General features: G+C 40.4%; 57 protein-coding genes, 2 pseudogenes, 1 riboswitch and 2 other annotated features (1 of these 62 running past the window's edge). Of the genes and pseudogenes, 35 read left to right on the top strand and 24 right to left on the bottom strand.

The genetic code is table 11. The annotated features are described in order from the left end of the window. Positions 1–479, bottom strand: the 5' portion of a protein-coding gene (locus EKM61_RS02105; RefSeq protein ID WP_068279608.1) for a GNAT family N-acetyltransferase. The gene continues 16 nt to the left of window position 1, outside the view; 479 of the gene's 495 nt are visible here — the first part of the coding sequence; the start codon lies at positions 477–479; its stop codon lies beyond the left edge, outside the window. A 159-nt stretch (positions 480–638) separates the two neighbouring features. Here EKM61_RS02105 and EKM61_RS02100 point away from each other — a divergent pair, with 159 nt between their 5' ends. From EKM61_RS02100 to EKM61_RS02085, 4 genes are all read left to right on the top strand, one after another. After that, entirely contained in the window at positions 639–953 is a 315-nt protein-coding gene (locus EKM61_RS02100; protein WP_068226057.1) for a DMT family transporter, read from the top strand. 15 nt (positions 954–968) lie between these two features. Continuing rightward, positions 969–1,313: a DMT family transporter gene (locus tag EKM61_RS02095; protein ID WP_068226058.1), complete on the top strand. Its 345-nt coding sequence runs from the start codon at positions 969–971 to the stop codon at positions 1,311–1,313. 176 nt (positions 1,314–1,489) lie between these two features. Continuing rightward, positions 1,490–1,714 (top strand): hypothetical protein, encoded by a 225-nt coding sequence (locus EKM61_RS02090; protein ID WP_068226059.1) that lies wholly within the window; start codon positions 1,490–1,492, stop codon positions 1,712–1,714. 397 nt (positions 1,715–2,111) lie between these two features. After that, complete coding sequence (locus tag EKM61_RS02085; protein ID WP_068226060.1) at positions 2,112–2,408, top strand: cupin domain-containing protein; 297 nt, start codon at positions 2,112–2,114, stop codon at positions 2,406–2,408. A 285-nt stretch (positions 2,409–2,693) separates the two neighbouring features. On the opposite strand, the gene EKM61_RS02080 is transcribed toward EKM61_RS02085, so the two are convergent. From EKM61_RS02080 to EKM61_RS02045, 8 genes are all read right to left on the bottom strand, one after another. Continuing rightward, entirely contained in the window at positions 2,694–3,185 is a 492-nt protein-coding gene (locus tag EKM61_RS02080) for a hypothetical protein (RefSeq protein WP_068226061.1), read from the bottom strand. Positions 3,186–3,429: 244 nt separating this feature from the next. After that, positions 3,430–4,275: an alpha/beta hydrolase gene (locus EKM61_RS02075; protein ID WP_068226062.1), complete on the bottom strand. Its 846-nt coding sequence runs from the start codon at positions 4,273–4,275 to the stop codon at positions 3,430–3,432. Between the two features lie 114 nt (positions 4,276–4,389). Further along, on the bottom strand, positions 4,390–4,848 hold the full coding sequence (locus tag EKM61_RS02070) for a MarR family winged helix-turn-helix transcriptional regulator (RefSeq protein WP_068226063.1): 459 nt from the start codon (positions 4,846–4,848) through the stop codon (positions 4,390–4,392). 87 nt (positions 4,849–4,935) lie between these two features. Continuing rightward, positions 4,936–6,054, bottom strand: coding sequence for a glycerate kinase family protein (locus EKM61_RS02065; RefSeq protein WP_068226064.1), 1,119 nt, complete (start codon positions 6,052–6,054; stop codon positions 4,936–4,938). A gap of 13 nt (positions 6,055–6,067) precedes the next feature. Continuing rightward, entirely contained in the window at positions 6,068–7,012 is a 945-nt protein-coding gene (locus EKM61_RS02060; protein WP_068226065.1) for an SGNH/GDSL hydrolase family protein, read from the bottom strand. 198 nt (positions 7,013–7,210) lie between these two features. Continuing rightward, positions 7,211–7,375 (bottom strand): FeoB-associated Cys-rich membrane protein, encoded by a 165-nt coding sequence (locus EKM61_RS02055; protein WP_075168941.1) that lies wholly within the window; start codon positions 7,373–7,375, stop codon positions 7,211–7,213. 27 nt (positions 7,376–7,402) lie between these two features. Further along, a complete protein-coding gene (feoB, locus tag EKM61_RS02050) occupies positions 7,403–9,400 on the bottom strand; it encodes a ferrous iron transport protein B (RefSeq protein WP_068377204.1) in 1,998 nt (665 codons plus the stop codon). Continuing rightward, positions 9,397–9,624: a FeoA family protein gene (locus EKM61_RS02045; RefSeq protein ID WP_068226066.1), complete on the bottom strand. Its 228-nt coding sequence runs from the start codon at positions 9,622–9,624 to the stop codon at positions 9,397–9,399. The genes feoB and EKM61_RS02045 overlap by 4 nt, the downstream gene beginning before the upstream one ends. Positions 9,625–10,086: 462 nt before the next feature. On the opposite strand from EKM61_RS02045, the pseudogene nagE reads away from it, so the two are divergent. The 5 genes and pseudogenes from nagE (at position 10,087) to EKM61_RS02025 (ending at position 16,747) form a co-directional block, all read left to right on the top strand. Beyond that, positions 10,087–12,068, top strand: a pseudogene (gene nagE, locus EKM61_RS02040) (N-acetylglucosamine-specific PTS transporter subunit IIBC). Positions 12,069–12,282: 214 nt separating this feature from the next. Further along, complete coding sequence (locus EKM61_RS11985) at positions 12,283–12,426, top strand: hypothetical protein (protein WP_156520008.1); 144 nt, start codon at positions 12,283–12,285, stop codon at positions 12,424–12,426. Between the two features lie 3 nt (positions 12,427–12,429). Beyond that, on the top strand, positions 12,430–13,272 hold the full coding sequence (gene licT, locus EKM61_RS02035) for a BglG family transcription antiterminator LicT (RefSeq protein ID WP_068226068.1): 843 nt from the start codon (positions 12,430–12,432) through the stop codon (positions 13,270–13,272). A gap of 114 nt (positions 13,273–13,386) precedes the next feature. Continuing rightward, a complete protein-coding gene (locus tag EKM61_RS02030; RefSeq protein WP_068377205.1) occupies positions 13,387–15,291 on the top strand; it encodes a beta-glucoside-specific PTS transporter subunit IIABC in 1,905 nt (634 codons plus the stop codon). Continuing rightward, positions 15,284–16,747, top strand: a complete 1,464-nt coding sequence (locus EKM61_RS02025) for a glycoside hydrolase family 1 protein (RefSeq protein WP_068377208.1) — start codon at positions 15,284–15,286, stop codon at positions 16,745–16,747. The genes EKM61_RS02030 and EKM61_RS02025 overlap by 8 nt, the downstream gene beginning before the upstream one ends. 257 nt (positions 16,748–17,004) lie before the next feature. Here the strand turns inward: EKM61_RS02025 and EKM61_RS02020 are convergent, their stop codons facing one another. The 3 genes from EKM61_RS02020 to EKM61_RS02010 all read right to left on the bottom strand — a co-directional run bounded on the left by EKM61_RS02020 (position 17,005) and on the right by EKM61_RS02010 (position 18,499). After that, positions 17,005–17,259: a hypothetical protein gene (locus tag EKM61_RS02020; RefSeq protein WP_125636147.1), complete on the bottom strand. Its 255-nt coding sequence runs from the start codon at positions 17,257–17,259 to the stop codon at positions 17,005–17,007. A gap of 240 nt (positions 17,260–17,499) precedes the next feature. Continuing rightward, positions 17,500–18,162, bottom strand: coding sequence for a MerR family transcriptional regulator (locus tag EKM61_RS02015; RefSeq protein ID WP_068226072.1), 663 nt, complete (start codon positions 18,160–18,162; stop codon positions 17,500–17,502). 100 nt (positions 18,163–18,262) lie between these two features. Continuing rightward, positions 18,263–18,499, bottom strand: coding sequence for a hypothetical protein (locus tag EKM61_RS02010; protein WP_068226073.1), 237 nt, complete (start codon positions 18,497–18,499; stop codon positions 18,263–18,265). Between the two features lie 306 nt (positions 18,500–18,805). Here EKM61_RS02010 and EKM61_RS02005 point away from each other — a divergent pair, with 306 nt between their 5' ends. Next, on the top strand, positions 18,806–19,624 hold the full coding sequence (locus tag EKM61_RS02005) for a Cof-type HAD-IIB family hydrolase (protein WP_068226074.1): 819 nt from the start codon (positions 18,806–18,808) through the stop codon (positions 19,622–19,624). A 446-nt stretch (positions 19,625–20,070) separates the two neighbouring features. Here the strand turns inward: EKM61_RS02005 and EKM61_RS02000 are convergent, their stop codons facing one another. After that, positions 20,071–20,448, bottom strand: a complete 378-nt coding sequence (locus tag EKM61_RS02000) for a DUF1634 domain-containing protein (protein WP_068226075.1) — start codon at positions 20,446–20,448, stop codon at positions 20,071–20,073. 2 nt (positions 20,449–20,450) lie between these two features. Beyond that, positions 20,451–21,296, bottom strand: coding sequence for a sulfite exporter TauE/SafE family protein (locus EKM61_RS01995; RefSeq protein ID WP_068226076.1), 846 nt, complete (start codon positions 21,294–21,296; stop codon positions 20,451–20,453). Positions 21,297–21,804: 508 nt separating this feature from the next. Here EKM61_RS01995 and EKM61_RS11980 point away from each other — a divergent pair. Both EKM61_RS11980 and EKM61_RS01990 read left to right on the top strand, forming a co-directional pair. Next, positions 21,805–21,975 carry a hypothetical protein gene (locus EKM61_RS11980; RefSeq protein ID WP_156520010.1) on the top strand — a complete coding sequence of 57 codons (171 nt, stop codon included), beginning with the start codon at positions 21,805–21,807 and terminating at the stop codon, positions 21,973–21,975. A gap of 142 nt (positions 21,976–22,117) precedes the next feature. Further along, entirely contained in the window at positions 22,118–22,801 is a 684-nt protein-coding gene (locus EKM61_RS01990; protein ID WP_125636145.1) for a class A sortase, read from the top strand. A 978-nt stretch (positions 22,802–23,779) separates the two neighbouring features. On the opposite strand, the gene EKM61_RS01985 is transcribed toward EKM61_RS01990, so the two are convergent. Next, on the bottom strand, positions 23,780–24,850 hold the full coding sequence (locus EKM61_RS01985; protein WP_068226078.1) for a hypothetical protein: 1,071 nt from the start codon (positions 24,848–24,850) through the stop codon (positions 23,780–23,782). 287 nt (positions 24,851–25,137) lie between these two features. On the opposite strand from EKM61_RS01985, the gene EKM61_RS01980 reads away from it, so the two are divergent. Together EKM61_RS01980 and EKM61_RS01975 are read left to right on the top strand one after the other, a co-directional pair. Further along, a complete protein-coding gene (locus EKM61_RS01980) occupies positions 25,138–25,656 on the top strand; it encodes an O-acetyl-ADP-ribose deacetylase (RefSeq protein ID WP_068279620.1) in 519 nt (172 codons plus the stop codon). A gap of 88 nt (positions 25,657–25,744) precedes the next feature. Next, positions 25,745–25,936, top strand: a complete 192-nt coding sequence (locus tag EKM61_RS01975; protein WP_068226080.1) for an LBP_cg2779 family protein — start codon at positions 25,745–25,747, stop codon at positions 25,934–25,936. A gap of 330 nt (positions 25,937–26,266) precedes the next feature. On the opposite strand, the gene EKM61_RS11975 is transcribed toward EKM61_RS01975, so the two are convergent. Beyond that, on the bottom strand, positions 26,267–26,425 hold the full coding sequence (locus tag EKM61_RS11975; protein WP_156520011.1) for a hypothetical protein: 159 nt from the start codon (positions 26,423–26,425) through the stop codon (positions 26,267–26,269). A 91-nt stretch (positions 26,426–26,516) separates the two neighbouring features. Beyond that, positions 26,517–26,620: riboswitch (SAM riboswitch) on the bottom strand. A gap of 95 nt (positions 26,621–26,715) precedes the next feature. Here EKM61_RS11975 and EKM61_RS01970 point away from each other — a divergent pair. Together EKM61_RS01970 and metE are read left to right on the top strand one after the other, a co-directional pair. Further along, the gene (locus EKM61_RS01970) at positions 26,716–27,528 is read left to right on the top strand and encodes a Cof-type HAD-IIB family hydrolase (protein ID WP_068226081.1); all 813 of its coding nucleotides are present in this window, start codon (positions 26,716–26,718) and stop codon (positions 27,526–27,528) included. A 154-nt stretch (positions 27,529–27,682) separates the two neighbouring features. Beyond that, positions 27,683–27,931, top strand: a binding site (T-box leader). A 49-nt stretch (positions 27,932–27,980) separates the two neighbouring features. Beyond that, entirely contained in the window at positions 27,981–30,272 is a 2,292-nt protein-coding gene (gene metE, locus EKM61_RS01965; protein ID WP_068377211.1) for a 5-methyltetrahydropteroyltriglutamate--homocysteine S-methyltransferase, read from the top strand. Positions 30,273–30,370: 98 nt separating this feature from the next. Here the strand turns inward: metE and EKM61_RS01960 are convergent, their stop codons facing one another. Next, positions 30,371–31,423, bottom strand: a complete 1,053-nt coding sequence (locus EKM61_RS01960; RefSeq protein ID WP_068226083.1) for a D-alanine--D-alanine ligase family protein — start codon at positions 31,421–31,423, stop codon at positions 30,371–30,373. A gap of 117 nt (positions 31,424–31,540) precedes the next feature. Further along, complete coding sequence (locus tag EKM61_RS01955) at positions 31,541–32,767, bottom strand: aminotransferase-like domain-containing protein (RefSeq protein ID WP_068226084.1); 1,227 nt, start codon at positions 32,765–32,767, stop codon at positions 31,541–31,543. An 866-nt stretch (positions 32,768–33,633) separates the two neighbouring features. On the opposite strand from EKM61_RS01955, the gene EKM61_RS01950 reads away from it, so the two are divergent. The 13 genes from EKM61_RS01950 to hisC all read left to right on the top strand — a co-directional run bounded on the left by EKM61_RS01950 (position 33,634) and on the right by hisC (position 44,672). Further along, positions 33,634–34,527 carry a LysR family transcriptional regulator gene (locus EKM61_RS01950; protein WP_068226086.1) on the top strand — a complete coding sequence of 298 codons (894 nt, stop codon included), beginning with the start codon at positions 33,634–33,636 and terminating at the stop codon, positions 34,525–34,527. 102 nt (positions 34,528–34,629) lie between these two features. Beyond that, positions 34,630–35,175 (top strand): signal peptidase I, encoded by a 546-nt coding sequence (gene lepB, locus EKM61_RS01945; RefSeq protein WP_068226087.1) that lies wholly within the window; start codon positions 34,630–34,632, stop codon positions 35,173–35,175. Positions 35,176–35,794: 619 nt separating this feature from the next. Continuing rightward, positions 35,795–36,634, top strand: a complete 840-nt coding sequence (gene hisJ / locus EKM61_RS01940; RefSeq protein ID WP_068226088.1) for a histidinol-phosphatase HisJ — start codon at positions 35,795–35,797, stop codon at positions 36,632–36,634. A gap of 60 nt (positions 36,635–36,694) precedes the next feature. After that, positions 36,695–36,956, top strand: a binding site (T-box leader). Positions 36,957–37,012: 56 nt separating this feature from the next. Then, positions 37,013–38,161, top strand: coding sequence for an ATP phosphoribosyltransferase regulatory subunit (locus tag EKM61_RS01935; RefSeq protein WP_068279631.1), 1,149 nt, complete (start codon positions 37,013–37,015; stop codon positions 38,159–38,161). Continuing rightward, a complete protein-coding gene (gene hisG, locus EKM61_RS01930; RefSeq protein WP_068226090.1) occupies positions 38,158–38,781 on the top strand; it encodes an ATP phosphoribosyltransferase in 624 nt (207 codons plus the stop codon). The genes EKM61_RS01935 and hisG overlap by 4 nt, the downstream gene beginning before the upstream one ends. Before the next feature lie 13 nt (positions 38,782–38,794). Continuing rightward, positions 38,795–40,069, top strand: a complete 1,275-nt coding sequence (hisD, locus tag EKM61_RS01925) for a histidinol dehydrogenase (RefSeq protein ID WP_068226091.1) — start codon at positions 38,795–38,797, stop codon at positions 40,067–40,069. Positions 40,070–40,214: 145 nt separating this feature from the next. Then, positions 40,215–40,799: an imidazoleglycerol-phosphate dehydratase HisB gene (gene hisB, locus EKM61_RS01920; protein WP_068377215.1), complete on the top strand. Its 585-nt coding sequence runs from the start codon at positions 40,215–40,217 to the stop codon at positions 40,797–40,799. Next, entirely contained in the window at positions 40,800–41,426 is a 627-nt protein-coding gene (hisH, locus tag EKM61_RS01915; RefSeq protein ID WP_068226093.1) for an imidazole glycerol phosphate synthase subunit HisH, read from the top strand. It begins immediately after the preceding gene. Beyond that, the gene (gene hisA, locus EKM61_RS01910) at positions 41,404–42,120 is read left to right on the top strand and encodes a 1-(5-phosphoribosyl)-5-[(5-phosphoribosylamino)methylideneamino]imidazole-4-carboxamide isomerase (protein ID WP_068226094.1); all 717 of its coding nucleotides are present in this window, start codon (positions 41,404–41,406) and stop codon (positions 42,118–42,120) included. The genes hisH and hisA overlap by 23 nt, the downstream gene beginning before the upstream one ends. Then, a complete protein-coding gene (gene hisF / locus EKM61_RS01905; protein ID WP_068226095.1) occupies positions 42,120–42,878 on the top strand; it encodes an imidazole glycerol phosphate synthase subunit HisF in 759 nt (252 codons plus the stop codon). The genes hisA and hisF overlap by 1 nt, the downstream gene beginning before the upstream one ends. Continuing rightward, a complete protein-coding gene (gene hisI, locus EKM61_RS01900) occupies positions 42,875–43,195 on the top strand; it encodes a phosphoribosyl-AMP cyclohydrolase (protein ID WP_068226096.1) in 321 nt (106 codons plus the stop codon). Before hisF ends, hisI begins: the two co-directional genes overlap by 4 nt. 18 nt (positions 43,196–43,213) lie before the next feature. Next, positions 43,214–43,540: a phosphoribosyl-ATP diphosphatase gene (hisE, locus tag EKM61_RS01895; RefSeq protein WP_068377218.1), complete on the top strand. Its 327-nt coding sequence runs from the start codon at positions 43,214–43,216 to the stop codon at positions 43,538–43,540. Between the two features lie 55 nt (positions 43,541–43,595). Then, the gene (gene hisC / locus EKM61_RS01890) at positions 43,596–44,672 is read left to right on the top strand and encodes a histidinol-phosphate transaminase (protein WP_068226098.1); all 1,077 of its coding nucleotides are present in this window, start codon (positions 43,596–43,598) and stop codon (positions 44,670–44,672) included. 245 nt (positions 44,673–44,917) lie between these two features. Here hisC and EKM61_RS01885 read toward each other — a convergent pair. Further along, positions 44,918–46,142, bottom strand: a pseudogene (locus tag EKM61_RS01885) (MFS transporter). Positions 46,143–46,284: 142 nt separating this feature from the next. Between EKM61_RS01885 and EKM61_RS01880 the strand changes: the two are divergent. Beyond that, on the top strand, positions 46,285–46,653 hold the full coding sequence (locus EKM61_RS01880) for a winged helix-turn-helix transcriptional regulator (RefSeq protein ID WP_068226099.1): 369 nt from the start codon (positions 46,285–46,287) through the stop codon (positions 46,651–46,653). A gap of 144 nt (positions 46,654–46,797) precedes the next feature. Here the strand turns inward: EKM61_RS01880 and EKM61_RS01875 are convergent, their stop codons facing one another. Further along, complete coding sequence (locus EKM61_RS01875) at positions 46,798–47,703, bottom strand: isoaspartyl peptidase/L-asparaginase (RefSeq protein ID WP_068226100.1); 906 nt, start codon at positions 47,701–47,703, stop codon at positions 46,798–46,800. 250 nt (positions 47,704–47,953) lie between these two features. Continuing rightward, on the bottom strand, positions 47,954–48,121 hold the full coding sequence (locus tag EKM61_RS11970) for a hypothetical protein (protein ID WP_100070518.1): 168 nt from the start codon (positions 48,119–48,121) through the stop codon (positions 47,954–47,956). A gap of 477 nt (positions 48,122–48,598) precedes the next feature. Here EKM61_RS11970 and EKM61_RS01870 point away from each other — a divergent pair, with 477 nt between their 5' ends. Next, a complete protein-coding gene (locus EKM61_RS01870; RefSeq protein WP_068226101.1) occupies positions 48,599–49,285 on the top strand; it encodes a VIT1/CCC1 transporter family protein in 687 nt (228 codons plus the stop codon). Between the two features lie 47 nt (positions 49,286–49,332). Next, positions 49,333–50,037 carry a VIT1/CCC1 transporter family protein gene (locus EKM61_RS01865; RefSeq protein WP_404802800.1) on the top strand — a complete coding sequence of 235 codons (705 nt, stop codon included), beginning with the start codon at positions 49,333–49,335 and terminating at the stop codon, positions 50,035–50,037. Positions 50,038–50,997: 960 nt separating this feature from the next. Here the strand turns inward: EKM61_RS01865 and EKM61_RS01860 are convergent. Further along, positions 50,998–51,456 carry a Fur family transcriptional regulator gene (locus EKM61_RS01860; RefSeq protein ID WP_100077722.1) on the bottom strand — a complete coding sequence of 153 codons (459 nt, stop codon included), beginning with the start codon at positions 51,454–51,456 and terminating at the stop codon, positions 50,998–51,000. 327 nt (positions 51,457–51,783) lie between these two features. Here EKM61_RS01860 and EKM61_RS01855 point away from each other — a divergent pair, with 327 nt between their 5' ends. After that, positions 51,784–53,199 carry an MFS transporter gene (locus EKM61_RS01855; protein WP_068226104.1) on the top strand — a complete coding sequence of 472 codons (1,416 nt, stop codon included), beginning with the start codon at positions 51,784–51,786 and terminating at the stop codon, positions 53,197–53,199. A gap of 170 nt (positions 53,200–53,369) precedes the next feature. Here EKM61_RS01855 and EKM61_RS01850 read toward each other — a convergent pair whose 3' ends face one another. Next, positions 53,370–54,311: an NADP-dependent oxidoreductase gene (locus tag EKM61_RS01850; protein WP_068226105.1), complete on the bottom strand. Its 942-nt coding sequence runs from the start codon at positions 54,309–54,311 to the stop codon at positions 53,370–53,372. Positions 54,312–54,557: 246 nt separating this feature from the next. Here EKM61_RS01850 and EKM61_RS01845 point away from each other — a divergent pair, with 246 nt between their 5' ends. Beyond that, entirely contained in the window at positions 54,558–54,992 is a 435-nt protein-coding gene (locus tag EKM61_RS01845) for a hypothetical protein (protein WP_068226106.1), read from the top strand. A gap of 291 nt (positions 54,993–55,283) precedes the next feature. Then, positions 55,284–56,117, top strand: a complete 834-nt coding sequence (locus tag EKM61_RS01840; RefSeq protein WP_068226107.1) for a stalk domain-containing protein — start codon at positions 55,284–55,286, stop codon at positions 56,115–56,117. A 152-nt stretch (positions 56,118–56,269) separates the two neighbouring features. Here EKM61_RS01840 and EKM61_RS01835 read toward each other — a convergent pair whose 3' ends face one another. After that, positions 56,270–57,208 carry a cation diffusion facilitator family transporter gene (locus EKM61_RS01835; RefSeq protein ID WP_068226108.1) on the bottom strand — a complete coding sequence of 313 codons (939 nt, stop codon included), beginning with the start codon at positions 57,206–57,208 and terminating at the stop codon, positions 56,270–56,272. Positions 57,209–57,671: the final 463 nt, after the last annotated feature.

Raw genomic sequence — 57,671 nt, 5'->3', positions numbered from 1 at the left:
CCAAGAATATCCAAATCGCGCTCAATCTTATCCATCTCAGCAACGCGCGGTAAGTGCCCCCAAGTAACGAAACCGTTTTTCTTAAAAAGGCTCAAACTTGGTTTGTTGTGCCCAAAAATGAAAGTAACAATCGTGTTAATCTTTAATGCGGGACATTGGCCTTCCACAAATTCTAGGGATTTTTGGCCTAAGTGCTGGCCGCGAAACCCATCGGCAATGTAAAGGCTTAGTTCAACTGTGTGTCGGTAAGCCGGACGACCATAAAAATCCTCAAGTGCAATCCAGCCAGCAGGTTGAGAATTACTTTCTATTAGCCAAATTGGTCGCCGCTCATTGTAGCTATCAAACCAAGTTTGCCGTTCTTCCACGGTAACGGGTTCAACATCTGCGGTGGCCTGGCGTCCAGGAATTGTTTGATTGTAAGTTTGTACAATAAAAGGGAGATCTTTTTGTTGGGCAATTCGAAAATTAATTTGCATTATATTGTGTCATTCCTTTTTGTTTTGTATCACTATTATGATCATTAAGTTTAGTGGTGACAAGCTTGAGTATTGGGATTATTTTGTGGTATACCAGACATTGGGTAAATTTATTGACCAAACGATGAGTGAGCCAAATTTATGTTGGGAGGTGGCTTAATGCTTTTAGCATACGGTTATTTGGCCGTTGCCATTTTGGCTGAGATTGTGAGTAGCTCACTTTTGAAAATGACGGATGGTTTTAAACGGTTAGGGCCAACTCTAATAGTTATTGTTGGTTACGGGATAACCTTTTTCTTGTTATCAGTTGCGCTAGAGCAATTGCAATTGGGTGTGGCTTACGCGTTATGGGCCGGCATTGGCACACTGTTTACTTCAGTATTAGGCGTTGTTCTTTACAAAGAAGCAGTAACACGCAATAAAATTATCGGTGTTCTTTTAATTATTGCTGGTGCCATACTTCTTAATTTATAAAAAGGGGTGATTTAAGTGCGCTCTTATTTGGCTTTAGTTGTTTCTATTTTTGGCGAAATCTTTGGAACGGCCATGATGAAATATGCACAGGGATTTACAGTATTGGTGCCTTCTGTCCTTGGCATCGTAGCTTATTTTATTTCACTTTATAGTTTATCGCTAGCCTTGGAAAAAATTGCCTTAAGCACTGGTTATGCAATTTGGTCCGGCGGCGGGACGGCCTTAACTGCCATTATTGGCGTTGTGTTTCTTCATGAATCAGTGACCTTAATTAAGTTGGCTGGCTTTTTGTTAGTGATTGCAGGTGTTGTCGTTTTAAACTTACGACCGCTAGTTAAAAAGCCAGTTAAAAGTAGTTAATGTACGTTTGAAAAAAGTGGTTAAATGCTACTTTACAATTAAAAATTCTTACTGATCACACGTTATTCTGATTAGTTTTAGATTAGAGGTAGTAGTCAGAATAAGCGCTTTATGTTACTATTAGTTAATTTCGCGTTATACTGAATTTGTTAATGCAGATAGGGGGTCAACTTAAAATGGATACGATTGCACTTGTACTATTGATTCTTATAGCAGCCGGAGTAGTTTACGTTTCGGCGGGTATTTTATTTGAATGGTTTATTTCTGCTATTATTTTTTTAGGTGGGATCATAATCACATTTATTGGTAATTTTCTGACTCTTCTACTGCAGATAGCGATTCGAATTAAACGCTTATTTTTGAAAACCAAACATTTATTAGAGCGTGTAGGCGTTTCTTAATTTAATACCAAAAAAGTGACCGGGTACGGTTCGAAAAAGTGTTCTAATTCTATTTTATAAGGGTGCTTATAGGTTACCAAAGGTTTACCAGAAAAATAAGTTTATGCCGTTCTTCAATAAAGTAAGCTTAAGTAAGGCTAGAGAATGGTTGAAAGATTGCTTTTTCAAGCACATTTAGGCCAAAGTAATCAGAAAATATTAGTAAAAGTTAATTTACGGATAACTTTCTAGTTGATTAATATTTTGCAGTTGTATGAAGGTATTTGCAACAATAATTTTTGGCCCGTGCTTTTAAAACTAAAGGTGAAAATTATGTTTTGAAAGCGTATGATAAGGGTGATTTCATTCTAAATAAATGAAGATAGCTTTTAAATCAATTAACGAGGAGCCTAGCATCATGAAAATCTTACTGGCAAATGACCAGTTAGACACGCAAGCAGAACCTTTATTAAAAGAGAAAAAGCAGGTGATTACTCACTTACACTTGGCAGGGCAAACAGTTATCCCAATGCAAAAATCGGCTATGACTGTGACGGTTGTTCCTGTTCACGGGCGGGTGGTCTTTGCGACGGCCAACGATAAAACTGAAATTTACCCTGGAAAAGTTGTTGTCATGTTACCTAATGAGGCCCACCGCTTAGAGGCTTTAGAAGATAGTGATGTAATCATGATTCATTATAAATTGGCAGAATAGAGGCCGGGATAAAAATCCTGGTCTCTTATTATTTTTGATCATTACTCTAGAACATGGGCCAAAAGTCTGGGTTCACGTGCCTAACTACAGCTAATTTATAGTACAGTTATTAAATTAGCTTACGTTACGCAGTAAACTTAAAACCGACTTTGGCCCTACTCCCATTAGAGCAGTTTGGTTCAAGTCGGCTTAGATTTTTTAGTATCCGTAAAATTAAAATGAGGGGCCACGGACAATCAACTTGTCGGTAACCCCTCATTTTTTATTTTCACTAGAAATGAACACTTATTTAGTAGCCGCCCATTTTTCAATGGCGTGAGCAGCAAGACCAAAACTTAAAACAGCATCTTTAGCCAAAGTTTTTTGAACTAACTTATGATCTAACTGATCAGTTGCACCAACAACTTCAAAGCCGTAAGTTAAAATGTGCAAGTCGGTTTGAACATCGTAGTCAGTTGCAACCACATTTTCGTGTGCGTACGTATAGTTCAATTCACCGTCTGTTACTGCGCCATCTGTATGGGTTACGATAACGCGATCACTTAAGTCACCTAATGGTTGTTGCCCATTTTGTAAGGTTAATAAGTGGTCGGATTCACTGTCGTAATAACTATCTTCGCTCATTGCAAAATAATCTTGAATGGGTTTTTGTAAAATAGCAAGACTATCAATTGCTTGATAAATTTGTGCGGCGTTAAATGACTCATCACCGGCCTTGATTGCGTCACTGTTTTCTTCTAAATAATCTGCTAGTTGGCTGATCGTTAATTCTGCCACCTTTGCCACCTCATTTTTATGTTTATTTTTAGCCTTTTAAGTTCGGCTTTTCTAATAGTTTACCTGATTTTGGATTAATTGTTAAATTAATGCGAAAAATAACGGCCTACTTTACGAATTGGCGGCCGAATATTACAGCAGTAGACTAGCGCGTACCAAAATAAAGTGCCCAGATTTTACAGCTGCAGGCACACTTAATGTAGTTATTTAGATTTTACAAGTTAATTAATTTTTACGACGTTGATCAATGCTGCCACAAGTCGTGAGCAATAAGATTGGTCACGGTACCTTTTGAGTGCAACTGACTGTGGGTTAGATCGGCTAACTTTTGTTCTTGATAGTGTTCAACCTGGCCTTGCACGAGATAGCGCATTGCTTGAGCTTGAGTATTGGCACCGGCACCATCTGTTAATTTACCGTCTAAAGTACTGTAAACGTTGAAAATCCGAATTGCTCGATTACGTTTCAACACGGATTTGCGAGCCACTAAACGGCGGTAGTTTTTGGATTGGCGCGTTGGCCGATTATTGGTTGCGAAAGGAGTCCCTTCGTGCATGGCGCCATCAATTGGTGCACCAAGTAAAACTAAGGTGTGCAATTTTGGTGTACTTGCGTTGGAATCCAATAAAAGCTGGTTGACAAGTGCGTTGCCACCCCAAGAATGGCCAACAGCATTATAGCTAGTGACACCATAGCGTTTGTGTAACGTCACAAGGATTTGCTGCAGCCAATGTGCTTCTTGACGGTAGAAGCTGGAATTGCGCTTAAAAACGATCTGAATAATTGGGTTAGCCATTTTTTTATTTAAATGACCGTAATAATTAATTGGGCCGGTTGTACTAACAGTTACAGTCATGACTTTACCACCAGCATGCTTGGCGGCCAATTGGTTGATCATTGGATTAAAGGTGAAGCCACCACCTAACCAGCCGTGAACGAAAAGCGTGGGGGTTGCGGATGCTTGGAAGTCCTTATTAATCGTGGTTGGTGTTTGCGGTTGGTTGGTCGCTGTATGATCAACGTAAAGTGAGTAGCCCGTCAAGGTTAATAAGCAAACAATAAACAGCCCGGCAAAAATTTTTTTGAACATAATCGGCCTTCTTTGGTGAAACGAATATAAGCATCTTAAAATGTAACACGGCAAGTAATTCAAATACGGGACAGCAATGGCTTGTTCCATTGGCTATCCCGTATTTGATTAAATTTAATGCTGTAAAGTTGTCGCCTTATTAGTGAAGTTAGTCAAGTGCTCGGTAATTTGGTTAGCAGCAGTCATGAGTTGTTTATATTCATCGTAACTAAAGCCTAATTTTTCTTGGCAGCTATTAACACGGTCAAAAATAACATTACGTTGTTGTTGCGCCTTAGCAGTTAACGTGATAATAACCCGCCGTTCATCAACTTTATCACGTTTGCGGTTGACCCAACCATCCTTTTCTAAACGTTTTAGAAGTGGCGTTAGTGTACCACTATCAAGATGAAGGTAGTGGCCAAGATCGTTAACCGTTAACGTTTTATGCTCCCAAAGTGTTAGTAGCACAATGTACTGGGGGTAAGTTAACTGAAATGGAGCCAACGCGAACGTGTAATATTTATTGAATTGTTTTTGGGCTCGGTAAACAGCAAAGCACAGTTGTTCATCAAGCAAGATTGGTTCAGTCATTAGCCGAAGCTCCTTTTTAAATAAATTATACTTAAAGTCAATTTTACACAATTTAATTGTGAGCTCAAGTAAATTAACCTAAAGATGTTACTTAAGATTAAAAGCACGCCAGGCGTTTTCACCGGCCAAAGTCACAAGCGACTTTGTTTGCGCAATCGTTTTTTCTAAGCTTTGTGGTTCAATAACAGTGCTAATGATCAAATCAATGGTTGTTGGTTGTTTGAGGTCGAACGCACGACTACCGACAATTGCGATGACTGGCTTTTGGAACTCTTTAGCGATTTGACTAACAATTAGTGGTAACTTACCATTTTGTGATTGGCCATCCATCCGGCCTTCACCGGTGATTACCAGATCGGCGGTACTGGCTGCCGTTTTAAAATCAAGTAAGCGGAGAATTTCCTGTGCCCCTGATCTTAAGGTAGCGTGAGTGAACGTAAGTAGAGCAAAACCAAGGCCACCAGCGGCCCCAGCTCCAGGGATGGCCTGTTTTTGTGTGTTTGTCGCGCGGCTTGCAAGTTTAGCAAAGTTGGCCACTAGTTGATCACATTGTGGTAGTTGTTCCCGCGTCAGGCCTTTTTGGCGGCCATAAACAAAAGTAGCACCATTTTTACCGGTGAGGGGATTTGTCACATCACTGAGGCCGGTAATTGTGATTTGTTGAAGGCGCGGATCAAGTTGGCTTAAATCAATTTGGGCTAATTGTTGTAGGCCAGTCAGTCCCGGGCCAACTTCTTGTCCGTATTTGTCAGTGAAATGACCACCAAGTGCTTGCAACATTCCAAGACCAGCATCATTGATTGCGCTACCCCCTAGTGCAATGTAAATGCGTTGAACATCCTGTTTCAAAACGAGTTTGATTAATTCACCGAGACCAAAGCTGGTTGCCTGAAATGGTTTTTTAATTGGACCAACTAGTGGAAGGCCTAGGACTTGCGCGACTTCAATAATGGCCGTCTTATTATCTAAGCGGCCGTAGTTTGCAGTTACGGATTTTCCCAACGGACCAGTAACCGTCGCTGTTTCTAAAGTACCACCTTGCTTTAAAAGGCTTGCCAAGGTGCCTTCACCGCCATCAGCAACTGGTAAAATGGTGGTAGAAACATTGGGGGCCAAACGTTGGATGCCAGTTTGGATGTAATTACCAATTTCTTGAGAAGTCGCACTGCCTTTAAACGAGTCAGCCGCAATTAAAATATTTGTCATCTAGAAATACTCCTTACTGTAAAAACTTAAATTTATGTTGAAGTGCTGCTACTAAACATTGTGCAGCCATTTGTGAGCCATTTTGATCAAGGTGAACTTGATCCGTATAGGTCAAATTCCAAGCTGAAGTTTCAATGATTTGCACCTGGTAGTGACGCCCAACTTGCCGGATAGTTGGTGCACAGCGTTGGCTAAAGGAAATTAAAATGACTAAGCGCGACCGGGAAAATTGGTGGCATAGGTTATCTAAAAGTTTAGCAAAGGCCCGTTTAACTTGTACTTGCTCAAGTCGCCAATCGTTAGTGCCAAGGTTAATGATGATTAGATCGCTTGCGGGAACTGGGCACATCGTTGTCGAATTAATTTTGTTATAAAAGTCAAGCGCGCTTGGAACGTGGCCTTGACCAGGCCGACAAATTCCAGCGGCACTATAAGCAATTCGCTGATCAAGCGCGCCGAAATATTCGGCGGTTAAAGCGGCGTAGCTAGTTTCAGCACGATAGTCAATTGCAGGTGTTTTGCCGGCAACCCAGCAACCAGCAGTAATAGAATCACCGATAAATGTGAACCGTGGGCCACCGGGCTTTACTGCCAGCAACGGTTCTGAACTATTAATTGCGATTAGCGAAAAACCTGCTGTGTTCGTCCAAACATTTGCCTGGTCAGTATTTCCGGACATCACAACTTGTAAATTAGTAGCGGCTGCTAAATAGAGTGTGATTGGTTTGTCACTGATAACCTCACGGTGGAAAGGCCGATTATTAACGCGCCAAGCAACAACTTGTGGTGTGGTCTGGCGAATAAAATACAGGTCAATTTTTGTTGGCTTTACAGCATGACAAAAAAATCCGGCGCCAAGATTGGTCGTGTAATTTTCCTGCCCAGTAGAGAGCCAGCGGCCGTAAAAATAGCATCCAGGAAAAGCAGTATTTGCGTTAGTTTTGATTAAATTTAGCATACAGCACGCTCCCTAGCACTATTATAAAGTTTTAAGGCAAATAAAAAAGTGTGCCGACTGAATTCAGTTGAGCACACTTTAATTGGTGGGCATAAAAGTTTTACTAGTGATTTTTGATTTCTTTAAGCAACGTTTGAGACTTATTTTTGTTAGTGCTTTTCTGACTAGCTTATTCTTTTCAAAACTTGTCAGCCACAATTAATTTGGGCGGCGTTTGGCGTCCACCATCATTTTCTTTGCTGCACATTTATAATCGCAAGCAGCGCATTTTCCTTGTTTAGATTTACGTAAGACCTTAACAATTTGCCAACCTGCAGTTGCGACAATTGCGGCCGTGATAACTAAATTAACGAATAAAGCCATAATTAATTTTCCTCCATTTTAGTTTGATCAGCGAAGTCCGATAAGTAAGCCACCTTGATAAATGAAGAAGGCGAGACCATAAGCAACTAGTAAACTGACAACAACTGAGTAAGCGGCCCATTTCCATGTGCCAGTCTCTGCCTTGATAATAGCAATTGTTGCAAAGCAGGGAATGTAAAGCAAGATAAAAACTAGAAAAGCGTAGGCCGATAATGGGGTAAACAAGTGAGCCAGCGCCGCAACCAACATTGAACGGCCAGCAGTATGGTAAAGCACCATTAGTGTTGAACCAACGACCTCTTTGGCCAGAACGCCAGTTAAAATAGCGCTGATGGCTTCCCATGAGGTGATGCCAATAGGATGGAAGAGGGGCAACAAACTACGGCCGATCAAAGCCGAAAAACTTTGCCCAACGTTTGTAGCAACACCAGATGGTCCAAGGTAGCTAAGCAACCAAATCATGACAGTCCCACCAAAAATAACGGTACCTGCTTTATGAATAAAGCCCTTACCCTTATCCCACGTTCCCTGTAAAATAATGTTGGCCTGTGGCATATGGTATTCCGGCAATTCAATCATAAAAACGGAAGTCTCTTCAGAATGGAAAACACTCTGGTAAATTTTAGCCAAAACTAAGGCAACCGCAATTCCTAAAAAGTAGAGCGACAAAACAATGGCTGCTTGGTGTTTACTAAAAAAGGCGGCAACGAAAAGACTGTAAATTGGCAAGCGCGCTGAACAACTCATATAGGGTGAAATTAATGTTGTGATCAGCCGTTCCTTAGGTTGTTCGATTGTCCGAGCCGCCATAATTCCTGGAACATTGCAACCAAAGCCGATAATTAAAGGGATAAAGGCCTTGCCATTTAAACCAACCAGTGACATTAATTTATCCATTACTAAGGCCGCACGGGCCATGTAGCCGGAATCCTCTAGTATCGAAATACAGGCAAATAACATAAAAATTTGGGGCATAAAAACCAGGACACCACCAACGCCGGCGATGATACCATCAACGATCAAAGAATGAAGAAAAGGGAGTGCCCCCAGCGTTGTTAATAATTGATTGGCGCTACTAGAAAGTGGGCCAGAAATAAATTGATCTAAAATATTTGATAATGGCGTTCCCACCCAATCAAAGGTTAATTTGAACATTAGAAAGAAGATACCGGCAAAGATTGGTAAACCAAGTACGGGATTGGTTACAACCCGATCAATTTTAGCCGTAATATCAGTAATTCGTGGATTTTGGGCCTGCTGGCGAGCTTCTTTTAAAGTTGCCTCAATAAATTCCAAGCGCGCTTGATAAATTTTGTCGGCAAAATGTTGCGCCTCATAGTACGGCTGTTGGTTAAGTAGTGGCGTCAGATTATTTTCTTTTGCATAGGTAATTACGGCCTTGTTAGCGTTCATAAACTGAATGGCCAGCCAACTGGCAAATTGTTCACCTAAATTATAGTTACGTTGCAAGCCACGAACAGCCTGCTTAATTGCCGTTTGAATGGCCGAGCTATATTCTAGCTTAAATGTATTGGGGGTTAAATCAGGCTCAGCTTGTAAGAACTGTTGCTTAAGATCCTGAACACCTTTATTACCCCGAGCATTTGTCGCGACTAGATTACAACCAAAGGCATGACGTAAAACATCAAGGTTATAGCTGATGCCTAATTTGCGCAAACTATCAATCATATTTAAGGCAATGATTGTTGGTTTACCAAATTCGAGCAGCTCAATGGAAAGCAGTAAGTTACGTTTAAGCTGAGCCGCATTAGCTACGTTGAGGATGATGTCTTGTGGTTCGTTAAGTAAAAAATTAGTTGCAACGGCCTCATCCTTCGTCAGCGGATTCAGTGAATAAACTCCGGGAAGGTCGACAACGGCTAGCTGGCTATTTTTAATGGCACCAACTTTTTTTTCAACCGTTACGCCGCTCCAATTTCCCATGTAAGCGTAGGAATCGGTTAAGCGATTAAATAGGGTTGTTTTCCCAGTATTAGGGTTACCAAATAGCGCAATTGTCGTCATAAGGTTCCCCCCTTTAGCTGGGCCACTAGTTGTCTGCGTAAACCGACACGTTGTTGATCGAAGGTGATGATAATCGGGCCGTTAAATGGATAACGACGAATAATCTTAACCTTCTTCCCAAGGGTTAACCCGAGATCACGTAAGCGATGCTGTGTTTTCTCGTCAAGTGCAGTTAAATCATGTATGTAAAACGTCTCTGAGGGCGTTTGCTTAAATAAAAACATAGGCTCAACTCCTAAAAAGCTGAATTAAATGACCAACAAAATGTGAACTGAATCGTTTATAGATCCATAAACAAAATTCATATTGTCATTATAAAGCAAAGCGCCTTTAATTAGTTGAAATTACGAAAACTAATTGACATTGAAAATCATTTGTAATCATTTTGTCATATTTAGACAAAAAATTATTTAATTTGAATCAGATTAAAAAAAAATTAATAAATTCTTAGATAACACGTCGTGACAGCTTCATAAAACTAATTAGTAACTTAAAAACTGACAGTTGGCCATTTTAAGCCATTTTACCAATAGTACTAAATGTTGGTTGAAAACGATTTTCTAGTCTAAATGTCTCAAACTGATGTTAGTTTTTAATATTGGTATACTATCTATTATATCAATTATGGCTTGCTTTCATTACTTTCTTTCATTAAAATGTCTACGTATAAGAGAGAGGGAATGAAAATGAAGACGTACTTTCAGCGAATTGGACGTTCATTAATGTTACCCGTTGCTGTTTTGCCTGCAGCAGCGATTTTAGAAGGTATCGGTCATATGCTGCCAAAGAATTGGGCAATCGCACAATTCTTGCAAGTTGGTGGAACGGCCATTTTAAGTTATTTGTCGTTACTGTTTGCTGTTGGTTTGGCGTTTGGCATGGCGGAAGATAAAGATGGGGCGGCCGCATTAGCGGGTGTGGTTGCCTATATTGTGCGCGTTACATATTGATGCCAAAGAACGTTGCTTTATTGGAAGGGATTAAGGTAAGTCAGGTAGCACCAGCATTTACCGCAATCACTGATTCAAACGTTTTTATTGGTATTGTGGCTGGCCTGGTTGCAGCGGCGATGTATAATCGTTTTCATAAAGTTAAGTTGCCAATGGCGATTTCATTCTTTAGTGGTAAGCGATTAGTTCCCATTATGTCGGCCTTGAGTATGTTGGTCGTTACGGCGATCCTATTATTCGTTTGGCCAGTTGTCTACACTGCTTTAATTGCCTTTAGTAAATGGATGGTTGGACTTGGGCCGATCGGTGCCGGACTTTATGGATTCTTCAATCGGCTATTGATTCCAACTGGCCTACACCAGGCGTTAAATTCAGTTTTCTGGTTTAACGTTGCTGGTATTAATGATATTGGTAATTTTTGGGCAGGTACTGGGGTCAAAGGTGTTACCGGTATGTACCAGGCTGGATTCTTCCCGGTGATGATGTTTGGTTTGCCGGCCGGTGCCTATGCGATTTATAAAAATGCCTTACCTGAGCGTAAAGCAGAAACAAAGTCATTGATGATGGCTGCTGGTTTTGCCTCTTTTTTTACCGGGGTCACTGAACCACTAGAATTTTCTTTCATGTTTGTGGCTTGGCCACTTTACTTGTTACACGCCGTTTTCACTGGGTTGTCACTAGCGTTTGCAGCATTTATGCATTGGACTGCTGGGTTTGCGTTTAGTGCTGGGCTCGTGGATTATCTACTCAGTTTTAGAATGCCCCTAGCAAACATGCCTTACATGTTATTGGTTCAGGGTGTTGTGATGGCCGTTATTTATTACTTTGGCTTTAATTTTGCAATTCAACGATTTAATTTGATGACGCCAGGTCGTGAGCCGTTAACGGATGCGGATGAATTAGTGGATGATGACCCTGACGATGATAAATTTACCCGCCAGGCTAAACGAATTTACGCCGCAATCGGTGGCAAGGATAATATTAAGGTGATTGACAACTGTACAACGCGGTTACGATTACAATTACAAGATACAAAGAAAGTTAATCAACCAGTTGTTAAAGCTGCCGGTGCCGCCGGAATCAACGTTTTGGATCAACATAATATTCAAATCGTCATCGGTACAGAAGTTCAATTTGTTGCCGACGCCTTAAGCCAGTTATTTAATACCGGAGCACCAATGAGGGCCTTAGCAACCTCGGCCGAACCTGTGGCAAGTGCCAGTGTGACAGCAACGCCAGCAGCTAAAGTAAAAAGCGTAACGGAAGACTTCTACGCGGTGGCTAGTGGTGAGGCAATGTCGATTACCAAAGTTGCTGATTCTACCTTTGCGCAGAAGATGTTAGGCGATGGCTACGCAATTGAACCAACCTCTGGGCAGATTGTGGCGCCAGTGGACGCTGAAGTCACGAGCATTTTTCCAACTAAACATGCGATTGGCTTCAAAACTGCTGCTGGGTTAGAAGTTTTACTTCATATGGGAATTAATACAGTTGAGTTAAAGGGAGCGCCATTTACGATTGCAGTGACTGAAGGGCAAAAAGTGAAACACGGTGATTTAGTTGCTACGGCCGATTTAGCGGCAATTAAGGCCGCCGAAAAGGAAACAACAATGATGGTTATTTTAACGAATATGCCACTGGTTGCTAGTGTTGACCTTAAACAAGAATCGGGTCAAATTGAGGCAGGTCAAGCTATTGCCGAAGTATCAACAAAATAAAGTAGCCATAAAAAATTGATTTAAAATTTAAGGGAATTAATTATTAGGTTTTTAGATGTTAGTGCGCCAAAAAGACAGACTAAAAACGAATAATTGGTTCTTTTTTTTGTAGGAAAGCACTTAATAAATAGGAAGAAAAGGCTTTTTTAGGATTTTAATTGTGATGAAAAAATTGTTCTAAACCATTGCAATCAATTTTAGGATGATTTAAACTGTGTTTACAGATAAAGGATTGTTACCGCAGATTATGTGGGCAAAACCTGATAAGCCAGTTGTTAGCCGTAATGAAAGCGGTTATCCAACTGATTTTATCAGGCTTTTATACTTTTTGGGTGAACAATCTATTCAGGGGGAGTGATTCATGAAGATTAAAAAAATTTTCAATAATAATGTATTACTCGCTGAACAGGATCATCATGAAGCTGTTTTGATCGGTAAAGGTTTAGCATTCCAGAAAAAAGCAGGTCAGGAAGTTGATGAAACTAAGGTTAGCAAAATCTATGCACCAACAGAAGAAAAATGGCTTGGTATTTTTCGAGATTTGATGCAGGATATTTCACCTGAATATTTTGAAGTTTCTTCGCAAATTATTGAATATGCAGAGCAACTATTGAATACGAAATTTAATGAATACCTGTTGATTGCACTTACCGATCACATTCATTTTGCGATTGTCCGGCAAAAAAAGAAAATTGTGATTCATAACGAAATGCTTTGGGAAATTCAACGGATATACCAGCAGGAATACTTGGTTGGACAACGGGCGCTGGAGATTATTCAGCAAACGTTTAATATTCAACTACCTGATGATGAAGCCGGGTTCATTGCCTTTAAATTTGTTGAGAACAGCATGGGCCGAGGCAATGAAGATGAGACGTTAGCGATGACCAAGTTGATTAACGATGTTTTAAATATTGTCAAATATCAACTAAAGATTGATTTTAAAACTGAGTCAATTAGTTATCAGCGGTTCTTGGTTCATTTGCGCTTTTTCGCGGAACGAATTACTAAAAAGGGGCCGGTAGTCGATAAGACGGATGATGACCATTTCTTATTTGACCATATTGCCCAGAAATATCCTGACGCATTCACTTGCGTTGAGAAGATTAAAGCATTTATTGAGCAGTCAATGAACGAAACGATTTCAATGAATGAACAAGTCTACCTCACAATGCACATTCAGCGTGTGGTGGATGAAGGATAATTTTATAAGTAACGGGATTGTAACTAATTCGATTAGGCAAAACCCAAATATGTAGTTGCTTGTGTCAGGGCAACTGGATATTTGGGTTTTTATTATTTTAGAGAGGTGATCATTTTGGATTATAAAGCATTAGCTGGTGAAATTTTAAAAGACGTCGGCGGGAAAGAAAATATTAATTCAGCGTGGCATTGTGCAACACGAATACGGTTTAAGCTTAACTCTGAAGATAAGGCACAAACTAAAAAGATTGAGGATTTAGATGGTGTTATTACCGTCGTTAAAAGTGCCGGCCAGTACCAAGTCGTTATTGGTAACTCGGTTGCCAAAGTGTTTGACGAATTAGCGGATCAGGCCGGAATTGATAATCCAGATGACGCTACGGAGGCCCAAGCACCAGCACAAGACGACAAGTCTCAATCTAAAGGCAAAAACCTACTTAATCGTTTCATTGCGTTTATTTCAGGTATTTTTACACCATTCTTGGGTGCCTTAGCCGGTGCCGGGATCTTAAAAGGGTTGTTGGCCCTATGTGTTGCCTTTAATTGGTTAACCGTTTCTAGTGGGACGTACAAGATTCTTTACGCAGCCGGTGACTCAATTTTTTACTTCTTACCAATATGCTTGGCCTTCACGGCTGCCAAGCAATTAAAGGTTAACCAGTACGTCGCTGTTGCGTTGGCCACCTCGTTACTCTATCCAACATTGGTTACTGCTGCGACTAACGGTCAAACATTGCGGTTTATGGGCATTCCAGTGGTTCCAACGACGTATACGTCAACCGTTATTCCAATATTGTTGGCCGTTTGGGCATTATCTTATTTAGAACCATTTTTGGATAAAATATTCCCGGATGCCATTCGGAATATTTTCACGCCATTAGTTTCACTAATCATCATGGTGCCTTTAACGTTAATCGTTGTTGGACCAGTTGGTGCGACAATTAGTAATTTATTAGCTAAGGGTGTCTTCGGTATTTATAATTTTGCACCTATTTTGGCTGGAATGATCATGGGTGCTTTCTGGCAAGTCTTCGTCATTTTCGGTGTTCACTGGACGTTTGTCCCGTTAATGATGAATAACATTTCCAAGATGGGCTATGATCCATTGCTGCCAATCTTGAGTGCGGCCGTACTTTCTCAGGCTGGCGCTGCACTTGGCGTTTTCTTGAAATCAAAAGATAAAAAAATGAAGTCATTGGCTGGTTCTGCCAGTGTTACCGGTATTTTTGGTATTACTGAACCAGCTATTTACGGGGTTACTTTAAAGCTGAAACGACCATTTGTTTGTGCCGTTATTGCTGGTGCCATCGGTGGTGGTATTATTGGTGGATTCCAAGTTCATGCTTCATCATTCACACTACCAAGTCTATTGTCATTACCAACGTACCTCGGCAAAGGTTTTATTGGTGAAATTATCGGCCTACTAGTTGCCTTTATTTTGGCCACTGTTTTAACGTACATCGTTGGCTTTACAGAAGATACGAGTACCGATTCTGAGTCAACTAAGGCCGATTTGCCAACTAGCAAGGGAACTGAAACCATCTTAGCACCTGTTGAAGGAACAATTATTCCTTTAACGAGTGTCAAGGATGAAGTATTTGCTTCCGAAGCAATGGGCAAAGGTTTAGCAATTGTACCAACGAATGGCTTAGTTAAATCACCCGTTAACGGGACTGTAACAGCCGTTTACCCAACAGGCCACGCGATTGGTGTCACTTCTAATGAAGGCGCCGAGATTTTGGTTCACATCGGGATTGATACAGTTAAACTTAATGGTAAATATTTTGAAACATTAGTTAAGCAAAATGATGTTATCAAGCAAGGACAATCATTGGTTAAATTTGACCGTGAAAAGATTGCGGATGCAGGTTACGATACAACTGTGATGGTCATTGTTACCAATACTAATGATTACGCAGACGTTAAACCAACTTCTGCTACTGAAGCGAAAAATAATTGGTTGTTAAATTTAAGTGCAAAAACAGAAAATGCAGATCAAGGAGTGGTACAAAATGTATAAGACGACGTTTCCTAAACAGTTTCCAGATGATTTCCTCTGGGGTGGTGCGACAGCCGCCAATCAAGTTGAAGGTGCTTGGAATGTGGACGGCAAAGGTTTAACAACCGCCGAAGTTGTTCGTAAGACAACTGACCGTAAACACATGTCAATGGACGATGTTGACAAGGAGTCGATTCAGGCTGCTTTAGCGGATAAGTCCGCTGCCGATTATCCAAAACGACGGGGTGTTGATTTTTACCATCACTATAAAGAAGATATCAAATTATTTGCTGAAATGGGTTTTAAGGTTTATCGTTTTTCCATTGCTTGGTCACGAATCTTTCCTAATGGTGACGATGCACAGCCAAACGAGGCTGGGTTGGCTTTCTACGAGAAGGTCATCGATGAATTGGCCAAATATGATATCAAACCATTAGTGACACTTTCACATTATGAGATGCCAATTGCTTTGACGTTAAGGCAAAATGGTTGGCTGAGTCGCGATACGATTAAGGCGTTTAATCATTTTACTGAAACCGTCTTTAAACGGTTTAAGGGCAAAGTACCATATTGGTTGACGTTTAACGAAATCAATACCGGAACGTGGGGCTTCCACGCAACTGGGGTGCTGGACAGTCATGAAACGCGAGCAAAGCAATTGCAGATGCGTTACCAGGCATTGCACCATCAGTTTGTTGCAAGTGCCATTGCAACAAAACAGTTACGTGAGATTGATCCCAAGGCTAAAATGGGTTGTATGCTAGCTCGAATGCAAACATATCCTGGAACACCCAACCCAGTGGATGTCCGCACGGCACAACTTGAGGATGATAAAAACCTATTCTTTACGGATGTTCAAGCACGTGGTGAGTATCCAGAATATATGAACCGTTATTTTGCCGAAAATAAGATTGAAATTAAGATGGCAGCGGACGATGAAGCCATCTTAGCCAAATACCCAGTTGATTTCATTAGTTTTAGTTACTATATGACAACTGTCACTAAGGCGGATGAAGGCGAACAAGTAAACGGAAATATGGCAACTGGTGGCCGGAACCCATATTTACAAGAATCAGATTGGGGCTGGCAAATTGATCCAATTGGTTTACGCGTTACGCTAGATGAAATGTGGGATCGTTACCGAAAGCCACTGTTCGTAGTAGAAAATGGTCTCGGTGCTGTTGATCAATTAACGTCGGACGGTAAGGTGCATGATGATTACCGAATTGATTATTTACGTCAGCATATCCAGCAAATGAAGGAAGCCACTGAAGATGGTGTTCAGTTAATGGGTTACACAATGTGGGGACCAATTGATTTGATCAGCTTCTCAACCTCAGAAATGTCCAAACGGTACGGCTTCATTTATGTTGATCAGGATGATCAAGGCAAAGGTAGCTTAGATCGAATTAAAAAGGATTCCTTCTACTGGTATAAAAAAGTTATTGCGTCAAACGGTGAGGACTTAACTGATTAAGTAATAACTGAAGGTACATGAAAAAACACTACTGAATTTAATTAAATTCAGTAGTGTTTTTTCATGTATTTGGTTTATTTTCGCTAATTGAGCACGTCTAAAACAATTCAGTAATAAAATACCGGCAAAAATTAGGTCAATCTAAACTGCGATTCGGACTTCAGTTTATTTTAGTCCGATCGACACCTTGTCTAATGAAGCAAGCAATGGTCCTCAGTGCAGAAATAGACGCTAAGCAATTTTCCAAATACTTTTAGTTAATTAAGGTAGTCAGGAAAATTATTCTGATCAATCGTATAGTCCCGCTCAACTGGATGGTGACCTAATTTATTAAGAAAACTTTCAATTAAGCCTTGAATAGATACCTGTCGATTAAGCAGTGCAATTGCCTCACTGGTAACAGTAAGCAACATCGTTAACTGACGATGTAATTGTGTAATATTGAAGCGCCGATCTTTGGTTGGGACTTTAATTTCGTTAATGGCAAAGAAGCCGTAATAGTAATTTAGCAAATCAAGCAGACCTCTCTAAATTAATTTAGTATTATTATATGATAAATATATACTAATGATACAAAAAGTGCAATAGTAATCTAATTAATTATTAGAGAACCTTCTTCAAGACACATTAAAAATGTATCTTGAAACTATTTGTTGTTGCTATTCGAAGAGGTATATGGAAAAGTAACTTCTCCGGATAATTTAATGTAAGCGTGTTTAAAAAGTCAGAACTTAACTATTTTTTTAATTCTACTAATCGCGAGAGAACAACCGTGACCAGAAGCCCTTTTTGGTTTCGGTTGATTGAGTTTGCATATCTGCCAGTGTTCGTGGCTTATTATTGGCCTCTGTGTTAGCTGGTGTGGTCGCTGCTGAGTTGGCAGTAGTAGTTGCTTCGCTACTAGTCGTCGACTTACGTACCTCAATTGCCTTCAGCAGGTGTTCGTACTTATCGTTTGTTTCATCTAACTGCTCTTGCAACTTTTTGAGTTGGCCAACAACTTCAGTGTTTTGGTCAGATAGTTGTTTTAATGTATAAAGTACCGGCGCTAAATTATCATTGTCAGTAGAGTTGTCGGGAGTTGCCGCTGAGGCCTCTGCCGGCAAAGTTGATTTTGCAGGAGTTGCAGTGCTACTAGTAGGTGCTTCAGAAATAATCTGTTGACCGAATACTTCACTAATAGCGTTTTTCAAAGTTTTATTGTGTTCTTTTTTTATGATATTTACTTGTGCCAAATCAGTGATATTTTGAGCACTATAGAGACGGCCGTTATTTTGATCACGATGGAAGTAATCAGTTCGATGTGTGACTTTTTCGACTAAACCTGAATAGGAACGCAGGGTTTGCGGACTGATGTCAAGTTGATCTGCAGTTTGACGTGGCGTCTGGTATTCTTCACCCGCAACATTTTTCATTATAATCACCTTTACTCCAGAAATTAGCGCGCTTAAAACGCCGCTTAACTTATTATAGCGCATCAAAAAGCGACTGTCAGGGCTTTTTTGATAAATAGTTTTATTTAGAGTGGGCCTGACGATAAAAACTAATAATAGCCATGACGACAACAAAGAAAAAGCTAAAGAAAACGGCAATTGCCTTAGCGAGGCCTGCTATACCAACAATTTCTAGCGCACAGTAAAGGGCAAAATAGGCAATAACATTAACGAGCAAACTGCCAAGACTATTAATTTTTAGTGTCGTGTAGATACTTACGGCTAAAAAACCAATAATGCAGAGACTAATCAACAACATAGCAAACACCTCAAATTGAAATTTTTATGGTAGAAATATTTTCAAAAGTAGCAAGTCGTTAGTGTACTTTTGACCATTATAAAACAATGATCACTTTCAGCTTAACAGGAATTTTCATTATTTGCGATAATTTTGTAAGTCAGGTAGCGTGTTGGGTTAGTCCGCTCGATATCGTTAGTAATCCTCAATTGCGGAGTAGAAGCTAAACGCTTTTTCCAACACGCTCTAGGAAGTTTAACTCGTTCAATGATTTCAGCAAGGTATGCTAAAATGAATGTAAGCGTGTAATTAATGGAGGAATCTTAAATGTATAAAATGATCGTCTGTGATATGGATGAAACTTTACTAGATAATCAGGCCAAAATTTCAAAGAAGAATGAGCAGGCTATTAAGGCCTTTACGGCACAGGGTGGCCACTTTGTGTTAAACACAGGTAGAAGTTTTTTATCTGTGCAAGATAATCTAAAGCAGCTAGGTTTAATCGATAAGCCGAATCAATACGTGATTGCCTATAATGGTGGTGCCATTGTTGAAAATCGCGCCAACCAGATTCTAACCGTTAATCAAATGCCTTTTGAAACTGTCAAACAGATTTTTGATTACGCCGTTAAACGGAACGTCACTGTTCATATTTACGCCGTTCAAGGTCTGTATATGTGGCGTCCAAGTGACCAAGAACTTCATTATATTAAGCAACGGGTTGCTGATTTCGACATTTTAACATCATCTAATATTGATGGCCTAAAGCAGCAGCCATTGGTTAAAATTTTGTATCAGGCCGATGATCCTGCATTTAGAAAAGAATTAAGCCAAGCAGTAGCTGCACTACTGCCAGATGAACTAACGATTACTTTTTCCTCTAATCGTTACGTTGAGTTTAACCCTGCCGGCATTGATAAGGGAACAGCAACTTTACAGTTAGCTAAGCAATTACGGGTAAAGCCAAGTGAAATTATGGCAATCGGGGATAATAGTAATGATTTGGCCATGTTAAACGCAGCTGGACTCGGCGTTAGTGTTCAAAATGGTACCGCGGCTGTAAAGCAGGCCGCTGGTTACGTCACACAGGCCACTAATAATGAAAGTGGTGTGGCCGAAGCGCTAGAAAAATTTGCATTAAGCTAAAAGAGTGTTTGGAAAAGCGCCCAGGTTCTGAGCATTAGTCTAGATTGACGAATAATTCACGTAGTGGATTATTTGGCGATCGTAACTAAGCGCAGGGACCTGCTTTTTCAAACACGTTTCCAGCAAATTAGAGTGTCTCAAAAAGCGCCTAGGTTCCGAGCATTACTGACGATGTCGATCGGACTAGGATGAACCGAAGTCCGAGTCGCAGCCTAAGAAGGATTTTCTCAGGCAGGCTTAGTTCACATCAATCAAGAAAATAGTGACAGAAGTAATTTCTAAACAAAGTCTGACTAGATGTCCAGTGCGGAAGACTTTAAGGCGGACACTAAAAATACTCCCTGAAATTAATTAATGATCTAAATTCAAGGAGTGGTAATAGTGTTGAAAAATTTAACGTTCTATCTGGAGCCTAATTTATTTACCCATTTAGATTTTAGTTGAAATTATTTGCCTAAGTAACCAATAGCCATCCCGAAAATCAAGATAATTAAAACAATTGTTGTGATCACAACGTAAAGTAGGTCACGTTCTTTAAAAAAGGCGTAAATTGAAACGACAACCCGTAAAACGGGCGTTAGAATAAGTGCAAAAAGACCTAGCATAATGATGGCGTAGGGTTTAAATTGGGCAATTCCGCTAAAGATTGCGCCAAAATGGGTAGGAAAACTACCGGCCGGATAGCCTGATTTACCAGTGATTAAAAGGGCTAATAGACCCACACCAATAATAATAGCGGAGATGATCACGCCAATTTGTAAGATGACACCGATTAACTGTTCAACTTGATTCATTTCTTGTTGCATTTTCGTTGATTGTTTCATAGTTAAATTGTCACCCCGAATCCTTTGAGAACCATCTCAAGGCCCATATAACCAATGATCGGAATAAAGATAATTCGAATCCAGCGTGGCTTTAGGCGCTGCATAATACGCGTTCCGATCGTTGCGCCAAACAAAACACCAAGTGCTAACGGTGCGGCAATCTGCGGCTTAATTGAGCCATTAAAGAAATAAACGGTTGCGCTTGCTGCCGCCGTAACGCCCATCATTAGATTACTGGTAGCACTGGAAGGCTTTAGCGGCATTTTCATGAAAGTATCCATTGCCATCACTTTAAAGGCGCCACTGCCGATTCCTAATAGACCACTGGCGAGTCCAGCACCAAACATGACGGTAAAGCCAGCGGGTACATTTTCAACTTGATAATCAACTTGCTTTTTTAGTGCTTTATCATAGTAGCTACTGTTGAGTCTCAATCGTTGCGCGATTTTGTCAGGTTCCACTTTATGGAGGACCTCGTTACCGGATTTTAATTTGCCGTACATGTTCCAAGCTGAAAATAAAAGGAGTAAGCCAAAAAGAATGAACAAAAAGCCGGTGTGAACAACTCCGACTAGAACTGCACCGATAATTGCACCTACCGTCGTTGCGATTTCAAGAAACATAGCAACTCTTAAATTAAGCAGTTCATCTTTGACGTAAGCGATGGTTGCGCCTGAGCTAGTGGCAATGACGGAAATAATACTGGCACCGATGGCGTATTTAATATCGAGTCCAAAAGCCAACGTGAGAACAGGGGTGATGATAATACCGCCACCAATTCCTAGAATAGCACCAAGAATACCGGCGAGTACGCCGACACAAAGAATGATGACAACTGAGTGAATCATAAGGATTACCTTCTTTACAAAATAATTGCGAAAAATATTACTAAAGTAAGGGTACATCATAAAAATTAATTTTTTAGACATGTATCTGCTAAGGAGTGGTTGAAAAAACGGTTAGATTCTACTCCGCAACTGCAGATTATTACTCTAGAACGTGCGCTAAAAGTTTGGTTCACGGGCCTAACTACGGGAAGTTGCTTTTCCAAACACGGTTCCACTAAATTAGCCAGAGAGAAACTAATAAAGGTAATTTTTAAAAACAACCTAGATAGTTAAATATTTCTAAAAAATAATTCTGAAACCATTATTACAATAGCATAGAGTTTTTAATATTAAAAATTCTAATCAACTATTTTGCTGTATTATGGTTAAGTAATAAGGTTAATCTAAAATGAAGTAAGTGGCATGTAAATAAATTAATGAATCAACGTTAATCCAGTGGTATTTTGGAGTGAAATTTGAATGATCTTTCCACGATGCTCCGACCATTAAGAAAGAAGTGAGAATGTAAATGATGAAAATAATTAAGTTACCGTCACTTTGGCTACTAGCGGCCTGGCTATTTTTATTTTGTCAAAGTTTTTACGCTAATTATAGTTGGTATATCTCGTTAGTTTATGGCATTCTGGTTCTGGTTTGGATTTTTATTGTTATTAAGGATTATCGCAAACTTGGTAAATAGTTCGCAAAGAAAAGCTAGATCAAAATTTAACTAGTTGATGTAGCTTACCAAAGAAGGGGCTTCGGTATTTTTGTTTGAGTATTAGACCGAATACTTACTTTGCGCTAAACTAAAAGGTAATTACAAAAAAGGAGTGCTTAATGTGTCTAAGCGCGTGCGCAATATATTAATAAATACTTTGATTGGCGTATTATTAGTCGTTGGTTTAGTTTTAATCTTTAATGAACCAATTAAGAATTGGGTCATCCAAGAGGTTGGCCAAAATAGAGTAGAGCAAGTAACAAAGACTAAAATCGCTAAAAATGAAAAGAAGAAAACAACCTTTAATTTTAAACAGGTAAAGTCGTTGGGCGTTAATCAAGTGGCCCACGTGGCAGTTCACCAAAATGGGCTCTTAGTGATTGGCAAATTGAGTATTCCTAGCGTAGGAATGCATTTGCCGGTTGTGAAGGGGCTGTCTAATGATGCCCTAGCAACTGGTGGGGCAACGATGAAGTCTGGCCAGCAAATGGGTAAACGAAATTACGCGCTTGCTGGTCATTATATGTTGAATAACGGGACAAACCTTTTTTCACCACTTGATAATATCAAGTTGGGAGATGCCGTTTATTTGACGAACTTGGAGCACGTGTACCGTTATCGGGTAATAATGAAGAAGGTTGTTAATCCTTACGCCACTAGTTTGGTTAATGATGTGCCCGGTAAGAAGATCGTGACGTTAATTACCTGCGCTGATGGTGGGGTTAACCGCCTGGCTGTTCGGGGAAAGTTAGTTCAAGTAACCAAGGCAAATAAACAGACACTGGCTATTTTTAATAAAAAATAACTTGAAAAATTTTTAATGAATTTAATTTAGTGTGTCTAAAAGCAAGCAAATTATGTTTTTTAAGCCTAATTATTTACAACCAATTTTGAAGTTACAGTTTAGTAGAAAAAAGAAAATGAAGTGAAACAAAAGTCGGTTTTGGGTTTACGTTCTAGTGGAGTGTAGCGCTCATATTTAAATTAAATTATATCGCTACTAAAAATAATGCTTATGCCGCTTGCCACTGAATTACACGTGGGCAGATTTAGTCAGGTTTCATTCCGGCGCTGGCGTATGGAACGCGTGGCGCGTTGACAAGCTAATTTTCTTTCCGATTAAAACCATTCGGAAAAGAAAATGGATCTTGTCAATCACGCAAAGTACTAAATGACCACAATTCGGTCATCAAGTACCTTCGACACGGCTGATACACCAGCGCCTCCATTTCACCTTGGCAGTGGTTGAGTTCTAATTATTGACTAATCAGTTGTTTAGTTTAGTACAATTCAGCTTTAATGCTGCACAACTTAACGGCGGCCTTAATTGGCCGTCAACACTGACAGCGCTTAAATGTTCCACTGCGGCCAGATGGAATGTAGGGGCGCGAGGACCAGCTGTGTCGATGATTATTAATGGCGGTTTGGGCCATTTAGAGCCATGTTTCAACTTGGCGATTTATGCCCTTAGTTGAATGGTCATCGTCCGTAACATCTAAGATTTTCGTTCCGAAAATCATCCACTATTGTGAAGTAGAATCATGCGGGCTTGGCGAGATCAACTTTTACCCCCGCTTTGCCCTTATCTGGTAAAAGTTAGCTCGCCAACCCGCCACGCGTTCCGTCCTCGCGCACCGGAATGGAATCTAATCTGTTCAGGCTTGTTCCAGTTAAGTTTTGGCGTTCTGAAAACTAGCTAATAGTTTTAAATATGGTCGCTACGATGCTCTAGAGTAATGATCGTAATAGTAAGGGGCTAGGACTTTTGTCCCGGCCCCATTTTTTACACTGTGATTTGAAAAGTTTCTGGTTGCACACTGACTGACGTTAATAAGTTGCCCGGAATGCCTAATTGTCTGGCCGTAGCGACTTTAGCAAGTAATTCAAAGTAGACTTGCTGTTTTGCTTCGGCCGCAGTAAGCGCAAAATCAGTAAATTGACGACCAGAAAAATAATATTGATATTGGAAACCACTTGTTTTTGGAGAAAGGAAGCCACTTTTTAGCCAGTTATTAAAGTCGGCCTGGTGTTCGGCAGTTACGGTTTGCAGGTGAATAGAAAACGATAATTTATTCGACCTAACTGGGATGTCCGAATCCTGTTTTTGTGGCAATTGAAGTTTGATCTGGTTGAGATCCTGCTGAAAGAGATGGACATCAGTGCTGTTAAATAAATGACGGTCGGAAAAGATAACTGGAAAATGCAATGAAAATTGACCGATTAAGTTAGACTTACAGAAAAATTGGACTGAATTCTTGTCGGATCGTAGTTTGTAGGTCAATTGTTGTTGCCTGAGAAAAGTTAAAAAGTTTTGGTAAATTTGCAGTAATTGTTTGGCGTAATGATAGGCCGGCTTGTCAATCTGGTAATCAGTGATATTGGCAAGTATCGCGGGGACACCAAATAATTTGGCACAAAGTGTGCGGTGATTGCCGTTACCAGTTAAAATGTACTGGTTGCTGTGATTTGATTGAAAATAGCTCATTTCGGCTAAGCCCTCACCATTGCTGGCTGTTTCATTAGAGGCATAAAAGTTGGCGGCACCTGCATATTGGCGAGCATCAAGTACATCGAAATTTTTGCGTAATTTTTTTTCATGAAGTACAGCAATCTGATTTGCTAAGCACAAATGGTCCCAAAATGAAAGGCCGTTGATTCCACGATTGATAGCAACTACTTCTGAAAGTGGCACCAATTTAGTGGCAACTTTTTTCATAGGGCGATAGTAATGGTATAAAAACGTCTCGAGATTATTTTGGTTTGTACTTTTTGCTGTGTGAATTGCCGTCATACTCACACCACGTTCAAGTAAGAAATCACGCAAGTGTGTGCTGCTATCTAAAGGATATTTCACTAATTTATTGCCTCAATTCTATAGGATAAAAATTATGTAGATTTTGAATGCCGTACGATTTAAATGAATATTACTTGGCCCCTGAGTGTAACTAGTGTACTTTTACGGATCACGTTTAACCAGATTCTACCGTAGAAAAATCGTGAGCACAGTTGTTTTTGAAAAATAGATTAACAATGAACTGGGGCCGAATTAAATTTAGTTTAACCTTTTGAAGTAAACTTTGAACAAAAAACGGTACTTGAACTTACTTTGGATTAGAATGAACTTGAAGGGATGGCGGTACCATGGAAATTCAACTGGGTGATATTACGAAATCAAAGGCAGATGCAATCGTTAATGCTGCTAATACTAGTTTACTTGGAGGCGGCGGTGTTGACGGCGCAATCCACCGTGCTGCTGGGCCGAAATTATTGGCCGCTTGTCGCAAGTTTAACGGCTGTCCAACTGGTGAAGCACGAATTACACCAGGATTTTTATTACCGGCCAAGTTTGTGATTCACACACCGGGACCGATTTGGCAAGGTGGGCAGAAGCATGAGGCACAGTTACTTCGAAATAGTTACCAAAATAGTTTGGCGTTGGCTGAAAAATACGCCTGTCAAACGGTTGCCTTTCCATCAATCAGTACCGGAGTTTACGCTTATCCATTAGCTGCTGCGGCTAATATTGCTGTAGCAACTATTCAAAATTTCTTAAAGCAGGCAAAGCAGGTTCAACAAGTGACGATGATCTGTTTTGATGAAGTAACAATGCGTGCTTATCAGAGAGCTCTGACCGATCACTTAAAAAATACCGGTAAATGAGTGATTGTGGTAAACTGATAATTAAGTAGAAGACAATTAATAGTTGAATAGCCGGTGTTTTTAAGCATGAAAGGAAGAGTGTTTTAGAATGAGTGAGCATAAATTAAGTGACTTTGCAGAACAGATTATCCAATATCAAAAGAAACATGATTTAACTGATAATGAAATGGCGTTTTCCAGCCACGTTTCGGTTGAACGGATTCATGATATTAAATCTAATGAAGTCGAACCAAATGCGGACGAAATTCAGCGCTTGAAAGAATTCATGGGTGGAAATTAAAAGGCAGTCTTACTGCAGAATACTTTAGTAAAAATTTACGAAGAACGAGATTCTATCTTGAAATTACTTTCGTGAGTGTTTCTAAATTAAATTAGGTCTCCAAAGGCGCTTAAACTTTTTGTGCCTTTGGAGCCATTTTTTACATAAAAAAAACAGCCACCAAAGTAGTTGGGGTGGCTGTTTTGGCACTCATAAAGAGTGCGGACGTGTTAAACACGTTTCGGACTCGAAGTCCAATAAGGTCTGGCACCTTATATGAGTACTATAGCACGTTTATTTCTGTTTGGATAGTGCAGCGAAGCAGAGCCCAAACGTCCTTCTAAATAAACGCTAGGCTTTAATCGATTTATCCGGTTTATTAGTTGTTGTGTGGCGGGCCAAGGCATCCTTCATTGCTCGCCGAATGAGATTGGCAGTAACATTAGTTGATGGTTGTTCATCTGTTCTAACGGTGATGACTTTTCGAAAATTTTCTTCTGATAAGCGCATGATCTATTCCATCCTTTCTAAATTTGATTTAGAAAATAAAAACGCCCCTTAGCTTGTTAGCCGAAGAAGCGTTTGGAATCTCACGTTTAGCTCCTTATCTCTTCAGCTTGTTGCTGCTGGAATTAGCACCTTGCTCATACAAGTAGGTTGCTGTGTTCTCACCGGGCCAGTTCCCTAAAACACTCTGGATAAGACGTCTTTACTTTTCTACCTTCAGAATAGCAAGTCGGCAGTTGAAATGCAAGCGCTTTTTTCACACGCGTATAATGTAATTGTTGGGGGAATATGAAATGATTAAAATGATTGCTCTGGATCTGGATGGTACGTTATTAACATCGCAACTCACGATTAGCTTACGAACACGACAAATACTTTATCGGCTACGGCAACACGGAATATACATAGTATTGTGTACTGGCAGGGCAATTAATGCAATTGTGCCCTATTTAAATGACCTGAATTTATTTCAAGCGGATGATTTCTCAATCAATTTTAATGGTGCAGTTGTTAGCAACAATGTGACCCAAGAAGCCTTAGTACAGAGTGCGCTTAGTAAAGATGATCTGCGACCATTGTATCGGCTGGCACAAAAAATTCAGGCGCCACTAGATGTACTTGATTTTAAGCGCGTTTATTCACTGAGTGAGTTACCTCAATCGACTTACCAAGCGGCGTTAGGCCAATTACTAGAGTTTGTGCCAACAACTTTTGCAACATTATCGGCGGGCCCTTTTGCTAAAGTCGTTTCGAAAAGTAACGCGAAAATGACGGACCAATTAGCCTTACAAATTCCGGAAACCTTTCACCACCAGTTTCACATTGTGCGCTCGCTACCAAACGAACTTGAATTTCTTAAACCTGGCGTTGATAAGGCAACCGGCCTAAGTCAATTACTGACTCACCTTAATTTATCACCGGCCAATTTAATGGCCTTTGGTAATGAACAAAATGATATTGGCATGTTACAGCTGGCCCAAGTGGGAGTTGTTATGGCCAATGCACCGGCAGCCATTAAAACTTATGGGTCAGCGCTGACAACCAGCAATGATGAAGACGGCGTGGCGGACTTTTTAACACAGTATTTTACTTTCTTAAATAACTGACCATTATTGTTGAGATATGAGTTAAACATCATTCAAAACATTTCTTAAGTTAAATTACCATGAGATAAATGATTTAAACCTGTAAATAATAAAACGTGGTTGACAGAGATAAATGATGATGTTATTCTTTATACATTAATTATGAAAATTAAATGAGAACATGAAGACGAGAAGAGTAGTTGATGAGAACAAGACAAGCGAGTCCTAATTGGTGGAAGAGGACCTTGATCAAGTCGGTGAAGATGATCTCTGAATGGTGTCGTTGAGCAATAGCTAGGCGACAACGGTTGTGCCCGTTAACAGCACGACAGTCTAGGTATCATACTGTACTGTCAGAGTCTATTTTTGCGAAAGAATAGAAAAGTAAGGTGGCACCACGAAATTTAACAGTTTCGTCCTTTGGTTAGGACGAAACTGTTTTTTTATTGGTTAAAAATGAGGAGGAAGTTAATATGGTAAAGAGTAGTAATGCAGGTTATCCACGAATTGGTGAAAAGCGCGAATGGAAGTTCTTACTGGAACATCTGTGGGCAAACAAAATTGATGAAACAGAATTTTTAGAAGGGACTAAAGCACTTCGGTTAGCCAATTTAAAAAAGCAGCAGACTGCCGGTGTCGATTTAATTCCAGTTGCCGATTATTCTAATTATGATCACGTTTTGGATACGGCGGCGGCTTTTGGTGTCGTTCCACAACGTTTTGGAACTTTTACAAGCAAATTGAGTTTAAGTGATTACTATAATATTGCCCGGGGGACTAAGGATGCCGTGGCCGCTGAAATGACTAAGTGGTTCAATACAAACTACCATTACATCGTTCCTGAACTAGATCATGTTCATTTTCAATTACTAGATAATCGATGGTTGACTTATTACAAGGAAGCTAAGGCTGAATTAGGAATTGACGGTAAGCCAGTTATTTTAGGCCCAGTTAGCTTCTTGAAGTTAAGCAAAGTTAATGATGAATATGTTCGTGGTGAATTACTTGATCAGTTGTTGGCTGAACTTTTGCCACTCTACGTTCAGATTTTCAAAGAATTAGCTACTGCCGGTGTTAAATGGGTTCAATTAGATGAACCAACCTTAGCCACCTTAGCGGATAAAAAAGAAATTCAACTTTATAAAAAAGTTTTAGAAGCATTGCATGAAGCAGCTCCAGAAGTTAAAATTTTAGTTCAAACTTATTTTGCGGCCGTTGACTATTATCAAGATATTGTCAACTTACCAGCTGCTGGTTTTGGACTTGATTTTGTTCACGATCATGGTGAAAATCTCAAGGCCCTTCAAACCAATGGTTTCCCTGAAGGTAAGGTTTTGGCCGCTGGTATCGTGGATGGGCGAAATATTTGGCGTAGTGATTTAGCTAAGAAGCAGGAATTAGTCGCCAAGATTGAGCAGGCCGTTAAATCGGATCAGCTTTGGTTACAGGCTTCTAATTCATTACTTCACGTGCCAATCACCGTTAAAAATGAGGCCAAACTTGATCCAGTAATTAAGGGCGGCTTGGCATTTGCTGATGAAAAGATAGCTGAAATTGTAACCTTGACCAAGGGTGCGAATGGTGTAGATATTACGGCTGAATTAGCGGACAGTAAAAATGCATTGGATCGATTGAATCAATCGGAACACCGGAATAACGCTAAAGTTAAGGAAGCCGTTCAAACTATTCTAGCTTCTAAAACGGAGCGTCATTCGACCTATCCACAGCGGGTTAAGGCTCAAAGCGTTTTGAACTTACCGGTTTTACCAACAACAACAATTGGTAGTTTTCCCCAATCACCTGAAGTACGGTCCCAGCGGAAGGCCTGGCGTAAGGGTGATTTATCCAATGAGGCCTACCAAGAATTTCTGGATAAAGAAACGAAGCGTTGGATTAAGATTCAAGAAGATTTGGATATCGATGTTCTGGTTCACGGTGAATTTGAACGAACTGACATGGTTGAATATTTCGGCCAGAAATTAAAAGGTTTCACCACAACCCAAAATGGTTGGGTTCAAAGCTATGGTTCACGTTGCGTTAAGCCACCATTAGTTTTCGGTGACGTTCAGTGGACAAAACCAATCACGGTTCGTGACACTGTTTTTGCACAAAAACAGACTGATCGACTAGTTAAGGGCATGTTAACCTCAGCCGTCACAGTTATTAACTGGAGCTTTGTTCGTGATGATTTGCCAAAGAACCTAGTTGCTGATCAGATTGGTTTGGCTCTGCGTCATGAAGTTAAGGCCTTGGAAGATGCCGGCATTAAGATTATTCAAGTTGATGAACCAGCTTTGCGTGAAGGATTACCGTTAAAGCCACGCTACCGGCAAGAATATTTGGATAATGCAGTTAAAGCCTTCAAGATTACCACAACTGGTGTTAAAGATGAGACGCAGATTCATACGCATATGTGCTATTCTGATTTTGAGGATATCTTACCAGCAATCAGTGCCTTGGATGCTGATGTCATTTCAATTGAATCGTCACGCTCTAAAGGTGAAAGTATCAAAGCCTTTGAACAAACTAAATACGATAAGCAAATCGGATTAGGTGTTTACGATATTCATAGTCCAAGAATTCCTTCAGTTGAAGAAATTGAACAGAATATTAACCGTGCGCTAAAAGTTATTGACGTTCATCAATTCTGGATTAATCCAGATTGTGGTTTAAAGACACGTAAAGAAGCCGAAACAATTCCGGCTTTGAAGAACATGGTTCAGGCGCGCAATAACGTCCGTGCTAAATTAGGCGTAAAAGAATAGTCGAAAATTGAAAATTTAAAGCAGAAATGCGGCAAAATGAATTTTGTCACAGCAAAAAGGACACCGTCTGGGGAGAGGGTGTCCCTTTTTGTCGTGCTTTAAATTTCTTTTTGTTGGTAGGCGACCACCTTACCATTAACAATCTGATCACATAATTCTGGGTAAGAAATACCATCGGCGACTGCTTCTTGAGGTAGCAAGGAAAGTGGGGTCATACCAGGCAGCGTGTTGGCCTCGATGACAAAGATCCCATCAGCGTTAACGAAGAAATCAATCCGACCGTAATTTGCCATTTCCAGCACTTTAAAGGTCTTTAAAGCAATTGATTTCATCTCTTCATGAACATCGTCGGGTAAATCTGGCGGAGTCACAAAGGTTGTCTTGTTATCCTGGAATTTATGTTCAAAGTCATACCAACCATCATTAACCTTAATTTCAATTCCAGGTAAGGCAATACCATTGACGATTCCCAGTGAGAACTCACGGCCACTGATGAATTCCTCAACTAAGGCCTCGTTATCGAAACGAAATGCATCGGCAAGGGCTGCGTTAAGTTCATTAGCATCATGAGCAAAATGCATACCGATTGAGGACCCACCAGAAGTTGGTTTGACAACGACGGGGAAACCAAAATCCATTGGCGGCACCTCGGCATCATTTTTCGAAACGGCAACGTAGCGCGCCGTTTTAATCTTGTTTTGGAACAATAGTTCTTTGGATATTTTTTTATTCATTACCATGGCAGAAGACAACGGATCGCTACCAGTGTAACGGACGTCAAAAGTATCAAGAACGGCCTGGACCTTACCGTTTTCACCGTCTTCACCGTGAAGACCTAGAAAAACGATGTCTGCAGCCTGACAAATTTTTAGAACGTTTGGTCCAAATAATCCCCGGGTTCCATCCGTCCGTAATTTGTTGATCGCAGCGTTGGTTAGAATCTCATCACTGATCACTTTGGGTTGTGGGGCGGGTTTACGGTCAAAAATCTCATCAATGTTTGTCACATCTTGGAGTTGATCCCCCAAAAATAGATCGATTAAAACTGCTTGATGTCCCTTTTCGCGTAACGCGTTGGTAATTTTTATGCCGGAAGATAACGATACATTTCGCTCTGGGCTCCGGCCGCCTGCTAATACAACAATCTTCATAATTTAAATACCCCCGAATGTTTTTAGAAACCTAAGCTTACCACAAAAAGATAATCAGGGAAACAAAAAAGCGCGATTTAATCAACGTTGGAAGCGCAATCAGTTGGTCCTTTAAAATCAATTGGTTGAAATTGATTCCAGCTGAATGTCCGTGCTCCAATTTGTTTGTGCAAGGTGCTGTTTAAGCTGACCACCTAATTTCTGGATGCCTAATTGAATTGTTTTTTCGGTTAAATTGGTGTAATTTAGTCGGGCGGCGTTTTTAGTATTACTAACTGGAAAAAGATGTTCACTAGGAACGTAAGCAATATTTTCAGCAAGCATCGTTTGTTTTAAAAATTGGGTCATATCCAAGTTACCAACGTTTTGGATAAAGATGAAAAAACCACCTGCGGGATTAACAACGTGAATTTTTTCTGGAAAATAGGTTTTAATTGCGTTCATCATTGCGTCTTTTTTAGTTGCGTAGGCCGTATTCATTGCCTGAATATGTTGATCTAGGTCGTTGTCGGTCAGATAACGATCAACTGCGCGCATCGTTAAGTTAGATGATTGCACGTCACTAGCCAATTTTAGTGCCGTAATGGGCTTTAATAACTTTTCATCGGCGATTAGCCAGCCCAAGCGTAAACTAGGTGATAAAATTTTTGAACAGCTACCTAACATAATAACGCGACCCTCAGTATCAAAGGATTTGATTGCAGGTAGAGCTGCGCCACTGAAACGTAAATCACGGTAGGGTGTGTCCTCTAGGATTATAACGTCGTATTGGTTGGCCAGGCGAACCAACGCCTTGCGTTTTTCTAGTGACATTGTGACGCCAGTTGGATTTTGAAAATCAGGGATCGTGTATATAAATTTAACTGAATGGGTCATGAGAATTTTTTGTAGTTCGTTAACATCTAAACCGTCGTCTTCCATTGGTGCCTCGTAGTACGTTGGCTCGTAAGCATCAAAGGCGGATAGTGCGCCTAAGTAAGTTGGTCCTTCAACGACCATCCCATCCCCAGGATTTAACAACAATTTAGCCGTCAAATCGATTCCTTGTTGGGCACCTTGAGTTAAAAGTACGTTGGCGGCCGTAGCCTGAACGCCGGCCTGCTCAGCCCGCTTGGCGAATTTTGTACGCAAACTTTCTAAACCTGAAGTTGAGGTGTACTGGAAGAGAGTAGCATCCCCCGTGGCCAAAGTATCAGAAAAGGCGGCCTGTAATTCGGCCTTGGGAAATAGTTGATCGTTGGGGTAACCACCAGCGAATGAAATTAGGTCCGGGTTACTAGCATACGCAAAAAGATCAGTTAAACCATTGTCAGTTGTTTTAATACGGCGCGCAAGTTGTGTCATCATTAATTTCCCCATTTCTTAATTAAAATTGGCTATTACAGTTTAGATTTGTTATTAACCATGATAAAATGAAATTTAAGATAAGTAAAACTCAACTTTTTCATATTTAAGTGAAATTAATTCAACTCGAAACTAAGCATAAAAGTTGTGTTAGTTTAGGCAGTGTTTAAAAATTACTTTTTAATGGTGCTTTCCGACTGACATAGTGGAAACATGTTTGAAAAGATAGCTTCCTGTGGCTACCTTGTTTCAACTTGACGTTCTTTGCGTTCGTTGTAAACAACTAACTGTAATTGCGAAGTAGAATCTAAACACTTTTCCAAACATCCCCTAGTACAGGAAGGTCAAATGAATCAAACATGTTTAGCACTTCTTTCTAATTCGGTATACATATATATAAAACCCTCAGGAACCCAAAAAGTGACACTAAAAAGGCAATAATTTTTGTGGTTACTCCAAAAGTTGATCAGGGCGGGGTTAATTACTGCTTTTTTATTTTACTTTTTTTGCTACATTTATTTTTTGAAATTAGTTAATGGCGGCGAGTACCGCCTCGGGTACGAACTCGGGTACGACCCCGGGTACAACCTCGAGTCATACCTCGAAGGAGTACTCGACGATTTCGCGGTTATTTTAATTAGCAATATTTTGTGGCGTTTGGTGGAAACATGTTTGAAAAAAGCAGGTTCCTACGGTTCGGACTTCGGTTCATCCTAGCCCGATCGGCATCGTCAGTGAAGCTAGTAATAATTTTCAATTGCAAAGTAGAATCCAAACGCTTTTCCAAACACGCTAGGCAGTGTTTGACTATTATTCAGAAGGTCACCTTTTCAAACGTAACTCGGGTTATCAATGGAGGTCAGTTGATGTCATCATTTTCTTACGAAGTTTTTCATGCTGTTGTTGAACATAAAACGTTTTATCAGGCGGCCGTAGCGCTAAATGTTACGCCTAGTGCGGTTAGTCATTCAATTAATCAATTGGAAACTGAACTGGGCTTTCCACTGTTTATTCGTAATCGAACCGGAGCAGAACTAACAAGCGATGGTGCACGTATTTTGCCGATTGTTCAGGAAATTTTAAATACTGAGGAACGTTTACGGCAAGAGGCGGCCAATATTCAGGGATTAAATTCAGGATCGTTGCGTATTGGCGCATTTAGTAGTGTCTGTATCAATTGGTTGCCAACAATAATTCGTAAATTCAAGAAAAAATACCCAAAGATTGATATTGCGATTGTTCAAAGCAATTTTAATGATATTGTCAATCAAATTAAGATTGGGACAATTGATATTGGTTTTTCGGCGTTACCAATTGATGAGCAGCTGTTAGTGACGCCACTTGTCAGTGAACAGATATTTTGTATTACGCCTAAAGATTTTATACCTAAGCACAAAACTTACGTTACCAAGGCAGATGTGGCCAACCAGAATTTTATTTTGCAACAAATTGATTACGATAAAGATACCAAGCGTGCGTTAGATCGTTATAATGTGCGACCTAACTCAATTCGTTATAGTATTGATGATCAATCAATTTTGGCGATGGTAGAATCTGGTCTAGGAATGGGTATTTTACCAGAGCTGGCGCTGCAGAAATTATCCGGGGACGTTAATATCTATCCGTTTGATGAAGATTTTCACCGAACAATTGCCTTAGTGACGAATAAAGTACAGGCAACTGCACCATCAACGGCTAAAATTACAACTGCGATTGAAATGTACATCAAAGATCGTTACCAAGATAGCCTGTTGGTCTGACGGAATAATTTAAGCAAAGAAGCGCTTGTCAAAGTTGCGGTAGCGTCTTAAAATAAAAGAGAGATCAAATAAACTTGACCATTAGAAAGTGTGGCAGAATAAATGAGTGAAACAGCGAAATCATGGCTATGGTTTGTTATTGACCTAGTAATCGTCGGCGTAGTCGTTGTGTTATTAGATACTTTTTTGATTGCAAACCATAATGTTGTTGGGCCTTCAATGGAACCCAACTTTATGAACAATGATCGTGTTCTTGTTTGGCGGCACTCGAAGTTAGAGCGGGGGGACGTTGTCATTTTGCACGCACCTGATGGTTCGATGTATATCAAACGAATTATTGGTATGCCAGGCGACACTGTTCGGTCTAAGAATGACACAATGTACGTTAATGGGAAGAAATTATCCGAACCTTATTTAGCAAATTATAAAGAACAACAGGCCGCAAATAATGATGGCTTATTCACGGATAATTTTTCGTTGAATAGTCTGTTTCACAGAAAGACAGTCCCCAAGGGTGAATATTTTGTCATGGGCGATAATCGGCCAATTTCTAAAGATAGTCGAATGATTGGCTTTATTCCACGGGGAAAAATTCAGGGGAAAGTTGTTTGGCGTTACTGGCCACTAAACAAGATGTCAGTGTATTAGTGAAAGTAATGCCCAGATTAGTAGCAAGCACTAACAAAAAGGTTTCAATGGGTAGTACACAATCCATTTGTTAATAACAAATCATTAAGCTGATTAGTTTAGGTTAAGCGACCTAGATTGATTGGCTTTTTTGATCGCGTTTGGAAGCTGATTTTACTAATGCTTTTCTGACTAATTTGGTGTAAACGTGTTTGAAAAAGCAGATTCCTGCGGTTGCCATAGTTGAATGGACAACGGATGAAGCATAAAAATTATTAGCGTACTTTGCTAATAATTCTCAGTTGCGGAATAGTAGCTACAACAGCCAAATCATCTGTTGCACAGATAATTTGTCCGTCTAGGCTGCGATTCGGACTTCGGTTTATCTTAGTCCGATCGACAACGTCAGTAATCCTCAGAGCCATGTTTCTTGCGGCCTGAACTTTTGCCACAAGAATGGACATCGTCCGTAGCATCAAGATTATTAGCGTCTTGGGCTAATAATCTTCAATTGCGAAGTAGAATCTGGTCGCTTTTTCAAACACTCTCTAGATTGATTGGCTTTTTTTGGTCGCGTTTGAACAATTAGTTGCCGATTAGTGGGTAGTATGCTACGGTGTGGGAAAATGAGGTGAGTTTAATGTTAAAAAAAGATGGGCATAGTCATACGGAATTTTGTCCCCATGGGAGCGGGGATGATGTTGAACTAATGATTCAAAAGGCAATTAAGTTTGGGTTTGAAGAGTACAGTATTACTGAACACGCACCACTGCCGCCAAATTTTCGGCAAGATTACGAAGGTAGTGCGGAAGGCATTGATGAAGCGGCCTTAGCGTTGTCTGATTTACCGGCTTATTTTAAAAAATGTCAACAAATGCAGGCCAAGTATCGTGATCAAATTCGGATTAATATTGGTTTTGAGCTTGATTTTCTACCCAGTCAGTTAGCTTGGACGCGGGAATTCTGGCGGGAGTACGGGCCTAAGACAACCGATAACGTGTTATCAATTCATTTTTTGAAGGGTAAGAATAATCATTATTGGTGCGTTGATAATACGCCTGCTGAATTTAAAACTGGCTTGTTGGAAAACGCCGTTGATGATGCACAACGACTTTATGGTCAATACATAGATGCACTAATTGCCGCCGTCGGTACTGATTTAGGTGTTAACGCACCACATCGTTTAGGCCACTTAACTTTAATTAAAAAATTTCAGGATTATTTTGCCTTACCAAGTCGATTTGATCAAAATAATATGAGAAAGATCTACCAATTATTCTCATTATTGCGCCAACGTCACTTTGAAATTGATTTGAATACTGCTGGTCTATTCAAACCGTACTGTAATGAAATTTATCCCTACCCAGAATTGGCTCGTTTGGCTGATACAGAGGGGATTCCGTTAGTTTATGGTTCTGATGCGCACAGTGTTTCTGCAGTTGGTCGAGCTTATCATGAAGTGGAACAATTTTTGAATTAGTTGTTGACATTCACTAAAAAATGGTTATGATGAGAATAACATTAAAAATAAATTAACTATTATGAAGTCGTGATTAGAACAAGTAATTAATTAACTGTCTAAAGAGAAGCTTACGGGGCTGAGAAGAGCTGGCAATAATTAATGAACACACATCTATGAACTTATTGATTGAATGAAGTAAATCAATACGCAGCATCTGCGTTATCAAGGTTGCTGACAACTGTTCTCCTTTTTTAGGATGACTAGTGGTCAGTCAACGTGAGGTTTGCATCGTGAGGTGTAGACAAATTGAGGTGGTACCGCGATTATATTCGTCCTCGAGAGCTCTAATGAGTTCTCGGGGACTTTTTTTATCTAAAAATTAAGGGAGTGTTAGTGATGTTAAACCGCAACTTACCAGTTGGTACACGGGATGAATTCGGTGCTACGGCCCAAATAAAAGAACGAATGATTAATCAAATTCAACGCTATTTCCGTGAACGTGGCTACGCTAAAATAACGACGCCGTTATTAGAATACAAGGCCGTTTTTTCCGAATTAGATTTAAAAACTTACCAGCCTTACCAGTTATTAGACGAACAGGGCGAAACGTTGGTTTTACGGCCGGATTTAACTTTACCGGTGGCCCGGGTAATGAGCACAACGGGTATTAAGACGCCGGTTAAGTGGTATTACAGCGGGGACGTTTTCCGAGTAAAGAAAAAGTTATCCGGTAGTTATAATCAAATTGCGCAAGCCGGTATTGAGTTAATCGGCTATAAGTCACTTAAGGCCGAATGGGAATGTCTTATAGCCGCGGTTGAACTCGCACAGGCCTTACAAATTACGGATTTGAAAGTTGAATTAGGAAACGCAAAATTTGTCCCGTTAGTTTTAGCAGCCTTACCACTAAACGAAATTGAACGGCGTAACTTACAAACGGCGCTCTACGCTAAGGATCTAAGCCGTTATACAACGTTAATTAAACCACTTGCGGCAAGTGATTTTTATCCATTTCTGAAAGTTTGGCCGTGGTTATTTGGTGATTTTGCGGCAGTTTGGCAGCAATTACAACTGTTGCCTAAGATTAAGGCCGTTACAACCATTTGCGAAGAACTAAAGGAAACACAAATTTTCTTGCAACAACGTTTTCCCCAGCAACAATTGACGTTAGATTTAAGTGTTGCGTCGCCACAGACTTACTATACGGGCATGATTTTTCGTGGTTATTGCCAAAGTGCGGCTGATTATTTATTTAGCGGTGGCCGTTACGATCAGCTATTATCTAGTTTCCAAAAAACATTGCAGCCGGCCGTTGGTTTGGCCTTTTCAATTGATGATTTAGTTGCGCGAACAATTACAGGTAAACCAGTAGAAACGACGCTGATTTATTTTGAAACCAGTGATTGGCGCCAGGCTGAGGCGTTAGTTCGTAAGATTCCTAACAGCAGCCTTTGCCTAGCGGATAACTTAAAGGAAGCGCGGCGCTTGGCCGAAACGGCGGGCAGTCGCTTAGTTGATGTAACGGGAAAGGTGGTGCAGGCATGAGTGCTTTAAAAATTGCCTTAACCAAGGGACGTACGGAGCAACAGGTTATACCATTACTAGAGGCTAGTGGCGTCGATTGCACGGCAATTCGGCATAAGGAACGGCGCTTGATTTTTAACGACTTGCCTGACATTCACTTTATTTTGGTAAAAGGGCCCGATGTTTTGACCTACCTGAATCGCGGCGCCGTTGATATTGGCATTGTCGGTAGTGATATTTTATCTGAACAAAATAATCAACAGTACGATATGTTGGATTTGGGGGTTGGTAAGTGCCAATTTGTCCTGGCCTCAACTCCTGAATTCGATCCGAATCAGATTAAGCGCAAGATCATTGCGACTAAATACCCTAACATTACGCAACGTTATTTCCAAAAAATTGGTGAAGATGTTGAAATTATTAAAATTGAAGGTTCCGTTGAACTGGCCCCATTAGTTGGCCTGGCTGATGCCATTGTGGATATTGTCGAAACGGGAACTACGTTACGTGAAAATAATCTGCAAGTCTACGCGCGCTTGCAAAAAGTGTCAACGCAACTAGTTGTTAATCAACTAGCACTGAAACAACATCAAACCGCAATTGCAACGCTAATTCAGCGCCTAAGCACCGCTAAACAATAGGAGGAAAAAACATATGCAAATTTTAAAACAACCATTAGATGAATTATTAAACCAAGTTGCCAAACGTAATCGCCAACAAGCTAACCGACCAGACGTTGAGGCCAGTGTTGCCGGAATTTTAGCAGATGTTCGGCAAGATGGTGATGCAGCCTTACGAAAATACGAAAAACAATTTGATCAAGTTGATTTAACTGATTTTAAAGTGCCGCAAAGCGTGATTGATGACGCCTATGATAATTGTGATCCTAAATTATTAGCCGCCTTAAAATTAGCGCAACGTAATATTACCGCGTATCACAAAAAAGAAATAACTTACGGATTTGTTGACGCTGAACAAAAAGGGGTTGTTCGTGGGCAAAAGGTGTTGCCTTTAGCCGCAGTCGGATTATACGTTCCCGGCGGTACAGCCGCTTATCCATCCACAATTCTTATGAGTGCAATTCCAGCTAAATTGGCCGGAGTTAAACAGATTGTGATGGTCACTCCCCCTCAGCCTGCTGGGATTAATCCGGCAGTTTTGGCAGCGGCTAAATTAGCCGGCGTTAGTGCGATTTATCAAGTTGGTGGTGCGCAGGCAATTGGCGCCTTGGCTTACGGCACACAGAGCATTCCCAAGGTTGATAAGATTATGGGTCCGGGTAATATTTTTGTTGCAACTGCTAAAAAACAAGTTTTCGGTCAAGTCAGTATTGATATGATTGCTGGACCATCCGAAATTGGAATTATTGCTGATGAAACTGCTAAAGCGCAACAAGTTGCGGCCGATCTATTATCACAGGCCGAACACGATAAATTGGCCCGACCAATGTTAGTGACAACTAGTGCGGCTTTTGCAGAGGCGGTTAGTCAAGCCGTTGATGAACAATTAGTAACGTTACCTCGGCGTGAGATTGCAACTGCTTCAGTTAATGACCAAGGTTTTATCGCTGTTGTGGCCAACACTGATGATGCATTTACGCTGATGAATGCCGTTGCACCTGAACATTTAGAAATTCAGCTGGCCAATCCGATGACGTATCTGAATCAGATTAAAAATGCAGGCTCCGTTTTTCTTGGCACTACAGCGTCTGAACCTTTAGGCGATTACGTTGCCGGGCCTAACCATATTTTACCAACTAGTGGCACCGCACGTTTTTTCTCACCCTTAGGCGTTTACGATTTTGTTAAACGAACGCAATTTATTCAATATACACCAGAGGCATTGGCAAAAGAGGCCGCTCCAATCACAACCTTGGCCAGAGTTGAGGGCCTCGAGGGACATGCCCGGGCGATTGAAAGTCGCTTTTAGAAGCGATAATTATAAACAGATCTTAAAAATAGAGAAGAAGCCATGTTTCCAGAGCACGATTTTCATGCTAGGAGAGTGGACATCATCCGATAATAGGATTTTGCATTTTCGCAAAATAGACCTTAAAAATAGAGGAGGAATACCCATGCGTCAAGCCACAATCGAACGACAAACTAAAGAAACCCAGATTAAGGTTTCACTGAATTTAGAAGATGCTAGCAAAATTGAAATTGATACTGGAATTGGTTTTTTTGATCATATGTTAGAGGCGTTTGCTAAACATGGCCGTTTTGGCCTTATTGTTAAGGCAAATGGTGATTTACAAGTTGACCCCCACCACACAACTGAAGATGTAGGAATTGCATTAGGACAGTGTTTTAAACAAGCCTTAGGTGATAAGGCCGGAATTGAACGTTTTGGAACGGCCTTTGTACCATTAGATGAAACTTTGGCCCGCGTTGTTATTGACCTATCAGGACGTTCTTACTTAGTTTTTAATGCTGACTTCGATAATCCTAAGTTAGGTGGTTATGATACTGAAGTTACTGAGGATTTCTTCCAGGCCTTTGCTTTTAACGCTGAATTAAATTGTCACGCTGCAATTTTATACGGTCGCAACACGCACCATAAAGTTGAAACCCTATTTAAGGCATTAGGTCGGGCAATGCGCGCGGCCGTCACCTTAAACCCAGAAGTGAAAGGTGTGCCATCCACTAAAGGAGTGATTTAAATGATTGTGATTGTGGATTATGACACTGGTAACACTCGTAATTTGAAAAAGGCGTTAGATTATTTAAACGTTCCTAATCAATTGTCTGCTGATCCAGCAACAATCTTGGCGGCAGATGGCATTATTTTACCAGGTGTGGGTGCCTTTCAAAAAGCGATGCTGGCCTTGCAGGAACGCCAGTTGATTTCTGTACTTCAAACGGCGGCGGCCAAGGGACAACCAATGTTGGGAATTTGTTTGGGCATGCAGCTTTTATTTGAAACCGGCTATGAATTTGGCGAGGCAAAAGGGCTTGGCATCTTACCAGGTGAAATTGTGCCGCTACCTGAAAAAGATGGCTACAAGGTACCCCATATGGGCTGGAACACTAATACGGCTACGCAAAGTAATCGTTTCGGTAAAATTTTTGATCAGCAGGCCACCTATTTTGTTCATTCATACTACGCTCAAACTTCTGCGCGTAATATCGTAGCCCAGACCGATTATAGTGTTGAGATTCCGAGCATCGTTCAGCAAAATAATGTGATCGGGATGCAATTTCACCCTGAAAAAAGTGGCGCAATCGGTCTTAAAGGACTGAACGCCTTTAAGGAGATGGCCTTAGATGAACGTCTTTCCCGCAATTGATTTACAAGCAGGCCACAGTGTCCGTCTTTACCAAGGCCAATTTGACCAGCAAACGTTAATTAACGCCGATCCAGTTGCGCAGGCCAAACAGATTGAAGCGGCTAATTTAACTAACCTACATTTAGTCGACCTCGATGGTGCTAAGGATGGTTTGCCCGTTAATCAAGCTGTCATTCAAAAGATTCGCAAGCAAACGAGGCTCTTTATCGAGGTTGGCGGTGGAATTCGTAATTTGCAGCAAATTGAACGTTACTTAGATTTAGGGATTGATCGCGTTATTATTGGTTCCGCGGCCTTAAATAATCCAGAGTTAGTTGCCCAGGCAGTTAGAAAATTTGGTGCCGCCAAAATTGTTGTTGGCCTCGATGGCAAAAATGGTCAAGTTGCGACGGATGGCTGGTTGAAGCAAAGTAAGACTAGCATCAGTGCAGCATTAGCGGCGATGTTGGCGGTTGGGGTACAAACTTTTATTGTTACAGATATTCAGCGTGATGGGACCATGAGTGGGCCTAACGTTAGTCTGCTTGCCCAGTTACAGCAACAATATCCTGCAGCTGTCATTGTCGCCTCAGGAGGAATTCGTGATTTGGCCGATTTGAAACAGTTGGCAAAAAATAAGGTTCAATCCAGTATTATTGGTAAGGCGTTGTATGAAGGTACGGTGACATTGGCCGAACTTGCGGAGGTGGAGTGATGTTAACTAAACGAATTGTTCCCTGCCTCGATGTTGATAATGGCCGGGTAAAAAAAGGCGTCAACTTTGTTCATTTAACGGATGTAGGTGATCCCGCTGATATCGCTGCGGCATACGAAAAACAAGGTGCGGATGAGCTTGTTTTCCTAGATATTACGGCAACTAATGAAAACCGCGGTGCTATGGTGACGACGATTGAAAAGGTCGCTAGTCAGGTTTTTATGCCATTAACTGTTGGCGGCGGTATTCATAGTGTGGCCGATATGCAGGCTTTACTAAAGGCTGGCGCGGATAAAGTGTCACTAAACACTGCAGCTGTCACTAACCCAGAATTAATAACGGCCGGCGCAGAAAAATTTGGCAGCCAGTGTATCGTCGTTGCGATTGATGTCCGTTTTGATGCACAGGCGCAGCGTTATCGGGTATACACAAATGGTGGTCAGAAAGTAACCGATTTGGATGCGATTGAGTGGGCCAAGGAAGTTGTTAACCGTGGTGCTGGGGAACTTTTAGTAACCAGTATGGATCAGGATGGGACGAAAGCCGGCTATGATCTTGCGTTGTATCAAGCATTAACCAAAGCCGTGGCAGTGCCAATTATTGCTTCTGGTGGTTGCGGAAAATTAAGTGATTTTAGTGATTTATTTCAGCAAACTAAAGTGGACGCTGCACTAGCGGCCTCAGTTTTTCATTACGGTGAACTTACAATTCCGGAGGTTAAACAGGATTTGCGGCAGAAGGGAGTTAATGTCCGATGATTCAGCCAGATTTTAGTAAAAATAGTGCTGGCCTGATTACGGCAGTGGTCATTGACGCTGCAAGCAAAGATGTTTTAATGGTGGCTTATATGAACGAAACAAGCTTCCAGAAGACATTGGCCAGTGGTGAAACGTGGTTTTGGTCCCGTAGCCGCCAGCAACTCTGGCACAAAGGTGAAACCAGTGGTAATACGCAGCAGATAGTTAACGTTAAAATTGATTGTGATGCCGATACGTTATTAATTAGTGTTAATCCGGCGGGACCTGCTTGTCATACAGGCCACCGCAGCTGTTTTTACCGTGAATTAACTGATTAATTAAAAAGAGGAGAGATTATGATGGAACAAGATATTGCTGAACTTTATAAATTAATTTTGGAACGTAAAAATAATCCTAAAGAAGGTTCATACACCGATTATCTATTTACAAAAGGGCTAGATAAAATCTTGAAAAAAGTTGGTGAGGAATCAACTAAAGTAATCGTTGCTGCTAAAAATCCAAGTGATTCTGAATTCATTTATGAAGTTAGCGACCTACTTTACCATGTATTAGTTCTAATGGTCGATCGTGGCATTAGCCTTGATCAAATAAAGCAAGAACTGGCAAAACGAGAAGGCTTGATGAGTAAAACCAAGGACCGCCGGGAAATTAATGACCTCTAAATTAAAAGCTAAGCGCCGTTTCAAGCGCGCTTGATCACTAGAAAGGACTGACATAATGTTAAAAAAGGCAGTAAAAAAATTGCAACCGTATATTCCTGAAGAGCCACTTTCTGTTTTGGAAAAGAAGGTCGGGGTTGCAAATATTGTTCGTCTGTCCGCCAACGAAAATCCTTTTGGTACTTCACCCAAGGTAAAAGAAGCAGTCGTTAACTGGCAATTTAATGATGCACGGTATTATCCGGATGGTGATGCGCGGGATTTACGGCAGGCAGTTGCTGACTATTTGCAGGTACAGCCGGAGCAACTATTGTTTGGTTGTGGTTTAGACGAAATTATTGAATTAATTTCCCGCAGCTTTTTAGAAGTCAACGATGAAGTCTTAGAACCATGGCCAACTTTTTCGGAATATAAATTACATGCTGAAATCGAAGGTGCCACGGTGGTTGATGTGCCGATATTGACTAATGGCAAATTTGATCTTGAAGCATTAGCCAAAGGAATTACGGCCAAAACAAAGTTGATTTGGCTTTGTAATCCCAACAATCCAACTGGAACCTATTTATCGGTGGTTGCATTACGTCAGTTCTTACAGCAGGTACCGCCTAATGTATTGGTACTGATTGATGAAGCGTACATTGATTTCGTGACCTCGGCTAAACAACCATCAGCCCTACCTTTATTAAAAGAGTTTTCCAACTTATTATTACTTAGAACCTTTTCTAAAGTCTATGGATTGGCCAATTTTCGTGTCGGTTACGCGGTTGTACCGCCAATTTTAATTGCTAGCATGCAGGCCGTTCGTTTACCCTATAATTTGAATTCCTTAAGTCAGTTAGCGGCACAGGCTGCCTTGGCAGATCAAGCTTTTATTCAACAAACGGTTGTACGAGTTGAACAGGCCCGCCAATCTTGGACTGAATTTTTAAAGCAACAGGGGTTGAAATTTTATCCAAGTCAAACCAATTTTATTTTCTTTGCAGCGCCTAATGCCCTGAAATTAAAGGACTATTTACTGCAGCATGGCTTTTTAGTTCGGGGAGGGCTTCGACCTGATTGGCTGCGGGTAACCTTTGGTACGGTGGCACAAAATAAACAATTACAGCATCTAATCAGTACTTTTTATGCCAGTTAGATGGGGAATTTATTACGTTTTATTACGCATGGTACAACTAAAAAGGCTGGGACAAAAAGTCCTAGCCTTTTATTTTTCCGAACATTGCTCTAGAATGTGCGCCAAAAGTCTGGATTTACGTGCCTAACTACAGCTAATCCAATAACCATAGTACGGTTATTGGATTAGCTTACGTTACGCAGTAAACCCAAAACCGACTTTTGTCACACGCCACTTTAGTTGTACCATCTTTTTAGCCGGTGTTTTTAATTATCATTTACCGAGCAAGTATTCTGTGAACTAATGGCCGGGCGCTTCTTTTCTTGATGTGCCATTTTGATCAGGTAACCGGTTAACAAAATGGCAAGGATCACCATGATAATTCCGAATAATGGTGTGAAGGCGATTCCGAGGTGAGCCGTAACTTGGCCGCCGGTAAAGGAACCAATTGTAATACCCACATTGAAGGCCGAAATATTAAGTGCCGAAGCTAGCGTTGTGTCTTTTGGGGTATACTTTTCCGCTAGTTGAACAATATAAAGTTGTAAACCAGGGACGTTCATAAAGGCAAAAAGGCCCATTAAAAGAATGGCAAATAATCCAAGGTACTGATTATGCAACGTTAGAAACAGGAGAAATAGACTTAGTGCTAAACCGATAAACATATTTAGTAATGCATTTAATGGATTTAGATTAGCAAAACGACCACCAAGCGTGTTACCAATCGCCACCATCAAACCGTAAACAATTAAAATAACGACAACAGCATTAGCAGAAAAATGAAGCAGATTTTCTAAAATTGGCGTCAAATACGTGTAGGCGGTGAAGGTGCCACCGTAACCTAACGCCGTAATTAATAGTGCAATGACAAGCGGTGGATTTTTAAAAATACGAACGAATCCTTTAAGATCAGTTTTCCCAGGGATCGGAAGTTTGTCTGGCACTAAAAAATAATTCGCAATTAAACCGATTAGGCCAATGAACGCAATAAAAATAAATGACCAGTGCCACGAAAAGTGTTGGCCAATAAACGTGCCAAGGGGAACGCCGGTAACCGTTGCTACAGTTAGGCCGGTAAACATGACTGAAATGGCACTTGCTCGTTTAGCAGGCTGAACAACATCGGCGGCAATAATTGATGCAACCGACATGAAAATACCGTGAGCAAGGGCGGCGATAATTCGGCCCAGCAACAGTACGCTATAAAAAGGTGCCAGCCAAGAGGTTACCAATAATAAACGTAACCATAATTGCTAACATGAGTTTTTTACGTTGCCAACTTCCAGTAAGAATTGTTAAAACGGGGGCGCCAACTGTAATACCAAGTGCGTACATCGAAACGGTTAGGCCAGCCTGACTAAGTGTGATACCAAAGCTTTTGACTAATAAGGGCATTAGGCCAACGCTAATAAATTCGGTTGAACCAATTGCGAAGGCGCTGATTGCTAAAGCCAATAGCGTAAGTGCAGGTGAAATTGTTTGTTTTTTCATTATTTCTACTCCTTTAGTTGTTATTTACCGCAGTGATTAGTATTATACTTGTACGGAGTAATTAAACAATTACGTACTTTAAAGTGCTGTAGGTACTAAAAAGAAATAATTGGTTATCTTAGCAATAAAGGAGCTAAATCTAATGAAATGTCAAACCTACAATATTGGTGTCGAAGCAACAATGGAAATAATTGGTGGTAAGTGGAAACCGATTATACTTTGCCATTTACGGCATCAGGTAATGCGAACGGGTGAATTACGGCGAGTTATTCCGAATATTACCCAAAAAATGCTAACGCAACAATTACGTGAATTAGAGGCCGATAACATCATTAACCGCCACGTTTATAATCAAGTACCGCCCAAGGTTGAGTATTCACTAACTGATTACGGAAAAAGTTTAAGCCACGTTTTAAATCAAATGTGTACTTGGGGTGAAACACACATTGATTTATTAAAGGCGGCGGGTGAAGACGTTAAACTATTGAATCGTGATGGTGTGGCGCAATAAAAAGATCCTATAATCTAAAAATATTTCTAGATTATAGGACCCTTTTTTGTACGTATTTTGAAATTATTTAATAGTTGTTTTCAATGAATTCAGTGTAAGCACGTCTAAAAAAGTAGATTTCTGTGCCCTTGAACCACGCTTTAGTTAAATGCCAGCTTCTTCAATCGTAGTTGTGTTACCAGCGGCGCGTTTTGCTAGAAAGGTTGTTGGTTTTAAGCTGTCAGTTGCAACAACAAACGTAAAATCAACGTTGGTAGCCACGCCCCACTCACCATTTTTATCCATTGCCACGACGGAAACAGCGCCAATATGGCCACTCCGGTGGTATAGATCATCAATAAATGGATAAACAGCCTTATCGCAGGCTTCTTGCGGGGTTAATCCATCAGCAATTAGTTGGGTAATCTTGAAAGGTAACATGCCTTTCATAAGATCTTCGCCTAATCCTGTTGTGGTAACACCAGCAATATGATTGTCACAGTAAAAGCCTGCACCAGGTAACGGTGCATCACCAAGTCGGCCCTTTGCCTTCATGAAAATACCTGAAGTTGAAGAGCCTGTATGCAAACGACCGCGGTAATCAAGACTGACAACGCCGACTGAATCATGCGTGTTAATAACGTCATGTCGTGTTGCGTTTTTACGGACTTGTTTACCCCAGTATGTCTGGGTTTCCGGCGTTAACATTGTTTTTACAGCAAAGCCGTGTCGTTGCGCGTAATTATTAGCGCCACCGCCAGACAAAAAATTATTTAACTGCTCATGTGATAGGCTACGCGCAACCGCAATTGGGTGCGCAATATCCGTCATACTAGCTACTGAACCGATGCTTAAAGTATCGCCATTCATGAAAGAAGCGTCAAGCTCGACAGCTCCCTCAGCATTTGGTAAACCACCATAGCCAACGGTGTTGAATTGTGGATTATCCTCCACATCTTCAATCGCGCTTTCAACAGCATCACCGCTGGGTCGTCCATTAGCAAGTAATTCTGCTGCCTTAGTGACACCAGCCAAACTCATTTTCCATGTTGCAATTATACCCCAGGTCATCGCGATCGACTCCTCTTATTAGACTTACACCTAGTATAAACAAATTTTGGTAAAATAGTAAAAAAATAGATACTAAAGCGAAAAAAATGAACTAAAGTGTAGCTTTGCAGTTAATTGTAATCAATAAAAATAAATAATAAACAAAATTTTTATTGATCACAATTCATTAACAAAGCTAGCACGCTTAGCTCATCTTTTAGTGACAAAAATAAACCGCAATTGGACTAAAATAACAAATTTAAGTGGCGCGTTATGCGGCCGCGATGAGGTTTGGTAAGCGTTCTTGCCTTTCGCCTGGTCGTAAAGCTAAGATATAGCCGTTTTTCGCCTTTAGAGTGTAGCGCACATCTAAAGCTAACGCGATTTGTTTACCACGGTAGTCATAGATGAGGAGGCTTTTAAAGATTTCACCTGTCATCAAATCCCCTCTATATGTGTTAATAGTTATTCAACACCTACATCATAGTAGGGTTTTATAAAAAAGGGTAGCGGCAAATATGCAAGTTGGCAATTACGAGTGCCAAAACCGTTGAAATCACTAGTGTAACGGGACTAGATTAAGTTTTTATTACGTGAACAAGACATTTGTAAAATTCAAATAATAAGTAAAAAAATGGTGTAAAAATAAGCCCTTATTGTTATGAAAAAGTCATGTAGGTAAAAAAATAGCTTCTTACGTTGTTTACATGCCCTCAAAGCACTGTAAGCAAAATTTAGTACGTGACCGAGTAAAGTTAGCGCAATTAATAATGGTTATCAATTAACGTAGTAATAATAATATCCCGGAAATGGATTGCTAAAATAGCTTTACATTCATAAAAAAATAAATTATAATTTAACCGATAACAGATGATAATGATTATAAATAAGCAATTAATGAGTTAGAGGTGTAATTATGGAACAGACGAAGAAACGATCTTTAGCAGAAAAAATTAATGTTATGCGTGCAAGTGTTATGGGGGCCAATGATGGGATTGTTTCTGTCGCTGGAATTGTTCTTGGTGTTGCCGGAGCAACTAATAATAGTTACGCAATCTTCCTGGCCGGAATTGCCGGAATGTTGGCCGGTACAATTTCAATGGCAATGGGTGAATGGGTTTCTGTAAACACACAACGTGATTCTGAAAAGCGAGCAATCGAGCGTGAATCCGCTGCCTTAGACAATGACTACGCCGGTGAAGTGACTTATATTAAAAACAAGTATATGGCTACCGGTATTTCTGAAAATTTGGCACAAAAGGCAACTGATGAAATGATGAAGGGTGATCGTCTTTATACGGCAGTTCGTGAGCGCTACGGTTTTAATCCAAAAGAAAAGACGAGTGCGTTTGCGGCGGCAATCGCATCAATGATCGCCTTTCCTACAGGCTCAATTTTGCCGTTAGTTTCTATAACATTGTTCCCGGCAGAAATTAGAATTAGCGCAACAGTTATTGCGGTTGTTGTTGCGCTGGCCGTTACTGGTTATACGGCCGCAGCACTAGGTAATGCAAACCGATTTCAGGCTGTTGTTCGAAATGTTATTTCCGGGATTTTGACAATGCTCATCACGTATTTAATCGGTCATCTTTTTGCCCGTTAGTCATTTTGGTTAGTCAGTAATGTACAGCAAGGGAGATTAAAATAATGATGAAAACCTTAAATCAACCAACTAAAATAAAAAAACAAAAGATGACGATGAGTGAACGATCAAATACATTACGTGCCGGTGTTTTAGGTTCCAATGATGGTATTTTAACGGTTGTTGGTGTCCTTTTTAGTGTCGCCGCAGCAACGACTAATCAGTTCACCATCTTTATTGCGGGTCTATCTGATCTTTTAGCTTGTGCATTTTCAATGGCTTCTGGTGAATATGCATCGGTTAGTTCGCAACGAGATACCGAAAAGGCAGTTGTCGCCCAAGAAAAAGAATTGATCCAAACTAACTATGCTGATGAACTAGAGACCGTTGCGGCGTACTATCAGGATCGGGGCGTAACCCACGAAACGGCCCTTGATATTGCCCGTGAGTTAATGCAAAAAGACGCTTTAGGAACCGTCATCCAAATTAAGTATAATTTAGAACTTGGTCACTATATGAGCCCTTGGAGTGCAGCCTTTTCGTCATTAGTGGCGGCGGCCTCTGGTGGAATCTTTCCTTTATTTGCGATGACCTTTTTACCGTTAAGCCTAAAATGGCCAGGTACTATTACGGCGGTGCTATTAGCGGTTGCGTTAACAGGTTATTTAAGTGCTAAATTTGGTGATGGTTCCGCTAAAACGGCGATTATCCGAAATATAATTGTGGGTATTATTACGATGTTTATTCATTATTACGTTGGTCAGTTATTGTAATTTAAGCGAGTTAAATTTTGGTAAGGGAATGGGACAAAAGTCGGTTTTGGGTTCACGTTCTAGAGCATCGTAGCGATCATATTTAAAACTATTAGTTAGTTTTTAGAACGTCAAAGCCTAACTGGAACAAGCCAAATCAGATTAGACTCCATTCCGATGCGCGAGGACGGAACGCGTGCGACTTGGACTTGCCAGGCCCGCATGATTCTACTTCACAATAGTGGATGATTTTCGGAACGAAAATCTTAGATGCTACGGATGATGGCCATTCAACTAAGGCATAAAGCGCCAAAACATGATTCTAAATGGCCCAGACCGCCATTAATAATCATCGACACAGCTGATCCTAGCGCCCCAAAATGAAATCTGGACGCAGTAGCACATTTAAGTGTTATTTGTGTCAATTGCAGTAAAACAGTTATTATGTTGCAAGTAGGTGAAAACTACCTTTGTCAGTGTTGCTGGCTAATTAAGAACACCGATAAGTTGTGCAGTATTAAAGCTGTGGTTCCTACTCAATTGGACTAATTAAACAATTAAATTAATCAATAATCAGAGCTCAACCACTGCCAAGGTGGAATGGAGGCGCTGGCGTATCAGCCGTGTCGAAGGTACTTGATGACCGAATTGTGGTCATTTAGTACCTTGCGTGATTGACAAGATCCATTTTCTTTTCCGAATGGGTTTAATCGGAAAGAAAATTAGCTTATCAACGCGCCACGCGTTCCATACGCCAGCGCCGGAATGGAACCTAGCTAAATTTGCCCACGTGTAATTCAGTGGCCAAGCGGCATTATTTTTAATAGCAATATAATTCAATTTAAACATGAGCGCGACATTCCACTAGAGCAATGTCCAGAAGCAGTAAGGAGCGGCCAGGACTTTTGGTGCAACTTCTTACTATTTTTTACGCAAAGAAACCCCGAAGATTTTTGTTTAGAAAATCTTCAGGGCTTCTTTTTAATTACGGTTGATTCGTAATTTCTTTTGACAAGTTGGACATAAGCCATAAACTTCCATGTGATTTCCAGAAATCATATAACCAGTTAATTCGACCGTTTTGCTTTCCAATTTGCGCTCATCTTTGTTAAAACCATCGTAAGTTACATCGGTAATGCGCCCGCAATTAGTACAAATTGCGTGGTAGTGGGGATCACCAAAATAATCATAGTGTGTACTGCCATCGCCGTTTTGAAGTTCCACAACAAGTCCAAGATCAACGAAGGTGTTTAGCGTATTATAAACGGTGGCGGCACCAAGATTTGGTAATTTTTTATTTAATGCAGTACGGATTGTCTCAACTGATGGGTGATTATGATGGCTGGCGAGGTATGCAAGGATAATATGACGTTGCGGTGTTACCCGTAGTCGGTGTTCCTTCAGTACCTGCAGTGTTTGGTCCATAACGTCATTAGCCACAAGCTGTCATCCTTCCTATTTGTAAGTTCATTATCATAACTTTATTAAACCACTTTTTAAGAATGATTCCAAGTTGAAACTAGCAACTTAATTATAAAAATAATTAAGCTTAAGAAAAACCAGTATTAACTCTGGCTAGATTTGAAAATCACTTTTGTTAGTACCAGTTCAAACAAGGTGAAAATGAGTTTAAAAATTTGAAGCCTTTACTTTTATTAAAATGAAAACTATAATTTACTGAGTATTTAGTAATAATTGTTCTAAATTATATATTGAAGAAATTTATCAATTTAATACGTGATAAGTGAGTTAAGGGGGATCTACATAATGGCAGGCAACACAATTTCTGCGGGGAAAAAAGGGTATAACCGATTTTGGTTTATCTTAACGTTATTAGCAGGAACGTTTACAATGTCAATTAGTCAATCGGCACTATCGACGGCCTATCCGACTTTGATGAGGTATTTTAATATTCCAGCATCAACGGTTCAGTGGTTGACAACAGGCTTCATGTTAGTTATGAGTGTCATGATGCCAGTTAGTCCGTGGTTGTTAAATAATGTACCATTTAAGTGGCTTTATCTGGGAGTATTAGCTATTTTTGACCTGGGTACGTTAATTATCTTACTGGCACCTAATTTTGCCGTCATGATGACGGGCCGTGTTATGGAAGCAATTGCAGTTGGTGTTTTGTTTCCATCTTATCAAACAGTTATGTTATCGATCACACCGGAAAGTAAACGTGGGACAACAATGGGGTTGGCCGGTCTTGTTATGGGTTCTGCACTGGCCGTTGGTCCGATTATCTCAGGAATTGTTTTACGTTTGACTACTTGGCAGGGACTTTTCGTTGTCTTTATGGTTATTATCACTGCTGTTTTTATTTTGGGGATATTCCAAATTAAGAGTGTTATGCCGTTGAAGCCTTCAAGTATTGATTTTCTTTCAATTATTTGTTCGGTTGGTTTTATCGGTATTTTATACGTTGTTAATCAAATTGGTAAACCTGGTGTTAATTGGGGAATTTATACTGTAATTTTGCTGGTTAGTCTGTTGATGGTTGTTGGGTTTGTTTACCGGCAGCTTCACTTAACCGAGCCATTACTAGAATTACGGGTGATGAAGTCTTTTAATTACGATTTATCCGTTCTTTTGACGGCAATTTCGTACATTGCGTTAATCGTGGTGACAATTATTTTTCCGCTTTACTATCAGAATATACTCCACGTCACCCCATTTATTTCGGGAATGGCCTTAGTTCCCGCTGCGGTAGTATTGAGTATTTTAAATCCGATGACTGGTCATTTGGCTGATCGGTTTGGATTCCGCAAGGTTATGCTTAGTGGAATGATTTTAATTTGTCTTGGCTGGTTTGGGTTAGTTATTTTTGCTGGGCATCTGAATATTTGGTTAATGATGGTGTTCGCGGCCATCATTGAAGGTGGTAATGCCTTTGTCATGATGCCGGCTGTAACTTTAGGGGCTAATTCTTTACCGGATGACCTGATTGCCCATGGGACTGCCGTTATCACTACTGTTCGCCAAATACTGGGGTCAACCGGGGTTGCGGTTGCCACTTTGATTTTGGCCAACGTCACCGCTAGTCATTTGAATCAGGGGAGTACTAAGACAACTGCTGCACTTGCCGGCTACCATAGCGTTTTTGTAACTTTCTTGATCATTGAATTAATCGGGCTTGGATTGGCCTTCTTGCTTCGCGGTAAAACGAAGCAAACTGCTTAAGTTATTTTGTAATATATAGTAGTTTTTGATTAAACACTGGTAAATGTAAAAATAGTTCTGCTTAAAATGTTGAAGGATGCCACAAAGGTCGCCAACATTTCTAAGCAGAACTATTTTTAATTTGGAACGTGCGCCAAAACCGACTTTTGTCCCACTCCTAAACTATCTCGTTAATCATTATGCATTTGAATAACAATTTTTCCTTGAACGTGGCCCGTTTCGCTTAAGCGGTGGGCGACATTTAAACCAATTTCAGAAAATGGGAGTGTACGGGCGATTGGAACCTGTAATTTATTGGCCGCCAATAATTCGGCCAATTGTTGTAAATCAGTGCCCTTAGGGTCTAGCCAAAAATGATGGCCAACTAATTTAAGCTTTGTCATGAGCTCATTATCAATATTTTCTACGATCGAGGCAACGTGACCACCAGTTTTTAAAACCTTGTAACTGTCAGTTAAAGCCTCACCGCCCACTAGATCTAAAACGGCGTCAAAGTCCTTTAATGTTTCGCTGGGCCTTGTTTCGTGATAATCGATGACTGTCTCTGCACCTAATGATTTAACAAAGTCACTATGGTTAGGGCTAGCAGTGGTTGTAACGTGCGCACCGACCAGGTTTGCTAACTGAATGGCAAAACAACCGACGCCGCCGGAACCGCCAGTGATTAGGATATTTGTCCCGGACTGCAATTTGAGAACGTTATGAATTGTTTGCCAAGCGGTTAAACCAGCAAGCGGGACGGCCGCTGCCTGACTGAAGCTGATATTAGCCGGTTTTTTGGCCAGCTTATCTTGGTTGATTGCAGTGTATTCAGCATAAGTGCCTTCACGACTTAAATCAGGACGCGCAAAAACAGCATCACCAATACTGAAGTCGTGCACATTTTCGCCAATGGCCTCAATTGTCCCGGCGGCATCCCAGCCCAAGGTAATTGGAAAATGAAACGGAAAGGCATCTTTTAGCAGGCCAGTTCGCATTTTCCAATCAATCGGGTTAACTGAAGTGGCGTGTAGTTTAACTAAGACCTGGTCAGCAGTGATTTCAGGTACCGAAATTTCTGCCGCCGTGAGCTGCTTTGCGTCACCGTAATGATTTATGACAATTGCTTCCATCTGCTTTGCTCCTTACCCTTATTTTACTTTTTGCTTTATTATACCACGTTGAATACCACTAATTTTTGACCAATAAAAGGGCTAAATTTGACCAAATTATGAACTTTATCATTGAAAAAACCTACTTATATGAGATTAATGTGACAATTGTTGCAAGTCAGTTAAATCATCCACTTTTCTATTGTTGTTTGGATAAATAAATGCTAAATTATTCTTATCGAAACAATAAGAAAGAAAGAATGAATAATGACTAAAATTGATATTCAAAAAAAATACTTACAGTGTGTAGCGTATATGATAGCAAAGGTTAAAACATTTGACGAAGGTTTTAAGGAATATGAACGCAAACACGAAATTATCGTTAATGACCCAGAAATAACAACCACCGACTTGAAGCTTTCACAACAAAACTTTGCCCGTAGTTTAGAAAATTACAAACGTTTTGTAGCTCGCTTTTCGGCCTTAGATTGTCCAGAACAATACGGCGCGCAACATCGCGCAATGGCAATGAATTTTGAGGCCTATACCCAGGCCATGGCGTTGATTGTTGCGGCATTGGAACCTGAAAAACGCTCCTTAAACGTATTACGTTATCAGGAAGGCTGTCAGAAACGTGAAGCTGCCTTTGAACAAATGACCCAACTATTACAAAATGATTATCAAGAAGCGGGAGTTGTTTAGTATTTATTCGGAAAATAGATTTATTATTCGAGCAGCGGTTAAGCGAGGATCTCGGGCATAATTTAGTCCGAACAATCTGACCGCCGCTTTTTATTTTGGTGAAAAATAATTCAGTAAATTAACCCAAAAAAGAATTACTTTCGCTTATAATAAAGTTGTTGGGCTAGCTAGTGTGTGAAAGCTATTTTTTATAACTATTTTGCAACAAAAATGGTTTTTACGTAGCCAAAAAGTTGAACCTCAGGCTTTTCAAACGCTAGTCTAAAATGTAAATAGATAAAGGTGAATTAAATGATGAATTCAATTGAAGACCGTATCAGTAGTTATTTACAGTGGAACAGACCGGTAACCGTTGTTGTGGACGATCACCGTTTGCCAGTGATTGGTTTAATGGTTAATTCGCAAATATATATTCCGTTAAAAGCTTATTTTCAAGCACTGAATCAAAAATTAGTTGCTCAAGGTTTTAACGTCAGTGGCGATTACTTAGGTGATCAATTTGAATTTACGTTAGGAACCAAAACACTTCGAATTAATGGGATTAGTTTTCCGTTAGACCAGGCACCCTTTGGCAGCAATCAAGAAATTTACGTTAGTGCGGCCTTTGTAGCAGTTTTAACGCGCCACACTTATGAATGGGCCGAAAGCGACCGCTTAATTTTATTTTTACCACTTGATGACGCTAATTTTGAAGTTTCAATTGCTGAATTTCCACCGTTTAGTGTTTTACCAAAACAATTTTTGCATAAGGATCTTGGTGGGGATGGTCACATTCCAACCCTTTTTTGGGCCAACGCACCCAAAGAGACCAAATCTTTTGCCGTGATGTTAGGTGATGAGCACCCGATCGCGGCCGGTTATAGCTACTGGAATATTCTGGGCCTACCAGCGAGTGCTACTGGCGTGGCCGCTAAGGATGACCTAAGTCGCCTGACCCAACGTAGTTACCGGGGAGTAGCGCCGATGCAAAGTTCTGGTTATCATGAATACTTATTTTATATTTTTGCCTTAGATGAAGCTAAAGTTGCTACAACGGGCGCGTTAAATACGATTGATGATGCCAAGCGGGTTTTTCACGGCCATATTCTTGACGTTGGAATTTACCCAACGTTTGCAATGCTTTAGGATTAAACTTTTTAGTTATCAAAAAAGCGGTCGGTGACAAAGAATATTTTGTCGCCGGCCGCTTTCTATTTCCGAACATTACTCTAGTGTGTGCGCCAAAATTCTAAATTAACGTTACGTAGTAAACTCAAAACCGATTTTTGCGCCACTCACTATTTGTGATCTTCTAGATTTTTGCTCTTACTTGTTTTCTTTGTGTTTGGGTAATCATTTTTATCAAAAAATAACGGTTGGTCCAAACCACGCTTGAATTCAGGTTGGATAGTCACGTGACTAATGTGGTATTTTTCTTCCAGTAATTTTTCGATGACACAATCAGTGTGTTCGACACTTTCTAAATCAACATCACGCATATTAACGTGGGCCTCAAAAATGACGGTATGTTCATCAACTGACCAAACATGTAGGTGGTGAATGCTGACAACATTGGGTAATTGCAGAATGTCCTGGGCCATTTCTTTGTAGTCCAACTGTGGTGCCGCCTGCATCAAAATCGAAACGGTAGTGGTAACCACGTGCCAAGCCTCACGAATAATGTAAAGTGAGACCAATAATGTGATCAAAGGATCAACCCACGTGATTGCCCAAGTACGAATGATGATGGCACCAATGACAACACCTACGGAAGACAGTGTGTCGGCAAGTAAATGCAAGTAAGTTGCCTTAATATTTAAATTATGCTTAGCACCACGATTTAATAATAAGGTTGAGCAAAGATTTGCTACGACACTAAAAAGCGCAACGTAAAACATAATTGTACCGTTAATTTTTTGCGGTGAGCGTAATCTACTAGCGGCCTCAGCGATGAGCCCAACTGAAATCAGTAAAAGGATCGCAGCATTAATAAATGCAGAAAGGATCTCGGCGCGTTTATAGCCGTAAGTGTTAACCTTGGTTTGGCGGCGTAGTCCAATTCGATGAGCAATGTAAGATAAAACAATAGATAACGCATCACTCAGATTATGGACGGCATCGGATAATAGTGACAAACTACCTGAGAGTAAGCCACCGATAAATTCAATCAGTGTGATCCCGGCATTTAGAAGGGTGACCTCAAAAAAACGTTTGCCAGATAAACTTGCTTCGTGCATAGGCGGACCTACTTTCTATCACTGGTTCCAAATGTTAATCGAATAATTGATGGATTAAAAATTCCGCAATTATTACGTTAGCTAGCAATTCTTTAGATGATGAAAATTAATCTTTTGTAATTTGAAAATATACATGTACATATATTCATATAACAAGTTAATCATAGTTGCAAATGAAGGTGTGGTCAAGCTAGAGGAGTGTGCGACCATATTTAAAAAAGTGGTTAGATTCTATCCCGCAATTAAGGATTATTACAGGCTTCGCTAATAATCTTGCTATCACGAGCAATAGCTATTTTATGGTAATTAGTATTTTTACCGGCCGCTACGGGTATTTAATCAATTTTCAGTAAATTAGCGGGTATGGTTGCAAGAACGTGTTACAATACGCGTGGTGCTAGTTTGTAATAATACAAAAAAATTAACAAAAAAGTCCAACACAGTTAGACTCATAAGTGACTAA

It is taken from the genome of Loigolactobacillus backii (assembly GCF_003946275.1).
Taxonomy (GTDB): Bacteria; Bacillota; Bacilli; order Lactobacillales; family Lactobacillaceae; genus Loigolactobacillus; species Loigolactobacillus backii.
The sequence above is the reverse complement of the archived record's forward strand: the minus strand, read 5'-3'. Positions and strand labels throughout refer to the sequence as shown.

Coding starts and splice junctions, on each gene's coding strand:
- EKM61_RS02100 (WP_068226057.1), top strand. CDS start 639: ATGCTTTTAGCATACGGTTATTTGGCCGTTGCCATTTTGGCTGAGATT.
- EKM61_RS02090 (WP_068226059.1), top strand. CDS start 1,490: ATGGATACGATTGCACTTGTACTATTGATTCTTATAGCAGCCGGAGTA.
- EKM61_RS02085 (WP_068226060.1), top strand. CDS start 2,112: ATGAAAATCTTACTGGCAAATGACCAGTTAGACACGCAAGCAGAACCT.
- EKM61_RS02075 (WP_068226062.1), bottom strand. CDS start 4,275: ATGTTCAAAAAAATTTTTGCCGGGCTGTTTATTGTTTGCTTATTAACC.
- EKM61_RS02070 (WP_068226063.1), bottom strand. CDS start 4,848: ATGACTGAACCAATCTTGCTTGATGAACAACTGTGCTTTGCTGTTTAC.
- EKM61_RS02065 (WP_068226064.1), bottom strand. CDS start 6,054: ATGACAAATATTTTAATTGCGGCTGACTCGTTTAAAGGCAGTGCGACT.
- EKM61_RS02060 (WP_068226065.1), bottom strand. CDS start 7,012: ATGCTAAATTTAATCAAAACTAACGCAAATACTGCTTTTCCTGGATGC.
- EKM61_RS02055 (WP_075168941.1), bottom strand. CDS start 7,375: ATGGCTTTATTCGTTAATTTAGTTATCACGGCCGCAATTGTCGCAACT.
- feoB (WP_068377204.1), bottom strand. CDS start 9,400: ATGACGACAATTGCGCTATTTGGTAACCCTAATACTGGGAAAACAACC.
- EKM61_RS02045 (WP_068226066.1), bottom strand. CDS start 9,624: ATGTTTTTATTTAAGCAAACGCCCTCAGAGACGTTTTACATACATGAT.
- licT (WP_068226068.1), top strand. CDS start 12,430: ATGAAGATTAAAAAAATTTTCAATAATAATGTATTACTCGCTGAACAG.
- EKM61_RS02025 (WP_068377208.1), top strand. CDS start 15,284: ATGTATAAGACGACGTTTCCTAAACAGTTTCCAGATGATTTCCTCTGG.
- EKM61_RS02015 (WP_068226072.1), bottom strand. CDS start 18,162: ATGAAAAATGTTGCGGGTGAAGAATACCAGACGCCACGTCAAACTGCA.
- EKM61_RS02010 (WP_068226073.1), bottom strand. CDS start 18,499: ATGTTGTTGATTAGTCTCTGCATTATTGGTTTTTTAGCCGTAAGTATC.
- EKM61_RS02005 (WP_068226074.1), top strand. CDS start 18,806: ATGTATAAAATGATCGTCTGTGATATGGATGAAACTTTACTAGATAAT.
- EKM61_RS02000 (WP_068226075.1), bottom strand. CDS start 20,448: ATGAAACAATCAACGAAAATGCAACAAGAAATGAATCAAGTTGAACAG.
- EKM61_RS01995 (WP_068226076.1), bottom strand. CDS start 21,296: ATGATTCACTCAGTTGTCATCATTCTTTGTGTCGGCGTACTCGCCGGT.
- EKM61_RS11980 (WP_156520010.1), top strand. CDS start 21,805: ATGATGAAAATAATTAAGTTACCGTCACTTTGGCTACTAGCGGCCTGG.
- EKM61_RS01980 (WP_068279620.1), top strand. CDS start 25,138: ATGGAAATTCAACTGGGTGATATTACGAAATCAAAGGCAGATGCAATC.
- EKM61_RS01975 (WP_068226080.1), top strand. CDS start 25,745: ATGAGTGAGCATAAATTAAGTGACTTTGCAGAACAGATTATCCAATAT.
- EKM61_RS11975 (WP_156520011.1), bottom strand. CDS start 26,425: ATGCGCTTATCAGAAGAAAATTTTCGAAAAGTCATCACCGTTAGAACA.
- EKM61_RS01970 (WP_068226081.1), top strand. CDS start 26,716: ATGATTAAAATGATTGCTCTGGATCTGGATGGTACGTTATTAACATCG.
- metE (WP_068377211.1), top strand. CDS start 27,981: ATGGTAAAGAGTAGTAATGCAGGTTATCCACGAATTGGTGAAAAGCGC.
- EKM61_RS01960 (WP_068226083.1), bottom strand. CDS start 31,423: ATGAAGATTGTTGTATTAGCAGGCGGCCGGAGCCCAGAGCGAAATGTA.
- EKM61_RS01955 (WP_068226084.1), bottom strand. CDS start 32,767: ATGACACAACTTGCGCGCCGTATTAAAACAACTGACAATGGTTTAACT.
- EKM61_RS01950 (WP_068226086.1), top strand. CDS start 33,634: ATGTCATCATTTTCTTACGAAGTTTTTCATGCTGTTGTTGAACATAAA.
- lepB (WP_068226087.1), top strand. CDS start 34,630: ATGAGTGAAACAGCGAAATCATGGCTATGGTTTGTTATTGACCTAGTA.
- hisJ (WP_068226088.1), top strand. CDS start 35,795: ATGTTAAAAAAAGATGGGCATAGTCATACGGAATTTTGTCCCCATGGG.
- EKM61_RS01935 (WP_068279631.1), top strand. CDS start 37,013: ATGTTAAACCGCAACTTACCAGTTGGTACACGGGATGAATTCGGTGCT.
- hisG (WP_068226090.1), top strand. CDS start 38,158: ATGAGTGCTTTAAAAATTGCCTTAACCAAGGGACGTACGGAGCAACAG.
- hisD (WP_068226091.1), top strand. CDS start 38,795: ATGCAAATTTTAAAACAACCATTAGATGAATTATTAAACCAAGTTGCC.
- hisB (WP_068377215.1), top strand. CDS start 40,215: ATGCGTCAAGCCACAATCGAACGACAAACTAAAGAAACCCAGATTAAG.
- hisH (WP_068226093.1), top strand. CDS start 40,800: ATGATTGTGATTGTGGATTATGACACTGGTAACACTCGTAATTTGAAA.
- hisA (WP_068226094.1), top strand. CDS start 41,404: ATGAACGTCTTTCCCGCAATTGATTTACAAGCAGGCCACAGTGTCCGT.
- hisF (WP_068226095.1), top strand. CDS start 42,120: ATGTTAACTAAACGAATTGTTCCCTGCCTCGATGTTGATAATGGCCGG.
- hisI (WP_068226096.1), top strand. CDS start 42,875: ATGATTCAGCCAGATTTTAGTAAAAATAGTGCTGGCCTGATTACGGCA.
- hisE (WP_068377218.1), top strand. CDS start 43,214: ATGATGGAACAAGATATTGCTGAACTTTATAAATTAATTTTGGAACGT.
- hisC (WP_068226098.1), top strand. CDS start 43,596: ATGTTAAAAAAGGCAGTAAAAAAATTGCAACCGTATATTCCTGAAGAG.
- EKM61_RS01880 (WP_068226099.1), top strand. CDS start 46,285: ATGAAATGTCAAACCTACAATATTGGTGTCGAAGCAACAATGGAAATA.
- EKM61_RS01875 (WP_068226100.1), bottom strand. CDS start 47,703: ATGACCTGGGGTATAATTGCAACATGGAAAATGAGTTTGGCTGGTGTC.
- EKM61_RS11970 (WP_100070518.1), bottom strand. CDS start 48,121: ATGACAGGTGAAATCTTTAAAAGCCTCCTCATCTATGACTACCGTGGT.
- EKM61_RS01870 (WP_068226101.1), top strand. CDS start 48,599: ATGGAACAGACGAAGAAACGATCTTTAGCAGAAAAAATTAATGTTATG.
- EKM61_RS01865 (WP_404802800.1), top strand. CDS start 49,333: ATGAAAACCTTAAATCAACCAACTAAAATAAAAAAACAAAAGATGACG.
- EKM61_RS01855 (WP_068226104.1), top strand. CDS start 51,784: ATGGCAGGCAACACAATTTCTGCGGGGAAAAAAGGGTATAACCGATTT.
- EKM61_RS01850 (WP_068226105.1), bottom strand. CDS start 54,311: ATGGAAGCAATTGTCATAAATCATTACGGTGACGCAAAGCAGCTCACG.
- EKM61_RS01845 (WP_068226106.1), top strand. CDS start 54,558: ATGACTAAAATTGATATTCAAAAAAAATACTTACAGTGTGTAGCGTAT.
- EKM61_RS01840 (WP_068226107.1), top strand. CDS start 55,284: ATGATGAATTCAATTGAAGACCGTATCAGTAGTTATTTACAGTGGAAC.
- EKM61_RS01835 (WP_068226108.1), bottom strand. CDS start 57,208: ATGCACGAAGCAAGTTTATCTGGCAAACGTTTTTTTGAGGTCACCCTT.